36 protein-coding genes and 2 pseudogenes (1 of these 38 running past the window's edge) are annotated in these 57,671 nt (G+C 45.4%); 18 read left to right on the top strand and 20 right to left on the bottom strand.

Going from position 1 to position 57,671, the window contains the following annotated elements; translation table 11 throughout:
• The 5 genes and pseudogenes from ACFOEK_RS00190 to ACFOEK_RS00170 form a co-directional block, all read right to left on the bottom strand.
• Positions 1-7,067, bottom strand: partial view of an Ig-like domain-containing protein gene (locus ACFOEK_RS00190; protein ID WP_386714373.1) — the 5' portion only. The gene continues 4,804 nt to the left of window position 1, outside the view; only the first 7,067 of its 11,871 coding nucleotides appear in the window; the start codon lies at positions 7,065-7,067; the stop codon falls past the left edge of the window.
• Between the two features lie 47 nt (positions 7,068-7,114).
• Complete coding sequence (locus ACFOEK_RS00185; RefSeq protein WP_386714370.1) at positions 7,115-7,939, bottom strand: transglutaminase-like domain-containing protein; 825 nt, start codon at positions 7,937-7,939, stop codon at positions 7,115-7,117.
• Positions 7,932-8,660 (bottom strand): hypothetical protein, encoded by a 729-nt coding sequence (locus tag ACFOEK_RS00180; protein WP_386714367.1) that lies wholly within the window; start codon positions 8,658-8,660, stop codon positions 7,932-7,934. The genes ACFOEK_RS00185 and ACFOEK_RS00180 overlap by 8 nt, the downstream gene beginning before the upstream one ends.
• A gap of 346 nt (positions 8,661-9,006) precedes the next feature.
• Positions 9,007-10,314 (bottom strand): annotated as a pseudogene (locus ACFOEK_RS00175) (DEAD/DEAH box helicase); the annotation flags it as partial.
• Positions 10,315-10,407: 93 nt separating this feature from the next.
• Entirely contained in the window at positions 10,408-10,929 is a 522-nt protein-coding gene (locus ACFOEK_RS00170; RefSeq protein ID WP_386714364.1) for a hypothetical protein, read from the bottom strand.
• Positions 10,930-11,050: 121 nt separating this feature from the next.
• Between ACFOEK_RS00170 and ACFOEK_RS00165 the strand changes: the two genes are divergently transcribed.
• Positions 11,051-11,371 carry a helix-turn-helix domain-containing protein gene (locus tag ACFOEK_RS00165; RefSeq protein ID WP_386714361.1) on the top strand — a complete coding sequence of 107 codons (321 nt, stop codon included), beginning with the start codon at positions 11,051-11,053 and terminating at the stop codon, positions 11,369-11,371.
• 225 nt (positions 11,372-11,596) lie between these two features.
• Here ACFOEK_RS00165 and ACFOEK_RS00160 read toward each other — a convergent pair.
• Positions 11,597-11,695 (bottom strand): annotated as a pseudogene (locus tag ACFOEK_RS00160) (Y-family DNA polymerase); the annotation flags it as partial.
• Positions 11,683-12,108, bottom strand: a complete 426-nt coding sequence (locus ACFOEK_RS00155; protein WP_386714359.1) for a LexA family protein — start codon at positions 12,106-12,108, stop codon at positions 11,683-11,685. The pseudogene ACFOEK_RS00160 and the gene ACFOEK_RS00155, both read right to left, overlap by 13 nt.
• A gap of 296 nt (positions 12,109-12,404) precedes the next feature.
• On the opposite strand from ACFOEK_RS00155, the gene ACFOEK_RS00150 reads away from it, so the two are divergent.
• Positions 12,405-17,258, top strand: coding sequence for an Ig-like domain-containing protein (locus ACFOEK_RS00150; protein ID WP_386714356.1), 4,854 nt, complete (start codon positions 12,405-12,407; stop codon positions 17,256-17,258).
• A gap of 106 nt (positions 17,259-17,364) precedes the next feature.
• On the opposite strand, the gene ACFOEK_RS00145 is transcribed toward ACFOEK_RS00150, so the two are convergent.
• Together ACFOEK_RS00145 and ACFOEK_RS00140 are read right to left on the bottom strand one after the other, a co-directional pair.
• Positions 17,365-18,798, bottom strand: a complete 1,434-nt coding sequence (locus ACFOEK_RS00145; protein WP_386714353.1) for a sigma-54-dependent transcriptional regulator — start codon at positions 18,796-18,798, stop codon at positions 17,365-17,367.
• 13 nt (positions 18,799-18,811) lie between these two features.
• Entirely contained in the window at positions 18,812-20,698 is a 1,887-nt protein-coding gene (locus tag ACFOEK_RS00140; protein ID WP_386714350.1) for an ATP-binding protein, read from the bottom strand.
• 277 nt (positions 20,699-20,975) lie between these two features.
• Between ACFOEK_RS00140 and ACFOEK_RS00135 the strand changes: the two genes are divergently transcribed.
• Both ACFOEK_RS00135 and ACFOEK_RS00130 read left to right on the top strand, forming a co-directional pair.
• Entirely contained in the window at positions 20,976-22,445 is a 1,470-nt protein-coding gene (locus ACFOEK_RS00135; protein ID WP_386714347.1) for a cytochrome ubiquinol oxidase subunit I, read from the top strand.
• Positions 22,445-23,440 (top strand): cytochrome d ubiquinol oxidase subunit II, encoded by a 996-nt coding sequence (locus ACFOEK_RS00130; protein WP_386714344.1) that lies wholly within the window; start codon positions 22,445-22,447, stop codon positions 23,438-23,440. The genes ACFOEK_RS00135 and ACFOEK_RS00130 overlap by 1 nt, the downstream gene beginning before the upstream one ends.
• 164 nt (positions 23,441-23,604) lie before the next feature.
• On the opposite strand, the gene ACFOEK_RS00125 is transcribed toward ACFOEK_RS00130, so the two are convergent.
• Positions 23,605-24,582 (bottom strand): helix-turn-helix domain-containing protein, encoded by a 978-nt coding sequence (locus ACFOEK_RS00125; RefSeq protein ID WP_386714341.1) that lies wholly within the window; start codon positions 24,580-24,582, stop codon positions 23,605-23,607.
• A gap of 240 nt (positions 24,583-24,822) precedes the next feature.
• Between ACFOEK_RS00125 and ACFOEK_RS00120 the strand changes: the two genes are divergently transcribed.
• The 3 genes from ACFOEK_RS00120 to ACFOEK_RS00110 all read left to right on the top strand — a co-directional run bounded on the left by ACFOEK_RS00120 (position 24,823) and on the right by ACFOEK_RS00110 (position 28,601).
• Positions 24,823-26,919, top strand: a complete 2,097-nt coding sequence (locus ACFOEK_RS00120; protein WP_386714338.1) for a TonB-dependent receptor domain-containing protein — start codon at positions 24,823-24,825, stop codon at positions 26,917-26,919.
• A 150-nt stretch (positions 26,920-27,069) separates the two neighbouring features.
• Positions 27,070-28,263, top strand: a complete 1,194-nt coding sequence (locus ACFOEK_RS00115; protein WP_386714335.1) for a hypothetical protein — start codon at positions 27,070-27,072, stop codon at positions 28,261-28,263.
• Positions 28,264-28,313: 50 nt separating this feature from the next.
• Positions 28,314-28,601, top strand: coding sequence for a DUF2218 domain-containing protein (locus ACFOEK_RS00110; protein WP_386714332.1), 288 nt, complete (start codon positions 28,314-28,316; stop codon positions 28,599-28,601).
• 47 nt (positions 28,602-28,648) lie between these two features.
• Here ACFOEK_RS00110 and ACFOEK_RS00105 read toward each other — a convergent pair whose 3' ends face one another.
• Positions 28,649-31,663 carry an ATP-binding protein gene (locus ACFOEK_RS00105; RefSeq protein WP_386714329.1) on the bottom strand — a complete coding sequence of 1,005 codons (3,015 nt, stop codon included), beginning with the start codon at positions 31,661-31,663 and terminating at the stop codon, positions 28,649-28,651.
• A gap of 245 nt (positions 31,664-31,908) precedes the next feature.
• On the opposite strand from ACFOEK_RS00105, the gene ACFOEK_RS00100 reads away from it, so the two are divergent.
• Complete coding sequence (locus ACFOEK_RS00100; RefSeq protein ID WP_386714326.1) at positions 31,909-35,532, top strand: hybrid sensor histidine kinase/response regulator; 3,624 nt, start codon at positions 31,909-31,911, stop codon at positions 35,530-35,532.
• 112 nt (positions 35,533-35,644) lie between these two features.
• Entirely contained in the window at positions 35,645-36,610 is a 966-nt protein-coding gene (locus ACFOEK_RS00095; RefSeq protein ID WP_386714323.1) for an ABC transporter substrate-binding protein, read from the top strand.
• A 24-nt stretch (positions 36,611-36,634) separates the two neighbouring features.
• Here the strand turns inward: ACFOEK_RS00095 and ACFOEK_RS00090 are convergent, their stop codons facing one another.
• Complete coding sequence (locus ACFOEK_RS00090) at positions 36,635-37,303, bottom strand: response regulator (RefSeq protein ID WP_386714320.1); 669 nt, start codon at positions 37,301-37,303, stop codon at positions 36,635-36,637.
• Between the two features lie 214 nt (positions 37,304-37,517).
• Between ACFOEK_RS00090 and ACFOEK_RS00085 the strand changes: the two genes are divergently transcribed.
• Positions 37,518-38,561: an SDR family oxidoreductase gene (locus ACFOEK_RS00085; RefSeq protein ID WP_386714317.1), complete on the top strand. Its 1,044-nt coding sequence runs from the start codon at positions 37,518-37,520 to the stop codon at positions 38,559-38,561.
• 28 nt (positions 38,562-38,589) lie between these two features.
• Here ACFOEK_RS00085 and ACFOEK_RS00080 read toward each other — a convergent pair whose 3' ends face one another.
• Together ACFOEK_RS00080 and ACFOEK_RS00075 are read right to left on the bottom strand one after the other, a co-directional pair.
• Positions 38,590-39,273 carry a helix-turn-helix transcriptional regulator gene (locus tag ACFOEK_RS00080; RefSeq protein WP_386714315.1) on the bottom strand — a complete coding sequence of 228 codons (684 nt, stop codon included), beginning with the start codon at positions 39,271-39,273 and terminating at the stop codon, positions 38,590-38,592.
• A gap of 40 nt (positions 39,274-39,313) precedes the next feature.
• Positions 39,314-39,634 carry a hypothetical protein gene (locus ACFOEK_RS00075; RefSeq protein ID WP_386714312.1) on the bottom strand — a complete coding sequence of 107 codons (321 nt, stop codon included), beginning with the start codon at positions 39,632-39,634 and terminating at the stop codon, positions 39,314-39,316.
• 302 nt (positions 39,635-39,936) lie between these two features.
• On the opposite strand from ACFOEK_RS00075, the gene ACFOEK_RS00070 reads away from it, so the two are divergent.
• Positions 39,937-40,560 (top strand): hypothetical protein, encoded by a 624-nt coding sequence (locus tag ACFOEK_RS00070; RefSeq protein ID WP_386714310.1) that lies wholly within the window; start codon positions 39,937-39,939, stop codon positions 40,558-40,560.
• Between the two features lie 162 nt (positions 40,561-40,722).
• Here the strand turns inward: ACFOEK_RS00070 and ACFOEK_RS00065 are convergent, their stop codons facing one another.
• Positions 40,723-41,751, bottom strand: a complete 1,029-nt coding sequence (locus ACFOEK_RS00065; protein WP_386714307.1) for a DUF2860 family protein — start codon at positions 41,749-41,751, stop codon at positions 40,723-40,725.
• A gap of 114 nt (positions 41,752-41,865) precedes the next feature.
• Positions 41,866-42,975, bottom strand: a complete 1,110-nt coding sequence (gene amrS, locus ACFOEK_RS00060; RefSeq protein ID WP_386714304.1) for an AmmeMemoRadiSam system radical SAM enzyme — start codon at positions 42,973-42,975, stop codon at positions 41,866-41,868.
• A gap of 201 nt (positions 42,976-43,176) precedes the next feature.
• Between amrS and amrB the strand changes: the two genes are divergently transcribed.
• From amrB to ACFOEK_RS00045, 3 genes are all read left to right on the top strand, one after another.
• Positions 43,177-43,965, top strand: coding sequence for an AmmeMemoRadiSam system protein B (gene amrB / locus ACFOEK_RS00055; protein ID WP_386714301.1), 789 nt, complete (start codon positions 43,177-43,179; stop codon positions 43,963-43,965).
• Positions 43,952-44,521 carry an AmmeMemoRadiSam system protein A gene (gene amrA, locus ACFOEK_RS00050; RefSeq protein ID WP_386714298.1) on the top strand — a complete coding sequence of 190 codons (570 nt, stop codon included), beginning with the start codon at positions 43,952-43,954 and terminating at the stop codon, positions 44,519-44,521. The genes amrB and amrA overlap by 14 nt, the downstream gene beginning before the upstream one ends.
• Positions 44,522-44,617: 96 nt before the next feature.
• On the top strand, positions 44,618-45,481 hold the full coding sequence (locus ACFOEK_RS00045; protein WP_386714295.1) for a DUF547 domain-containing protein: 864 nt from the start codon (positions 44,618-44,620) through the stop codon (positions 45,479-45,481).
• 25 nt (positions 45,482-45,506) lie between these two features.
• On the opposite strand, the gene ACFOEK_RS00040 is transcribed toward ACFOEK_RS00045, so the two are convergent.
• Positions 45,507-46,805 (bottom strand): diguanylate cyclase, encoded by a 1,299-nt coding sequence (locus tag ACFOEK_RS00040; protein ID WP_386714292.1) that lies wholly within the window; start codon positions 46,803-46,805, stop codon positions 45,507-45,509.
• A gap of 207 nt (positions 46,806-47,012) precedes the next feature.
• Between ACFOEK_RS00040 and ACFOEK_RS00035 the strand changes: the two genes are divergently transcribed.
• On the top strand, positions 47,013-47,771 hold the full coding sequence (locus tag ACFOEK_RS00035) for a TIGR01458 family HAD-type hydrolase (protein WP_386714289.1): 759 nt from the start codon (positions 47,013-47,015) through the stop codon (positions 47,769-47,771).
• Positions 47,772-47,815: 44 nt separating this feature from the next.
• Here ACFOEK_RS00035 and ACFOEK_RS00030 read toward each other — a convergent pair whose 3' ends face one another.
• Positions 47,816-52,246 (bottom strand): PAS domain S-box protein, encoded by a 4,431-nt coding sequence (locus tag ACFOEK_RS00030; RefSeq protein WP_386714286.1) that lies wholly within the window; start codon positions 52,244-52,246, stop codon positions 47,816-47,818.
• A gap of 212 nt (positions 52,247-52,458) precedes the next feature.
• Here ACFOEK_RS00030 and ACFOEK_RS00025 point away from each other — a divergent pair, with 212 nt between their 5' ends.
• From ACFOEK_RS00025 to arsJ, 3 genes are all read left to right on the top strand, one after another.
• The gene (locus tag ACFOEK_RS00025; RefSeq protein ID WP_386714284.1) at positions 52,459-52,809 is read left to right on the top strand and encodes a metalloregulator ArsR/SmtB family transcription factor; all 351 of its coding nucleotides are present in this window, start codon (positions 52,459-52,461) and stop codon (positions 52,807-52,809) included.
• A 114-nt stretch (positions 52,810-52,923) separates the two neighbouring features.
• Positions 52,924-53,937, top strand: a complete 1,014-nt coding sequence (locus ACFOEK_RS00020; protein ID WP_386714281.1) for an ArsJ-associated glyceraldehyde-3-phosphate dehydrogenase — start codon at positions 52,924-52,926, stop codon at positions 53,935-53,937.
• On the top strand, positions 53,934-55,181 hold the full coding sequence (gene arsJ, locus ACFOEK_RS00015; RefSeq protein WP_386714278.1) for an organoarsenical effux MFS transporter ArsJ: 1,248 nt from the start codon (positions 53,934-53,936) through the stop codon (positions 55,179-55,181). Before ACFOEK_RS00020 ends, arsJ begins: the two co-directional genes overlap by 4 nt.
• Positions 55,182-55,192: 11 nt before the next feature.
• Here the strand turns inward: arsJ and ACFOEK_RS00010 are convergent, their stop codons facing one another.
• Together ACFOEK_RS00010 and radA are read right to left on the bottom strand one after the other, a co-directional pair.
• Complete coding sequence (locus ACFOEK_RS00010; protein ID WP_386714276.1) at positions 55,193-56,050, bottom strand: hypothetical protein; 858 nt, start codon at positions 56,048-56,050, stop codon at positions 55,193-55,195.
• A gap of 77 nt (positions 56,051-56,127) precedes the next feature.
• Positions 56,128-57,501 carry a DNA repair protein RadA gene (radA, locus tag ACFOEK_RS00005; RefSeq protein WP_386714274.1) on the bottom strand — a complete coding sequence of 458 codons (1,374 nt, stop codon included), beginning with the start codon at positions 57,499-57,501 and terminating at the stop codon, positions 56,128-56,130.
• Positions 57,502-57,671: the final 170 nt, after the last annotated feature.

Below are 57,671 nucleotides of genomic sequence, written 5' to 3'. Positions count from 1 at the left end.
ATTTGCGTGTTATTCAGCACATTAACAGTTAGGGAATATTCCACCTTATTCGTCACTGTTTTTATCGGTGCAACAAGAGAAGGCGCAGCAGGTGCTGATAGCTGAACATTAAGCGTTAATGTCTCTTCAGTAACATTATCTACAGTGTCAAAGACTTTAATTTTCAACTGATATTGGCCATCAGCAACGGATAACAAGTCCCAATGTTGAGAAAAACCTGAATTACCGTTATAGCTAGTGCCGACGAGCTGGCCATCAATATAAAACTCGACATGAGAAATGCCTGATGGATCTGAAGCGGACACAGTAAAGTTGGATAATTCAGACAAAACAGACAAATCTGATATAACCAATCCACCAAAACTCACACCATTAATGACAGGGCCACTGGTATCGGCTTCTGGTGTAGCCATTACCGTTGTTACTGATGGGTTGAAGCCACCATTAATGTTCTCAGAAACCACAGCAAAGTAGTAATCTTGATCATTGGTTAAACCAGCGACACCCACTTGGCTTGCACTCTTAGAAACACGCAACTTAGGCTGCATGCCAGTAACATCAGTGAAATTCGTATCACTAACAAATATCAACTGTCTGCTTGTCAGCGAGGGTTGAGTGTTATTCCAAGATAAATCCACTTTGCCACTTTGAGCTTCGGTTGAAATACCAGCAGGATTTGCTAACCAGGTAACTAAGGTATTGCTTGTCTTAATACTCTCATTCTCTGAGGTATCAACCGCAGACAAAGAAACCAGATGACTTTCCGCTTGGCTCCAACCGGTAAAGGTATGACTTAACGTTGTTGGGGCGACATTGTCCTGAAGTAACTGGCCGTCCTGGTAAATACGGTAATGGCTTAAATCCTCATCCGTATTAGCAGACCAAGCTACGGTTACTGAGTCAGCTTCAGACGTAATCTGTATACCAGAAATTGCAGCTGGGGCGACCGTATCCGTTGGTGTTGCAACATAAGAAACCAACGTACTCGGGCTATTACCTGTACTGTCTACCGGCGCTACTGCGAAGTAATAGTTCTCTCCACGAGTAAGACCATTAACCGTGTAAGTTTTCACAGTGGCAGGTAAATTAGCTATATGTTGAGCGGACGCTTTCTCGGTAAATGCAGCAGATGATTGATAAACCTGGTATGAGACGATGTCATCACCATTGGCAACGACATCATAGTCTTCCCAGCTTAAGCCAACCTGAGAACCATTTCCTTGATTAGTAATGGTTAAGACAGGTACGCCCGGCGCCGTATCATCAAAGGTGATAGTGGCAATAACTTCATCACTTAAATTACCCGCTAAGTCCTGTGACTGAAACTTAAAGACGTTTACTCCCGGTACCAAAGAAACCTGATGAGACCATGCGTTTTGTTCCTGGCTTAGAGCCTGAATGCCATTAATCCATAGACTTGGTTCATTAGCAGACAGACCATTGCCTTCGAAGGCAAAATAAGGTGTGTTTACACTACTTGGGTGAGCATTTACCGTAAGCGAAGACGGTTTGGTAAAGTCGAGAACAAACGTATACGCCTCTGCAGAAAGTGTATTACCAGCCAAGTCCACAAGGCTAAGTTCTAGTTGGTATTCACCCTCCGTTAATTCAGTACCACTCTCAAAATAAATTTCAGCTTTAGCGCTATCAATTGATGTAGAACCATTAACCGCAATGCCGAAGCGTTTGAGTACTAGCTCCAAAGCACTTTCGTCCAGATGAAGCTCTTCAAAACTGATTGTCACCTGAGAGGTTGGAGTATTCGAATGGTTCGATGGTACGACTGACAAAACCTTTGGCGCTTTCACATCAGAAACAAGTGTCAGAGTGATTGCTTCGGATGCATTACCCGCTAAATCTCGTGTCACTATTTCCAATTGGTTTGTACCTTCAATAAGTGCGAAATCAGAAAGCGTCCAACTTGCACTGCCATGGGCAATTACTTCTCGATCATTAATCCAAATCGATGAATCTTCAGAGCGAACTCCAGATAACGTAACTTTAGTATCAGCGATATAAATCGTTTGATTGGCTGTATGAGAATCAATGCTTGTAGCAAGAGGCGCTGTACTATCTACATTAAAAGTAAACTTGAAAACATCCTCTGCTTCACCAGAAACCCCATTGCCATTTTGATCCATACTATCACCCGATACGGCTTCGATTTCCGGCCCGATCGAAAGACTGTACTCGCCCTCTGGCAACACGTAAGGAAGGTGAAGTTTAAATAACACAGGATTAACCTGAGTAATTTCTACTATCTGGATCTCAGAACTGTTTTCATCAACTAAGGCGACATCACTTAAATCAAAGGATTCGGGCTTGATGGCATTGATAAATTCAACGGTTAACTCGTTAAGCTCTTGATTTGTATACTCAGAAATATTTAATGCTTTAACCGCTGTCGGCACCTCTATTCTTGAACTATAAACAGTGCCTTCTGTCTCTGCAGTTTGGTTTCCACCTTTTGCCTGAATCTGGCTTGCAAGATCAAACTGGTCAAGTGATTGATAATAAAGCGCAACACGGCCACCACCACCGTGTGCAGTTAGATTATTACCTGTACTGCCATTCGCAGTGATAACACCAGAACCAGAAACAGTATTTGCTTCAATCCATAACGAACCACCACTGGCCCCCGAAGTGTCACTCTGCGCTTGGCCACCATTGGCCAAAATAGCGCCTTCTAACTGGAGCTTTTCTACTACCAGTTTAAGGGCTCCGCCACCAACAGAATACTTATCAACTGAATTACTACGCCCACCGATACCATAGTCGGCCGGATTATGTTCACTACCAAAGGTTGGATTGGTTTGTGCCGTTGAATCAGAGGCATCAACCGTTCCTAATCCACCGTATGAGCCACCCGCCAATCCAACAACTGAATCAGTAGGTGGCAAACCTAAACCGGTTACATCTACCATCGCACTTGAGTCAACAGTCAGTCGATCAAAGGTTAACGTTTTAACAGGGGTTGAAGCATCTATAGCTGGAGCACTGGTTAACACTGCATCCCCAGTTAAGCGCATCTCTTTGAACTGATAATCACCGGTTACGGTAACAACAGCATCCTGAACTAGTAATATTTTGTCTTTGTAAGAAGGGTCTGAGGTATCGATAGTGATATCAGAGTCGATAACTTCGTCTGCATTCTCAAGATCAAAGGTAACTCTATAAACATCGTCGGAAGCTTCACCCGGCGTAGTATCTCCGTCCTGATCCATAGGCACACCCGATGTAGTTAATACATCCGGACCGATCTCTAAACGATACGTATCAGCATTACTTAAAGGCGCTTTCAGGTGGAGGCGGTACTCGTTATTTCCTAAATCCTCGATGCTATCGAACATAATGGGGCCGGAAGAAGCATTCAGGCGAATATCTTCTAATCCGAAAGATGCACTATCGATAGCACCATGAAAACCAACATCAATAAAGGTGATAGGGGCTAGTAGGAGTTCACCGTTGTATGGTCTACTACCAACAATTCTGACGGCTTCCTGCGCTTGGTTAATAAATACAGTACCATCTTCGCCTGAAGTTGCACCGTGTACTCCTGTACCACCTGCTGTAGTAATTTTATCTAAATTGAAGCCACTATTGTTTTGATAATATAGAGCCACACGACCACCGCTTCCGCCGCCGCCATATCCTCGAGCATTTCCACCATGAGCCTGAATAAATCCAGAACCGTTAATATTCTTTGCAATTACCCAAACAGAACCCCCACTTCCACCACCGATGTATGATGAAGATGGATATTGACCATTCGCTTTTAGTGAACCGTCTAAGGTCAGATCATTCACAACCAACTTAAGCTGACCGCCACCTAGACTTCCGTCACTATCTCTGTCTCGACCTCCTAAACCAAAAGAGTCTGGTCTAGCTTCCTCTCCAAACGCAGGTAAGCTTGGCTCTGCCACAGTGAAGTGCCCACCCTTGCCACCAAAACTTCCGCCAGCTTGCTTACCGGTACCTTGCACAAAAGGTAAACCTGCTGCTGAAGCATCAATAGACGAACCTGTGCTCACAATTAAAGAGTCAATAGACCAGTCTATACCTTTAGTGTTTGATGAAACTGGAACCCCGTGAGTTATCTTGGAATTCCCCTTAAGATCAACACTGTTCCAATACTGCTGCTGTTGAGAATTAGTTAAATTACTTACGTTCAAGATAGAGCCTGAGTCCAGAATCAAATCAGAAGACTGAACCTGAGCCTCAGAAGGTAATGTCACGTGAGAATCAATTAGCTGTATTACTTTTAAATTAATTCTCTGATTCGAAGGAAATGCTGTAAGGGCCGTGTTGATTATTAATTCAGAAAAATCACCTTCCGCATCAATGCTGGTTGATTGATAGCTCGTCGAACTGGAGCTCCCTCGATACAGTAACTGCTTAGTATTATTGCCACGATCGGCTAAATAAATGGAGCCAACCCCACCGTGTTTGCTACCTGTATGGACTCCACTCCCGCCAAGAGCATATAGTTTTGAAAGGTCAAAGCCATTATTTTCATCGAAATATACTGCGATTCGGCCGCCACCACCGCCACTGCCATAAGAGCGAGCACTCCCCCCTTGCGCATAAACCCTACCGACACCAGATAAAGTTCCCACATCCAACCAGATCGAACCACCACTACCGCCACCGATATAGGTATTGGAACTTACACCATTTGCTAAAATCTGACCATCAAGCGTTAAACGCCCCGCAACGATCTTAACGGCACCACCACCGTAGTTGGTTTTAGAATCACTTTCTCGGCCTCGCCCACCAAGACCAAAGCTGGTTGGCTGAGCAAAGTTCCCACTTTCAGAAACACTATTATTGCTGTTAAAGAAACCGCCACGGCCACCATGGGAACCACCGGTTTGATAACCTGCATCTTCGGCATAGCCCAAACCTAACCCAGAAACATCAATACGAGACGAACTATCTATGGTGATATCATCGGCTGAAATAGATAAAGTGTGCGAGGACGCATTTTTGGCCCTTGGACTCTGAATAGAGGAATTCTCCGTTAAGCTTAAAAATTTCCAATGCTTTGGGGACTCAACAGTATCCAGATCGGTATAACTTAGGACAGATCGGTTATGAAGATTTAATGTGGCACCTTGAACCTCTAGTTCAGGAGTTAAAGCAATACGCGAATGATCCGTATTTACTATTATCGCACCCAGTATCTGTCCCTTAGGAAACTCGACATGCGCACTTTGGATTGCTATCTCAGTAATATCTCCCGCTGCATCAATGCTGGTTGATTGATAGCTCGTCGAACTGGAGCTCCCTCGATACAGTAACTGCTTAGTATTATTGCCACGATCGGCTAAATAAATGGAGCCAACCCCACCGTGTTTACTGCCTGTATGGACTCCACTCCCACCAAGAGCATATAGTTTTGAAAGGTCAAAGCCATCATTTTCATCGAAATATACTGCAATTCGACCGCCACCGCCGCCACTGCCATAAGAGCGAGCACTCCCCCCTTGCGCATAAACCCTACCGACACCAGATAAAGTTCCCACATCCAACCAGATCGAACCACCACTACCGCCACCGATATAGGTATTGGTACTTACACCATTTGCTAAAATCTGACCATCAAGCGTTAAACGCCCCGCAACGATCTTAACCGCACCACCACCGTAGTTGGTTTTAGAATCACCTTCTCGGCCTCGCCCACCAAGGCCAAAGCTGGTTGGCTGAGCAAAACTGCCTATTTCTGACGTACTGACATCATCAATAAAGAAACCACCTCGACCACCATGAGAACCACCGGTTTGGTAACCTGCGTCTTCTGTATAGCCCAGACCAAGCCCATTTAGATTAATGCTTGATGTGCTATCGATGGTAATATCGTCAGCTGAGATAGATAAAGTGTGCGAGGACGCATTTTTGGCCCTTGGACTCTGAATAGAGGAATTCTCCGTTAAGCTTAAAAATTTCCAATGCTTTGGGGACTCAACAGTATCCAGATCGGTATAACTTAGGACAGATCGGTTATGAAGATTTAATGTGGCACCTTGAACCTCTAGTTCAGGAGTTAAAGCAATACGCGAATGATCCGTATTTACTATTATCGCACCCAGTATCTGTCCCTTAGGAAACTCGACATGTGCTGATTGAATCTTTAACTCTGTAATATCTCCTGCCGCATCAATTGTAGTCGCCTGATAAGTTGTCGAACTTGAAGCGCCTCGATACAACAACTGTTTGGTGTTTTGGCTACGATCCACTACGTATATGGAGCCAACCCCACCGTGCTTGCTTCCGGCATGCTGACCTGAGCCTCCTTGAGTACTCAGGTTTGATAAATCAAATCCATCATTAGCATCAAAATAAACAGCAATGCGTCCACCGCCACCGCCAGAACCATAGGCTTGGGCTCTTGAACCTTGAGCGTAAACAAATCCAGAGCCTGATAACGTCCCAACATCCAACCATACAGAGCCACCGCTGCCTCCACCAATGTATGATCCCGTGTAATTTCCGTTTGCGAAAATCCGACCATTAAGCGTTAATGTACCGGCCTTAATTTTGACGGCTCCACCGCCATAACTTGTGTTATTCGTCCCCTCCGTACCTCGACCACCCATACCAAAACTGGCTGGTTGTGCAAAACTGCCTATTTCTGACGTACTGACATCATCAATAAAGAAACCACCACGACCACCATGAGAGCCACCGGTTTGGTAACCTGCGTCTTCTGTATAACCTAAGCCCAATCCATTTAGATTGATTGACGAGTTAGAACTAATAGAAAATTCAGCAACTACATTTAGTACAAGCTTATCGCTTGCACCTTGTTGGTGTTTTATAACTGAAGAATTAATCAGAGAAAGGGAATTAAAGTTATGTTCCCCTTGAATAGTTAAGGTTGCACCATCAATAATTAGATCAGAGCCATCATACGAATCATCCTGAGCTAAAATAGTTGTACTTTCAGAAATGGTGATGGTTTCACCCCAAGCCGAACTCAGACTTAGGCAAAATGTAAGTAATGCAATAAGCCCCTGTACCCAACCTGAAAATAACGTGTGTACATCTTGAGAGGTTCTTACGTTCATATTCAATCCAAGTTCCAACCTAATTATTTTTTAATCGTTTTGTTGTTCTACAAAATAGCGAGTTTCAAACGCGCATCATTTGCATAAAAGCGACGCTTTAATTGAGATTCATCACCTTTAGGCTCTGAAATAAGGCTCATCACCAAGTATTTCGAATGATCAGGGTTTACCAAGTTGTTCTGTGCATCCACCAGGTGAAGCTGTCCATCATTTACAAAAGACCAACTGTGATAATCAGAAAGTGATAACTTATTTGAACCACTGAGTACGGCAAACCCGTCAACAGTAGCGGTTTGATACTCATTGCTTGCAGCCAAGCGAGAGAAGGTCAGCGCAAATTCAGTGCAATCCCCTTTGCCATGCTTTAAGGCATAATCAGAGCCCAAAACTTCAGGGACATATCCCATATACGTAACTCTTTTATTGATCCAGTCGAGCATTTCCGAAAAGTTTTCTGAAACATATGAAATAGGTTCAGCTAACGAATAACTGTATTTTTCCCAAAAACCCTCAGCAATAAATTCAGTGTTTGGAAATTCCATTCGATATGTAATGACAACGTCTTTCCTCGCAAAAGGCGCTAAATATTGAGGCGATAAAACAACATAAGAATGACCGTCTAGCTCTTCAAATGTATGAGCTACTGACGTTTGTGAACTGATTAAACGCTGGAAAGGAGTATTTTGGAGAGGTGCAAAAACATAAATCTTTGGCTTAGTTACGACATCAGAAGAGGTATTCTCAATGCTTACTTTAACCTTATAAACTTGCTGAACAGGTTCGACGACAATTGACTTCTTCGAACTCAGAAACAAAGCCCCGACAACACATATAAGTGTAAGGCTAACAAGAGAAATAGTTAACTTATTCACAACGATACCTATTAGGCACAGAGCCCTGTTTTTTTGCAGTCAACAACAACTCTGAGTACTGAGCTGCAAATTGCGAAGGGGACACAACAGAGAAAAAGACACCATCTCGTGCCTTATTTGAATCAACGATTTCTGGGATATGAGTAACAGAAGGTAAAAGTAAAATAACCGTCTTATTAGGGTTATTCCTTTGTAATGGATAAATATCATTAACTAAGAGAGAGTCAAACGAAGCATGACTGTTCAAACTGGAATGAGGGTAGCTCTCTTTAAAGCCAACCGTCAGAGAGCGCTCCGAAATCACCATTTTAGCGGCTTCATAAGAGTCGATTTCAATCTCACCTAAGGATGCACGACCGAATTTGAGAATTTTCGGATTTTTAAATCCCACCCTCTTTAATCTGCCACAAAACTGCATATCAGAAATTAAGTCGTAACCCGCAGAAGCAAAACCTATCGTTTTATCCTTAAGCACCTTTGACTTTAAAACTTCAGACAAATGCATGCTTCCTGCTTTTTTTAGACTGGATACATTGATTAAAGGCAACTCAGGATATTGATGGAGATAAAAGAAACAAGACGCATCCTGAAGTTCAGAACGTTTTCCAGGTTTGGAAACCTCATTCCAATACATCTGCTCAGGACCACACATATCCCCACGAACAGACAAATGCAGCAGCAAAGCTGCCATGAAAAAACAACACCGCAACAAAACAAACAATCCTTTTAAGTTTTCTGGGTGGGCATTTTATGAACAAAAACATCAATTACAATTGATTATTTGGCGCACTTTGACACAAATCACAATTCGGAACAATGTTTCCCATTAGATGAAACAAATAAAACCACCATAAAAAGGCAATTCAAACCCACATCGACCACAACACCACCCAAACCAAAAGAAAATTCTTGACTTTAAATAAAACATGCAATTAATAATAAAACTAAGACTAACATCAGAAGAAGCTAACGCATCATTTAACTTTGGCTCTGTATTGGATTTGCTTCCTTCAACAGCTGATAGTATCCCTTTAGAATTGCTTCAAAGTTCACCTGTTAATTAATGATTAAGAACCCATTGTCACCAGTTCCTCTTTAAACCTTCCAAAAACTCCAATGGTTCTATCATAAGTGTCAGCAAGTGAACTCTTACTGAAAGGATTTATAGGTAATTCCTGTTGTGGTTTAACATCTTGTTTTTGAGTGCCTTTCAAAACAATATCAATCGGTAAGCGGTCTGTTTTCGTCAATCTATTCTTGGTGGATTTCCCACCGTGAATTTTCATCTTTTGAGTGTTAACTACATTTGAAGATGGAATGTCTTCAGCTAATTGATACGCGTACTTAATAAGTGATGGTTCTGCTGGCATATAAAGAAAGCCTTCTTCTTCTTGGTCTGTTGCTCGGAGTATACGACCAAGAATTTGTCTGAAATATAACTCTGTCTTGACGCGAGATAGATGACAACAAACCCTTAAACGCGGAATGTTAGTGCCTTCACTGATCATACCTACAGATATGATCCATTTATCCTTGCTATATTTAAAATCTCGAATAACGGTTAGCGCGTCGTCTTCCTGATAGGTTGCTATTGAGGCGTCCTCACCTAGTTCATACTGCAGAATGCTTTTGATTTTTTGTGCATGTGACACAGAGGCAGCAACAATCAGCCCCCCTGCATTAGCAACACTTTGTCGAACCCTATCAAGCTTTGCAGAGGCTTGCTTTAACGTATAGATAATCAATTCATTATTCTCAATGATTTGCTGATAAGAGCACTCTGTTTGCTCCAACAATTCTGAGAATGATCGATACTCGCGTGTTTCATCTTTCGAATGAAGCTGAATCTGATCGTTATCAATTAAGATCAATCTTGGTTTTCTGCATACGCCATCAGCAATCGCCTTGGATAATCCATATTCGTAATCGCAATGTATACTGTTGTCTTCCAATCTGTAGCGTGACAAAGCGATTGGAATATTGTCAGATCGCCAAGGCGTTCCAGACAGAGCCAAAGTGTAGGCTGCTCTATCTTGAATCTTAGAGAGAATAATCTGACCCCAAGCGTTTGTATTATGGAAATCACTACCCGCACAGTGATGAATTTCATCAAAGATCACAAATACTCGGTATTGATCGAAGAGTTGCCAAAACTCTTGCCCTAAAGAGAGCATTCCTTGATATGTAATGGAGCAACCATGCGCTCCAAGTTTTCCATCCAGCCTTCTGCCGGTTTGATTTTCTATTTCAGTCTGAAAATCTGTGGAAACGATTAGTGAGGGGGAAAAACAAAATATAAAATCAATCTCATTTGCTTCGAGTAACTGTTTAGCAAGCATCGAAGCCATAAAAGTCTTACCAGCGCCTGGTGTTGCAAGGCATAAAAAATGAGATTAACCAGAGTTATACTGCTGAAGAACGCGAAAAAGGCACTCGTGTTGCCACTGTCTTAATTGCATAAATTCTATTTACTGGCAGGCGACAAGAGCTTCCAGTGCTCGAATGCGACCAAGATTTTTTGAATAGCGGTCCCTTGCCTGGTTATAAAGCTCTTGAATTTGATCTGCTTTATCCGGATTTTCATGACATAAGGCTTCATATTCCTCTACTTCTCCCAGATCGGTTAGCAGTTCGAACTTGTAATTGTTGATTCTATTTCTCAGGTGATCTTTAAAAGTATCTGCTTCGCGCTTGGCTTGTAATGAATTTCGGGCATGAGGCGTTCCAACCTTAACTGTTCTGACATTTAGCTCTGCCACTAATTGATATTCGGTAGACCTTCTAACTGTTTTACCTGTAGGTATTAAAAAACCGCATTCACATAGACGTTTGATTGTCCTATGAATGAACTGTACGGCTGCGCTACGGCTAATCCCTTCTATTTGAGGTAACGTCAAATAAGCATCCGTTAACTCTGGCGCAGTGAAACACTCAAAATTACCTGAGCTTAGAAGTGAGAGGATTTCAGGTTTAAGTTTGATCTTACTCATCGTGGTTTACATGGCTAAACGCATATACCAGTACAAACAATACTTAGGATTCCTAAGTATACACAACAGTAATATACTTAGACAATCTAAGTATCATAGGTCGAAATAAGATGAACACCCTTTGTCCAGTTCAAGTCCCTTCACTAAGCGTTTATACCAAGCACGCAAAAAGAAAGGCATTAGCCAGCGTGAGTTGGGAATTCGTCTTGGAATGGAAGCCAGCTCGGCCAGCAGTCGTATGAATCATTATGAAAAAGGTCGTCATACGCCAGATTATGACACCTTAAAAAAGATGGCTGATGAGCTTGGTGTACCTGTCGCTTTTTTCTTCTGTGAATCTGATATCACAGCTGAACTTCTCTGCCTTATAAACAGATTGAGTGAAGATAAACAGAAAGCTCTCATTCAACAATTAACTTCAAACACAGAGAGAAAAGACTAGCCTTACTTTCACTGAGTAATAGCTATGGACTCTTTTAATTTGATCTAAGGGTCGTTGGACAGAATTGATTAAATTAAAGTTACTAGGCTGATACAAGTTGATTTAATGGACCTATTTAAGCTTTTCAGTCCATTTTACTGGCAGTATAAGCGGACTAATTAAAACAAATAAGAGACTGAATTTTAAAAAAACACCTATAGTCAATTTTTTTAAATATACAAGTACGTTATTACTCAATACAACAACAGGCTTCCCCCTTAAATCAGGTCGAAAGACTTGTTCACAACTGGCAAAGAATGAATTGCAGTCCACTAACGCGTACATGCGCGATGCAACCGGATGGATGAAATCACAACCCCTTCGATTAAGAGATCTTGTTCATCATGGATAGGAATTGGAGGGAATTTCGGGTTTGCAGCTACTAAACAACGCTTCGTTAAATCCAAATACTTACAAGTTAACTCACCATTAAATGCCGCAATCACAATATCGCCATCTTTGGCTTCAATGGAGCGATCGACAATCAAAATGTCTTGGTCGAAGATACCTCTACGAATCATAGAGTCCCCAGAAGCACGTACTAAATACGTCGCAGAAGGGTGCTTAATCAACAACTCATCAATACTCAAGCTGCGCTCGGCATAATCGTCCGCCGGGCTTGGAAACCCTGCAGCAACCCAAGATGTAAAGAAGCTTAGCTTCGATATCTCACTCCGAGCGATATGAACAACTTTCATAGTTTATTCACTTCACCAAAATAACTGTAAAAATATACAGCAAAAAATAAAGAAAAGTGAACCAGAAATCGATAAACGGGTATACATAAATATTAATACTTTTAACCTAAACCAGCCTCAATCCTCCCTACCTTACTGGCTTTAAGGTAATTTAACATTGTCGAAAAAACCGTAGCTATCTATGCTGGCTGCTGCAAAAAAGGATGTAAAACAACCTCAGGTATATTGTTAATCGAACTAAAAACAAACAATCTGAAATATTTAGTTCAAAACACTACTAATAAGGAAATAAGTAGATGCACAAGCATTTTTCTATACTTAGCTGTATAGGTCTCTCATCTTTAATGGTTCTATCCACACCTCTCCATGCATTCAGTACACTCACAGAAGTAAATGATAAAGAAGTTATTGGTGTTTCACCGAATGCTCAAATAATCTTCGGTAAAGAAGGCTTAAAATGGAGTGAACAAGACGGTTTTCAGCCAATAGCAACGTATGACGTTACATCATGCTCCAACTCTGGCGAAGTGTGTATTGGAGCAATCAGTAGTTCCGAAGCATTTATCTGGAATAAAGGGGAAGATACTGAAAGTCTAAATTCCCTTCTCAATTCAAATTACCTGATGCCTGGCGATATAACCGCTAACGGTGAAATTATTGTTGGATCAGATATTTCCAGCGGTAATGGTTTCTACTGGGAGACATCAGGAAACAAAACTGATATTCCGCCATTAGACTCAAGACCTTATTCATCAGTTCGAGTTAACGCCATATCAAATCAAGGTGAGTATATTGCAGGCACCAACATAGCTAATAACATTGTTGGACAAACTCCCGAGTACGAAGCTTTTTTTTGGACTTCAGCTGAAGGAATGACGCCTTTAGGGGATTTACCTGGCGGCAATTTTTATAGCCAAGCAACCGATGTTTCAGACAACGGTACCGTAGTTGGCTATTCTCTGGATGATAATGGTTACATGGCATTCCGATGGACCCAAGATGGAGGTATGCAGCCTTTAGGTACATTAGAAACAGGCTGTTATAGCCAGGCATGGGCAGTCTCTGCTGATGGATCAACAGTCATTGGAGAAAGTTGCTTTGGTAGTAAGCGCTCCGCCTTCATTTGGAATGAAAGTCAGGGAATGCGAAAACTGCTCGATGTATTAGAGCAAGATTATTCGGTCGACATTAATAACTGTAATGGTTCCAGTTGCTCTGTTAATGCATGGAAACTAAGAGCAGCAACAGGAATATCCGATGATGGAAAGACTATTGTGGGTTGGGGGTATAACCCCAGTGGAAATCAGAAAGGATGGGTTGCACAAGTTAATCGACCTATAGAAATAGATTCCGATAAAGATGGTCTATCAGATTCTGATGAAACAGCACTGAATCTATTACCCACAAAACCAGACACCGATAACAATAACATCAGTGACGGTCTTGAGCATGGGCGTATTATCAAAGGATCTGTTACACACGACTTTGAAAACCTTAATAACAAAACAACTACGGGAAAAATATCTTCTGATGGTCGATATACCGTTTTTTCAACTTATGCAGACAATGTAATCAGTAACGACAACAATAATAAAACAGATATTTTTCGCCGTGATAATGTAACTGGAAACGTTATTAGAGTGTCCTTAACCAATGAAGAGCAAGAGTTAATCTCTGGTGTCAACACCTACACATATATAGCAATCAATGACGATGCCAACCTTGTTGTCTTTTCATCAAATTCAGATGATCTTCTTTCAAACTCATCCAGCTATGAACAGATCTTTGTCAGAGACATTGCTGCTGGCACAACAGAGTTAATATCTATATCTACCACAATGGAAGCAGCATCTGGCAATAGCAGAGTTGGAGGTATATCTAAAGACGGCCGGTACATTGTATACAGCTCAAGTGCGAGTGACATTGTTTCAAATGACAGCAATGGCAAAGATGATATTTTCCTCTACGATCGCCAAAATCGTATAACAACACGCATATCCACAGGGCTTAATGGAGAAGAAGCAAACGACAGTAGCTATAACGCAGAAATTTCTTCAGATGGCAATTACGTGGTTTTCTCATCCCGGGCAACAAATCTTGTCACTCAAAGCGTCATATCATCGTCCAATCTGTACTTGTATGACATTACAACTCAATCCAAAAACCTTATAAGCGTTTCGTCAAATAATGAGTTAAGTAAGAATACCCATGCGACCATTAGAGGGTTCAGTATTTCAGGAGATGGTTCTTCCGTAGCATTCACCTTCGCAGGTGACTTAATTGATACGGACTCAACGGTTACACAACCCCATGCATATCTTCGAGACGTAACGACCAACACCACCATTAAAATATCGTCCGATAGTGTTGCTGGAAGTATTCGAATAGCCCAAAATGGATTGGGTATAGCCTATTCAGAAATTAAAGATGTACTGGAAGAGGATAATAACCAAAAACAAGATATCTATTTCTGGGATCGCTCCAGCAATACTTCAAATCTTATAGCAATTAATAATGAGTCAGCTCAGGCAATCGACTCCAGTACCATTGAAGATATTTCAGATGACGGCACTCTAGCTCTTATCAGTAGCAAAGCACGAAATCTAGTTATTGATGATACCAATGAAGCAAGTGATCTTTTCATCGTAAAAACCTCGCCTCTCAATGCTGAGGACCTTATTACCATTGAAATACTGTCTCCTTCTAATGGCAGTGTTTATAGCATCAATGACACAATTGAATTAAGCGCCACAGCTACAGCCCCTATTGATGGCGATATAAGTGCAACTATCGTATGGAATTCCGATCAAGATGGATTAATTGGTAACGGAAACTTTTTACAAACACAGCTCAGCGCCGGCACTCATAATCTCAGCGCACGAGCATCTGGTACAAGCGGAACTCGAAGCAATACAGTCTACGGAATTCATGTACAGAACAATCCACCTGCTGTATCTATCAGTTCTCCAAGTGCAGGTAATATCTTTTCAACTGGCGACTTAGTCACATTTTCAGGAAATGCGCATGACGTTGAAGATGGAGATCTCAGCCAGTTTATTACTTGGGAATCAGATATTTATGGACCCATTGGCACAGGATCATCCATTAGCAAAGTACTGAGCGGTGGGATTCACACCATTAGTGCAAAAATCACTGACCGATATTCGACAGAAAGTATAACCTCCATAGAGATACAAGTTATTAATACGGCGCCTCAAGCTCAAAATGACACGCTGACTGTTGATGAAGCCGGTACAGGGCTAATAGATCTCGCAGCAAATGATAGTGATTTAGTAGAAGGCTTGAATTTGAACAGCATTACCATCATAAGCCCTCCAAACAATGGCAGCTTGATTGTAAATAACGACGGAAGCGCAGCGTATACACATAATGGAAGTGAAACGGCTACGGATAGCTTTACCTATACTATTCAAGATAATGCAGGTGTTACATCAAATACAGCAACAGCCAACATAACTATCAATTTACTGAATGATAGCCCTGTTGCATCACCTGACAGCATCTCCTTACTTAAAGGGGAAAGCGCTACTGTTAACCTGACAACCAATGATGTTGATCCTGATGACGGCATTGATGTCACCAGTATAGATATAACCTCTCTTCCTTCATCAGGCAGCGTGTCTATAAACAACGATGGCAGCATTCTGTATACACATAACGACAGCAATACATTAATCGATAGTTTTACTTATACAGTCCAAGATACGTTGGGTGCAGTTTCAAACTCGGCTATAGTCTCTATTGTTATTCAAGATCCTACGGATCGATTCCCTTTCGAGGAAGATTTTCAGAGTGACTTACCAACCGGCGATGACTGGAGCTATTATTCGTCCAATTCAGCCTATGGAAGAATTCAAACCATTTCAGGCAAGCTTCGTATGGATGTATCAACAAACGGACAATACAGCTTGAATGAAATGGTAATGAATATAGATATGGCTGGCGTTCAAAGTGCTCAACTGAGTTTTTTCCAGTCCGACCATGGTGACGAACCTCACCCAATGCCGGAATCCTTTACCGGTCATCACAACAGTGATGGTGTAGCTATTAGCAACGACGGTAATACCTGGTACCGATTAATAGATTCATCCAGGCTAGAAGTTAGTAACGCAGGACAGGATTATATTATTGATCTCGATGAAATCATTAATAAGATCCAGACTAAGTATGATCCTAACTTTAACTACACTTCCGAAATGAAATTTAAATTCCAACAGTACGATAATTATTCTTATCCTACAGATGGACGCGAATGGGATAACATTACCATTGATGCTAGCTATTCAGGGCTCAGCGTGACACCAAATCAAACCATTGAAATCGATATCGTAGACTCAATTTCAGACACTTTCGGATGTGAGTCGTTCGAAGTAACAAATATCAGCCAAATGGATCTGCATTGGCAAGCAAACAGCGATCAGCCCTGGCTAACACTACCAGCCAACAATGAAGGGGATCTATCTCAAGGAAATAGCACAGCTCTAGATGCTTGCTGGGATGCCAGCGCTATGACGATTGGGACAACAGCCGAAGGAAACATCACCTTTACAGACACCACAACAGGGGATCAATCCATACACAAAATAAAGATTCGTATTCTCCCAGAGCAACTCCCATTAGCATATCAACAAGACTTTAGCCAAGGACTACCGAGTACAAACGAAGGTTGGGATTTTTACAGTTCATCTTCAGTGGGAAGAATTGCTGTTATTTCTAGTCGCTTACGAATGGATGTTAGCTCCAGTGGTACCTTCACCCTTAATGAAGGGACTATAACCTTAGATCTAACAAACCAAAGTAATATCACCTTATCCTTCTTCCAATCTGAAACATCTGACGAACTACATACAATGCCTGCTAGCTTTAGCGGTCATCACAATAGTGACGGTGTAGCAATAAGCAATGATGGAGTTACTTGGTATCAGATAGTTTCAACCACAGAACTTGATGTTGGTGAAGTAGGAAAAACATTTTCAATTAATTTAGACAATGAAATAGCAAGAATTAAGACAAGCAATGATCCAAACTTTGATTACGGACGAGACTTTAAAATCAAATTCCAACAGTATGATAATTACACTAACCCATCAGATGGGCGTGAATGGGATTCAATTACTTTAAGTAACTAATTACATTACCCGCTAAGACTACTTAAAATAGCTAGAAGGTGAAGTTAGATAGCTTCACCTTCTACCCTGAACTAAACAAGTACCAACAAAATTAAATCGATTCCCCTTACCCCAACCCATACCGATTTATCTTGTTAATCAAGCCTTGGCGGGTAATGCCTAACTGCTGGGCACTTCGGGTTTTGTTGTTGTCATTGGCAGCCATAGCCGCCTGTATCAATCGGATTTCCAAAGCACTGACTTGCTCTTCCAAAGGTTTATCCAAATTCACTTCTAAAGGGGAGATAGTCATCGAAGAGGTAGACGCAGGAAAGGCGTCGTTCTGAATCAAGTCACTGCGAATCAGCGCTAATTCTTGCATTGTAATTTGTTGTCCCAGCGAAATCGCAGCGGCACTTTCCAAGGTGTTTTTCAGTTCCCGAACATTGCCTGGCCAGTCGGTATGGTTGAACCACTCAAGAACTTCAGGTGAGAGGGTTAACTGTGTATTGTGTTGTTCGTTGTAACGATCAAGAAAAGAACGCAGTAACGGTGGAATATCTTCCCGACGTTCATCCAATCTCTGAGTAGTGACGGTTAGCCCTTTGATGCGATAGTAGAGATCATCCCGAAACTCCCCTTGTTGTACCGCCAGAGGCAAATCCCGATTGGTCGCAGACACCAAACGTACATCAATGGTCACCAATTCACGGCTGCCTACTGGGTAAAAGCTACCTTCTTGTAAGACTCGCAGCAGTTTGACTTGCATCGCCAATGGCATCTCACCAATTTCATCGAGGAACAGCGTGCCTTTATCTGCCATTTCCAATAGCCCTTTGCGATCCTTCTCCGCCCCGGTAAAGGCACCTTTCTTATAACCAAAGAGTTCGCTTTCTAAAAGCTCCGCTGGAATGGCACCGCAATGAACGGATATAAAGGCTTGGTCAGAACGTCCGCTTAACGCATGAATAGCATTGGCAATGATTTCCTTACCGGTTCCACTGGGGCCTTGAATGAATACAGGGACTTGCGTTGGTGCAATACGGGTGATGAGTTCACGAATGGCTTGCGTACTCTGACTCACACCAACCAAACCCAATTCATCTCCCGGTCGTTTCTGAAGCTCGTCTTCCAGAGTCTGAACCTGTTGCAATAAACGATGTTTTTCAACGGTGCGTTGGACAATTACTTTGAGAAAATCAGGATCAACCGGCTTGGCGATAAAATCTTCCGCACCCAGTTCAATGGCCCTTAATGCCAACGAGCGCTCATCATGCCCGGTAAGAACCACCACGGGCGTTGAACGATAACGCTTGAGATAGGCCAGACCATCTTCGGGCTTGAAGGTCGGTGGCAACGCCAAATCATGAATGATCAAATCAAAGGATTCACCCGCAGCCTCGGCCTTCAGAAATTCAAGTTCGGCTTGTTGTCCATCACCGCAGCTCACCACTTCATAGCCTGCTTGCTCAAGCCACAGTGAACACAGCTCGCAGAAGGCACGTTCGTCATCCACTAGCAATAACTTGGCAGATGCTTGTTTTACGATTTGTTTAGTCATAGAGCCTTCCCTGTTATTCCGGCAAACGCACGATAAAGCTGACTGGCCAACCACAGTCTTCGCGGTATTCAATACTGCCTTGATGCGCATCAACAATACGGCGCACGATAGATAAGCCTAAGCCACTGCCACCACTGCGTTTACTAATGAAAGGCTCGAACAAGTGCGCCTGCATATCGCCTGGAATTTTTGGGCCATTGTTATGAAGCGCTAACTGCAAGACAGGCCTCTCAAGTTCGTCAACACTCTTGCTGACTTCCAGTAAAATCTTGCCGTCAGGTTGTTGAGCAATGAACGCAGCTGAATTCTCCAAAATATTGATCAGCACTTGTTGTAATCGCGGGGCATCAAATGCCCCCATTAAACGATCGGGCCCGTTCACTCGAATATGAACCTTAAACAAGGCATCAATCTGCTCAACCACTTGATGAATCAGTGCCATTACATCCAATTCGGCTTTATTGAGTTCAGTGTTACTGGCATAACTGAGCGTATCGCGAATCAACAACTCCGCCCGAGCCACTTGGTTTTGAATGTGAGATTTAATCAATGGGTCGGTTTGAGCGGAAGCCATATTGATGATGTTTAATGGATTGCGTAACTCATGCGCAATCGCCGCTGTGAGTCCACCCAGTTCCACCAAATGACGCTGTTCGATACGCTCTCGCTCGGCTTGCGCTTCTACTTTGGCCAATTGCAAAGATCGCTCTAACGAGGCGCAAGTACTGGGCAACATCGCCGCTAAAATCTCCGCCATGTAATGCTTGGCAGGCGGAATGTCTTCCCAACCATTGAGGTAACAATGCCACTGACTCCGTTTCACACAGGTAAACTGAGGCATAAGCTCTGTTTCCACATGGGGTTCGCCTTCAGCATCGACAATGCTCACACCGGCCTTGTAATGACTGCGCTGATACCACATTGTTTCTACGGTTGTTGCCAATTCCTGCCAGGAAGTAACCCGATTCAACCTACTCACCCAACTGTTCAAAGTGGCGTCTTCAATCTTACCGCCCGGGTAAATTAATCGTTCAGAGAAGCGTCTCGCCGGTTCATAAGAGAACCACGCAATCAGTAATAACAGCGTCGAATAGACCAATAATTGCAGGTTGGGAACATGCGACAGTTCTTCCAGACCCAGCGGTTCAATTACCGCCAACACCCCGCCCATAATCAACATCGACACCAGCAACACCACGAACCACTGTAAGGCATGGCTCACCAGTCGGTTGGCTTCCACCAATCGATAACGTACCACTGAGTAAGCCACCAGCACCGCATAGCTTGGTAACGCCAGCATCGGATAAGGAAAAAAATGACTCGGAATCGACGGCAAAATAAAACTGGTCGCCAATAAGAATCCCCAAGCGCCGACCACAAAAATCGCCACGATAGAACGGCGCTTATTGCCCTGACTCCGCTTAAAACCATACAGCAGAAGAATGTGCGCAAAGATTCCAACAGCTACGGTGTAGGCTAAGTTCAGCCAGCCAGCGAAGGCTAAATGAAAGAAACTCGGAAATGCCAGCCACGGCGAGAGAAAACCACCATCAGCCCAAACACTGGCGACCGTCACTAATAAAGCCACACCATAAAGCCAGGGAATTCGGCGTTCTAAACCAAAGGCAGACACCCCCGAATCTTTGAGCCAGACAATGACAAAATGCAAAAAACTGGTCGGTAATAAGGGGTTAGCTAACAGCAAAGGCACCGCAAATTGCGGCTGTTGTTGAAGAGCAAAGATATGACCCAAACACCAGATCGCCATCGACAAGCAGAAGCCAGCCAGAGCAGGCAAGCTCGCATCTTCTCGGCGACGACTCCACAACCAAATCGCTACGCCCAAAGCGGTTAATACCGTTGTCCATAGACTGATATTAAAAAGAATCGAAATTTCCATGACTCATCGCCTACTACAAAACAAATCGTAAACTTACTTTACACCCAGCCCAACAATAATCGCCTACAAAGTTTACATACAGAAATTTCCATTGACCAGTTTTTAGTCAACCTTTTTAAACTAAACTAAAGTAATCCAGTAGAAACAAGCAGTTAGACAATACCTTAAAAGCTTGGCACCCACCTTGCTCTAAAGGGGAGATAGACAAGGTGTTATAGCACGCTAAGGCACCTCGTCTATCAGGGGGGATATTCATAACACTACAAAGGGTTATTTTATGATCGAGCTACTGACCTCGTTACCCGACTCAAGCTTCTTATCTCGCATTCAGTTTGCGTTTACCGTGAGCTATCACATCATGTTTCCGACCATCACCATCGGCTTGTCGCTGTACATTGCCATCATGGAAGGACTCTGGCTAAAAACCAAAAATCCGGTGTATTTACAGCAGGTAAAATTCTGGATGAAACCCTTTGCCATTACCTTTGGCATGGGCGTGGTCTCTGGGGTCGTGCTCTCGTATGAGTTTGGCACCAACTTCAGTGAGTTCTCAACCATTGTTGGGCCGGTACTGGCGCCCTTATTGGCCTATGAAGTACTCACCGCCTTCTTCTTGGAAGCCGGTTTCCTCGGCATTATGCTGTTCGGTTGGAATCGGGTCTCACCTAAGGTGCATTTCATCGCCACCTGTACTGTAGCCATAGGCACCGTGTTTTCATCGTTCTGGATTCTGGCCGCTAACTCCTGGATGCACACTCCCGCAGGCTATGAAATTGTCGATGGCGTATTCCACCCGACCAGCTGGTTGGAAGTGATCTTTAATCCATCCTTCCCTTACCGCTTATCCCACATGTTATTGGCCACCTGTTTGTCCGCATCATTGTTGATTGCAGGCATTCACGCCTATTACTTATTAAGAAAACAACACACCGAATTCGCCAAAGTGGGCTTTTCCTTTGCGATGAAGGCCATTCTGGTATTGGCGCCATTACAAATTGTTGTCGGTGACTTCCACGGTTTGAATGTGGCCGAACATCAGCCTGTGAAGCTGGCCGCAATGGAAGGTATCTGGGAAACCGAAAAAGGTGCGGATCTACGCTTATTCGCCATCCCCGATCAAGAACAGGAAACCAATCACTTCGAAATCGCCATTCCTAAAGCCGCCAGCCTGATCATCAAACACGATCTGGACGGTGAAATTGCCGGACTGGATCAAGTCGCTAAGGAAGATCGCCCGCCAGTATCCGTGGTGTTCTTCTCTTTCCGAATCATGCTCGGGCTAGGCGGCTTAATGTTATTACTCGGTTTGGCCGGTTGGATGGCCCGCAGAAAAGGCCGATTATTTGAGTCCAAGCCTTTGCTAACCTTCTCTGTATTGATGATTCCTGCCGGTGTCATCGCCACATTGGCCGGTTGGTACGTGGTTGAAGTGGGTCGTCAACCTTGGTTAGTACAAGGTCTGGTGCGCACTACCGAAGTGGTTTCTCCGCTGCCAGCACAACACGTGGCGTTTTCATTAGCCTTGTTTGTCACCGTCTACAGCATTCTCTTCATCACCTATCTGTACTTTATGCGCAAATTGGTTCGCAAAGGGCCAGCCAGCGTCGAGTCCTTGATCAGTAATGGTGAAGACGATGACGACTTACCAGCGACCTTAAACCCGGCGCAAGTGGATGTAGGTTACACCCAAGAAATGTCCGACTACATTGATGCTCACAACACAGACACACGCAAAGGAGATCGCTAATGGATATTGCACTGGTTTACCTGTTATTGATCGGCTTTGGCATTCTGGTTTATGTACTGCTGGATGGCTTTTCCCTAGGCGTAGGCATTCTATCACCGTTACTGAATACGCCAGAAGATAAAGGTCTGGCGATGAAGAGCTTATCGCATCTGTGGGACAGCAACCAAACCTGGCTGGTATTCGGCGGGGTGGTATTGTTCGTGGCCTTCCCAAGCGTCTACAGCTACGTGCTGTCGAATCTCTACATCCCGATCATCTTGATGCTGATTGCGTTGATCTTCCGTGGCGTCGCCTTTGAATTTCGTTTCAAAGCCGATTCCAGTCAAAAATGGTGGGACATCAGTTTTGCGGTCGGTTCCACCTTAGCCACCTTCTGCCAGGGCTTGATTCTTGGTGCGCTGGTCGGTGACATGTCGACGCCAAAAGCAATGGATGAACCCATTCAATGGTTAACCCCTTTCTCCATTCATACCGGAGTAGCCTTAGTGGTGGGGTATGCCCTGCTCGGCGCATGCTGGTTGATTCGAAAAACCGAAAACGGTTTGCAACAACGCGTCAAAATGCTCGCTAAGGTGTTGCTAATTGGCATGCTGTTCTTCCTGGCAATGGTCAGCGTCGAAATGCTACTGGAACAACCCGCCATTGCAGAGCGCTGGTTGGATTGGCCGGGGAATATCTGGTTAGCTCCCATGCCGTTATTAACCGCGTTCTTCGCCTATAAACTGTGGAATTTATTAAATTCGGAAGAAGAACACAGCTTGAAGCCATTGGCCTATGTGATGGGCTTATTTGCCACCGCCTTTGCAGGCTTGGTTGCGGGGATTTTCCCTTACATCATTCCGGGTCGTTTAACGATTTGGGACGCCATTGCCCCAGATAAGTCGGTGTACTTCACCTTAGTCGGCATTTTGATTTTCATTCCGATCATCATCGCCTATAACGTCTACAACTATAAGACGTTCAGCGGTAAGACCAGTCTGAAGGATGGATACTAATGAAACGCACACCGGAGCATTCTCTTCGTAATGCCGTGGCGCTTTACCTGGCGGGTGTCTTTACGCTCGCTGTGGTGGCCTACGGATGCAAAGCCCTGCTGGGCTTTCTATAACCTGTAATCTGTGTTCAAAACAACGGAGTAAGGCGCTTGTTCAGAAGTGCTTTAGTGCCTTACTCCCTGATGCACCTTTAAAAACTCCGAAGGCGTCATCCCAACGTGCTTTTTAAAAGCATTCACAAAGTTGGAACTGTGGTTGTAGCCAGCGATATAAGCTGCTTCACCAATGCTCCGCCCTTCAATAGTCAACGCACGTTTGGCTTTTTCCAACCGATACTGCCGAACATAGGCTGAAGCAGTCTGCTGAAAACAAGATTGGAAACGACGCTGTAACGTACGTTCACTCATATTGAGTGCCGCGGCTATGTCATATAAGCACGTATGATGCTCTAACTGTTCATCAATGGCTTGTTTGAGTGCCAGAGACGGATTACTCACAGCCACCTTGGACTGCTCATTCAACGTCTTGAGATCCTGATGCAACTGATCAATACAATCGGACAAGAGCTGCATGGTCAAAAACTCTGCTTCTAACTGTCCCGAAAAGCCTTTCTCCTGATTAACGGTAAACAAACGCGTGGCTTTCTCTACTACCTCGTCATCCGGTAGCCAATGCAACACTCGCTTATGTGTAAATAAATGACTCAACAACTCGCTGTCATTGGACGATTTGCAACGGCTTTCTAACCATTGGCGCTCTACGAACACATTTACTTTCTTAATGTGCATGCCGGCGCACATGGAACGGGTCAAAATATCCGAAGAATTATTAACGATGGCAGAGCAACGTATGCGTCCCTGATCCGGACCGATAATGTGTTTTTCATTGGCGAAGGAGAAATTAATCTGGCCAGAAAACATGAAGTTGAAACTCAACCCTTCCGGTAACTCCATGGTGCTTTCGGTGTTTTGATGCTCAACCGCATCCATCACATGCATCGACAAACCACGTTGAAACGTCAGGTACTGAAAGTGCCCCGCCATCACTGGCAGACTCACGTCTGCACCACGAATGTTCTGGCTTAAGCCCAATCGTGACTGCAAGTCTCTCAGGTCTTGTAGAAAGATAGTGTTGGTATTCATACGCCTTAATGTTTCCCCCTGACTACCTCATGACGGTAACGCATAACACTTTGTCAGCTTTGAATAACGATCTTCGCTGATCCTCCAATACGTTGGTGATATTATAAATGAGAATCATTAGCATTAAAAATAAATTTACATCACCACGGTAGCTAACTGAGAAAACGACGGTGGTTATTGCTGTCACTCACTGTCTACCAGGATTTTGCTTAACTCATATACCAACACAGGATTAAGGTAATGACGAAAACCAAGCTAGCGAGTAAGGTCAGTTATCTGGCTTTGGCTGTTGCCGCGGCCAATATTACCTGCGTATACGCCGACGAATCGCCTTCTCAAGCCATCACAGATTCCGCAGCAACTAAGACCAGTTCGACCATTCAGGTGATTGGCACGGAAGAAGATGGCTTTAATGTCAGCATGACTGACGACATGATTGAGAAGCGTCAGGTCACCGACCTGGAAGACATGTTCCGTCACGAACCCTCCATTACCGTAGGTGGCGGCTTGCCGGTGGCTCAGAAAATCTATGTGCGCGGTATTGAAGACACGCTACTTAATGTCACCATCGACGGTGCCACGCAAGCAGGTTACCTCTATCACCACCAAGGCCGTGTCAACGTAGAACCGGAATTGGTGAAAAACGTGATCATTAAATCCGGCGCCGGTAACGCCACCGACGGCGCGGGCGCGTTGGGTGGTGCTATCCACTTTAAGCTTAAAGACGCCAAAGACATGCTCAGAGAGGGCGAGCGTTTCGGTGCCTTAGCAAAGACCTCTTACTTCAGTAATAACGAAGGCTGGAAAAATCACCTCAGCGCCTACGGTATGTTGAACGATGACTTTGGCTTGTTAGCCAGCATCACCCGCTATGATACCGGCGACAACTACTCCGACGGTCATGGCGACGAAGTGGATAACACCGAGTTCGAACAAGAATCCATCCGTTTCAAGTTGAGCGGTACCCTACTCGAAGACCACTACCTGGCTCTGAGCTACGAAGAATATGACGACGACGGTACCCGCTTTGCCCGTCCGAACATGGTCGATATCGGCTTACACCCTGCCTACCCAAGTACGCTGGTACCTCAGGAGACGCATCGCGAATCAGCCATCTTCAACTATGGTTACAACCCTGATTCGCCTTGGATTGATCTGAAATCCACCGTGTATTACAACGACAGCTACCTCACCAAAAAAGGCGATGTTTATGCGGCCAACTGGCCACCCGCCGGGCCACCACCAACCTGGACCTTTGCTGATTACTACGATGGTAAAGCCCACGGGGCCGGTATTGAAAGCTTAGGTTTTGATCTTCGCAACACCAGTCGTATTGGCAAACATGAAATTACCTACGGAGCCGAATATCGTGAAGACGAAGCCTATCTGGTGAAAGGTTATTTGGATGACTTCAACAATGAAGAAACAGAAATCGCCGCCCTGTATGTCCAGACCGATATCCAACTTGCTCCGTCTTTACGCTTGAGCACAGGTATCCGTTACGACGACTACGACTACACCGACAATCAAGGTGAAAACTTCTCGGACGACGCCATTAGCCCGAACGCCACCTTGAGCTTGGACATTTCCAACGAGATGGAGATCTTCGCCAGTTATGCCCAAGCCTTCAAAGGAGTGAGTAGCCCAGAAGCCTGGTTCCTTGAATTTCCTTACTTGAATCAGGCGCTGCAAAGTTATCGTGGCCCGGATATTGGCGGCGCTGTGCCACTGACTGAACTGCAAGCGGAAAAATCAGACAACCTTGAATTTGGCTTCAAATACGAAGGTGTCAACTTTGCTGCCAGCGGGGAAATATTCTCTCAAACCATTGAGAACGCACAGATCATTAGCGGCTCTCAAGGGGTTCGTTACAGCTTTGGTGACGACGTAACAGTAAAAGGTTATGCCTTCCGCGTGGCTTACTTCTGGGATGATCTAACCCTTAATGCGGGCGTCTCTCTCAGCAAACCGAAACTGGGTGGAGAACCACTATCCAGTGGCGACATGGGGCTGGGCACCGCCTATGGCCGCACCTGGACCACAGGTCTCGAATATCAAATGCAACATAATTTGACCTTAGGTTGGAACGCTCGATTGGTTCAACGTCTCAAAGACGTGCCGGAAGGCCAAGACGAGAAAGCCGGTTATGGCATTCATGATGTCTATGTTCAATGGCTTCCAACAGAAGATCTGACTCTTGGTTTGGCTGTGAACAATATGTTCGACAAGTTCTACTACGATCAGGGCTCATTCTTCTCGATGAGTGAAGGCGCCGACCCGATTGGTTTGCCGGAACCGGGACGAGACATCCGCGTGTCTGCGGCGTATCAGTTCTAGGGAACGATTGAACACACAATCCAAAACCAATCACAACTAAACGCAATAACGATCAAGTGCCACAGGGATGATAAACGCTCAAGGAATGAGCACCTCCGTTCTTGTTCAACGCACTGATGATCATAACGACCAACCACAGGGTAAAGCACTATGTCGTTTCATTCGTTAAAACTCTGGCTTCATTTGTTCAAACCCTTGTTCATGTGCACCGCATTGCTACTGACGGGTCTTGCTCAGGCCAGCATTGAAATCACCGACATCGCCAATCGTAAGGTTACGCTGGAACAACCGGCACAGCGTATTATTCTCGGAGAAGGTCGATTCCTGGCAGCACTGGGCGTGCTTGGAGTGAAACAACCACTGGATCGAGTGGCCGGGATGATGAACGACTTTAAACAATTTGATCCGGCGGGTTATCAGGTTTATCAACAGGCCTTTCCTGAGATTGATCAAATCCCAACCTTCGGTCAAACCAGTGAAACCAGCGTCAGTATTGAAAAGATTTTGGAGTTGAAACCGGAAGTCGCCGTGTTCGGTCTAGACGGTCATGGACCGGGGGCAAAATCAAAACAGGTGATTGATGTCTTAACCTCAGTCGGCATTAAAATCGTGTTCATTGATTTCCGCAAGAAACCGATTGAGCACACCGCACGCAGTATCGAAATTCTCGGGCAAGTATTGGGTTACGACCAGGCAGCCAAGGCTTTCAGTAGCGCCTATCAAACCAAACTGGGCCATATCCGAGACACGCTCTCAGACGTGCCCGAAAGTGCTTACCCCAAGGTGTTATTAGATATTTGGGCCAGCACCAAAGAACCCTGTTGTTTCACCATTGCGGAAGGCTTATTTGCAGAGATGGCAAGATTCGCTGGCGGTATCAGCATTGCCGAAGGCCAATTGCCCGGACCGGTCGGAAAGATCAGTGCGGAATACGCCTTAATCTCAAATTTCGATGTCTACATAGGAACATCCTCAGGTGTACAACTTAGCGCAACCACCAGCACATCAACTCACTCTAGCACCCGCACTGGTGAAAGTTACTTAAGTCTGATCATGGGCGCTCAAGTACCGAACGACATTGCTCAAGCCTCTCTGAAACAAGTGTTGTCACACAGGAACTTTGATCGACTGGCGCCCATTCAAAACGGCCGCAGCTATGCGCTTTGGCACCATTTCTACAATTCACCACTAAACTTGTACGCCATTGAATCCATGGCCAAATGGTTTCATCCAGAGTTGTTCAAAGATCTCGTGCCTCAAAAAACACTCGATGCCTTGCTGACAGGTTTCAGCCCAGTGGATCTCAGGGGTACATACAGTTCACAACTACCGATCAGTAAATAACAGTTAGCAAATAACAAATAAATTAAACGACGAGATAGGAATCGCTAAGCATGCTTCAAACCATCAGTTCCGTCACAGCGGAAAAGGCCGAAAAATACCAGGACATGCTGGGCAAACACTTTGCCCGAAAAGTCTCAGTAGAAACCAACACACACCAATCTGTTGTGTACTTTCCCATGGGAACCTGTCGAATCAGTAGCGAAGGCAGTAAATTGCACTTTCAATGCGAGGCCGAAACGGCTGATGCGCTCGCAGCAATTCAAAGCATCATTGATCGTCATATCCCGCTACTTAAAGCCATTCGCGACACCCAGTTGGTGTGGACTGAAACGCCTTAGGGAGTCTCTGGTTAGGTTCGTTCAAGCTTAAGAAGCATCCTTCAAGGTCACTTCTTATTCTTCACCAACCACGCATGTAATTTTTGATACAGAACATTAGGGTCAACGGGCTTGGTAAGGTAGTCATCCATGCCCGAATCAATGCACCGCTCCCGATCCCCTTCCATGGCGTTGGCCGTCATCGCCAAAATCGGAATAGAACGGTAGCGATCACCGGCTTCGCCACGTCGAATACACCCTGTAGCTTGATATCCATCCATTTCCGGCATTTGACAATCCATCAAGATCAAATCAAACGGCTCATCATTCTCAGACGCTTTTAAAACCTCAAGAGCATTGGCACCATGCACCGCAAAGGCATGTTTCAACACCAGTTTATCGAGCAGACCTTCGGCCACCATCCGGTTAATGTCGTTATCTTCCACTAACAAAATACGTGTCGATTCCGGCCATGGCATTTTAGGCGTTTCTTGCTCCGAGGAAACACGCTTAGGTGGACTGTCTGTCTGCCGACTCTTGACGTCGACCAACGTGAGTGGTGCCGGAGTATTCGCGTTCCGCTCAGATGGCATAACCACGGACAATAACAGTCGGGCCAATTCCGTTGGAACCACAGGTTTTTCCAATACATCAGCCCATACGATGGCCGAATCAACCAGCTCACTTTGATCACTGCCAATCGGTCGCAGCAGCACCCAAGGTTGCTTCCTGAGTACAGGGTGTTTATTGGCATCAAACGACTCTGGTATCGTCAACGCCAACTCCCAGTCAACCAAGATCACATCAAATGCCGTTTCCAAATCATCACTGAGCAAACCCCTCACGGCATGCCATGACTCAGCGTACGTCACATCCATTTCCCAAGCATTGAGCTGCCGTTCTAATACATCATGCGCAACCGTATAGCTGTTCGCAACCAGTACCCGTTTAAGCTTAAGATCGGCCAATTCGTTGTCAGTCGGAATATCGTCCGCATCAATCAAAGCAGGCCCTTCCGCTTTTGGTTTATCTAATTTCACATAGAAGCTAAAGACGCTGCCCTGACCAGGCTGACTGCTGACCTCAACATCACCTTGCATTAAACGGCACAGCTCTCTGGTGATTGCCAAGCCCAAACCGGTGCCACCGTATTGTCGGGTGGTAGAGGCATCCACTTGAGTAAATTGATCGAAAATTTTGTCCGTCTTGTCGGCACTGATACCTATGCCGGTGTCTTCCACATAACAGTCAAAACACCATTGCTCGCCTGTATCGGTTAATACACCACGAACCAAAATATGACCTTCGGATGTAAATTTAATGGCGTTACCGATGAGGTTGGACAGCACTTGGCGTATTCGGCCGATGTCCCCCAACACCATCACATTGGGTACTTCAGCGGTATCCAAAATGAATTGCAAATTATGTTCGTAAGCTTTGATACCAAAACTCTTGGCGACATCACTTAACAAGGTCACCAGATTCAATTCCAGTTGTTCCAGTTCTAAATGACCAGCTTCGATTTTAGAGAAATCAAGAATGTCGTTGATCAAGCCCAACAGAAACTCACCGCTGGAAGTAGCAACATCAGCATACCCTTTTTGAGTGGCATCCAGGTTGGAATTTTGAAGCAAGTAGAGCATACCTAATACGCCATTCATCGGCGTACGAATCTCATGGCTCATGGTTGCGAGAAACTCGCTTTTCATCCGCGCACCACTCTCTGCCAAGTCTTTGGCTTTGATCAACTCTTCGCGCACTCTGACCCGTTCATCAATGTCTTGGTAAGAGCCATACAAACGCACACATTTTCCACCTTCAAACACACCACTGCAGGTCACTTTAACCCAAATAATGTGGCCATGGGCCGTGGTAATCTGTAACTCCTCAGCCCAATCTTTATTGTGCTCAATGGCGTCTTCGAGGCGTTGTTTAATTAAGGCGCGTTTTTCATCGTTATTTATAAACCACCATGCCGACGTCGCGGTCGGAACAAAATCCTGATCCACGCAGTGAATAATTCGGGTCATAGCACTCCATTGAATCTTATGATCATCAATGCGCCACTCCCAAGCACCTATGCGACCTTGCAGGCTCATTTGTTCGAGCATTTCCTGCTTGAGGACAATCTCCTTGGTGCGGTTGTCAACCTCCTGTTCTAATTCATGATTGAGGCGTTCCATGGTTTGCTTGGACTTTATAATCCGGTGCGTCATGTCATTAAACACCTCCTTAAAGCGCTCCAATTCATAAGAACCAAAGGTATTCAGGGTCACACCGGACTCTTCAAGATTACTAAGGTTGGTCGCTTCCATTTTGGAAATGAAGGTATCCAACGCCTTCACCAAGTAGCGTTTGAAGGCCCAGATAAATAACAACCACAGAATGATGGTCTTAATAATGGCGTTAATAATGATGGTCAGAAAATTGTATTTAACCTGATCAAACACAATCTTATTACTCGAAAAGAAGGTTACGGCACCAATCTTTTCTTTGTAATAGGTCACGGGAAAATGATACGAGAACAGTCCTAATTGTTCTTGCTTCTCGTACTCCATAGGCTGTAAGGGAGTACCCTCAACCGTTTCTGTAGATTGCCCTTCGGAATCAGCAGCACTGGCATTACGTTCTCTAGCATCAGAGCTTTCTTCAAGTTCCGTATGAGTACTTTCTGTATGAGTGCTTTCTGTATGAGTACTGCCAATATTAAGAAAGCCTCGCTCCAAAATTAACGAACCTTTGGCATCGAACACATAAATGCCTTCAATATCCTGGAGCTTTTCCACACCATCGAGCATGGCATTCAACTGCACGTGATCAAAATTCCACAGTGCATGACCAATGCCTTCATAAAAGATGCCTTGATAGGCGATAAAGTTGTCCTGAATGGAGGACTTTTTGAGCAAGTATTCATTCGTCATCTGAACAGAGGTAATGGCAATGGTGATCAGAATGTAAATTGAGAATACAATACGAAGTAAGCGAATCGCTAAGGAGTATTGTAATCTGGGCCGAGGTTGCTTATTAGTGGCATCCACTGCACGCATAGACTGTTCATTCACTTGAGCAGATGTTCGAACCATAAGATAAGAATGTCCTTCACAAACTCGCGGTGTAATCTTGGACTGGGAACCTCAAACGTATACTTACTTCCTAAAATGTAGCCTACTTTAATGAATAGTTAAGTAAGCCAGATCAATGGTTGTACTCGACTTTTGTCCAATTGGCTTTGAAGTCAGAACCACCTATGCTTAAAACCACACTAAAATCATAACCTTAACCTCGAATTACCGAGTTCAAGGCAAAGTACCGGGTAGTATCGCGTTTTATGTCCACATGGTTGATCGCACTGTTCTCTTTTGGCTACGTTTGTTTGCTGTTCTTTATCGCCTGGCACGGTGACCGAAATGCACAAACCAGTTCAGATACTGGCCTGACGCCAGACAGCCCTCGTAGTTCACCGTGGATTTATAGCTTAACTCTCGGCGTTTACTGTACGACCTGGACCTTCTTTGGAGCCGTTGGTCAGGCATCCCAAAGTCTCTGGTCCTTTTTGCCCATTTACCTAGGACCAATCCTGGTTTTCCTATTGATGTGGCGCTTTTATGCACGCTTGATTCTGGTATCCCGGCGGGAAAACATTACCTCGATTGCCGACTTCATCTCAGCTCGCTATGGCAAACATGAAGGGTTGGCAATGCTGGTAACGGTCATTGCGGCTATTTCGGTCTTGCCTTACATTGCGTTGCAGTTGAAGGCCTTGGTCATGGGGTATATGGCGCTGACCGGCAACGACCCGACCGACCTTGCCCACATCAACGACCGACAGGACATTGCCCTGACCGTAGCCGTGACCATGGCGGTGTTTGCAATTTTTTTCGGCACCCGACACATGTCGGCCAATGAACACCATCGCGGTCTGATGCATGCCATCGCCTTTGAATCGGTCGTAAAATTGGTGGCCTTTCTGATCCTGGGCGGTTATGTCACCTATGGCTTATACAACGGTGTCGGTGACTTGCTGGGGCATGTTGAATTACAAGCCGCAACCAATCCTCAACTGGAAAACTGGCTATCAAGTTCGCCGTTTACCAGCAGTATGCTGGTGCAAGTATTGTTAGCCGCAGGCGCGTTCATCTGTTTACCACGACAATTTCATGTGGCCATGGTTGAAAACACCCACCCAAGAGACTTCCTGGTGGCCCGCTGGATTTTCCCGGCCTATCTGATTTTGGTGGGCTTGTTTGTGATTCCTTTGGTGATGGCCGGAAAACTAATGCTGGGCGACTCGGTTTCCGCCGATACTTATGTATTGATGTTGCCTATCGAAGCCAATCAACCGGGCTTATCGCTGTTGGTATTCCTGGGGGGCTTTTCCGCCGCCACCAGCATGGTCATCGTCTCAACGGTAGCATTGAGCATCATGGTAAGCAACCATGTGGTCTTGCCTTTCCTGCTGCGTAAAGATCAAGTCAAAAACAGTAACTACCTTCACTTTCGAGGAATATTACTCAACGCTCGACGCACCACCATTCTGATGCTGCTGTTCTTTGCGTATCTGTTCTATCGTTTTATTGAAAACACCGAAGCCTTAGCCACCATAGGTCAAATCGCCTTCGCCGCTGTGGTACAGCTGGCACCGGCGATGTTAGGCGCATTGCTCTGGCAAGATGCTAATCGTTCAGGCGTGATCATAGGCTTGGTGCTGGGGGTCAGTGTCTGGTTCTACACTCTGATTTTACCCATCTGGATCGAACATTTACCCTGGTTAGCTGCGGTAGTCTCCAGCCTTCCGAACTGGTTACAACCGCAAACACTTCTTACCATCGAATGGTTTGATCCGGTCACGCGCGGCGCGGCGTTGAGTCTCTTATTCAATCTACTTGGCTTTATTGTCGGGTCGCGCTATTTCAAAACCCACATCAATGAACGCATTCAAGCCACACGATTCCAAGGCACCCAGCTGGAATCGGTAGACCAACAAGAGAGCTTGTTAAACGTACGCATTACTCAAGAAGAGCTGGTCGCAATTGCCAGCCGCTTCATAGAACAAAGTAAGCTTAGTACCTTGTTTAGTCATCGTCCCGCGAATGAACGCGCCAGCCAGCAAGACATCGAACAGGTGGAGCATTTGATGAGTGCCGTCATCGGCGCCGCCTCCGCCCGCGCCGTACTCAATGCCGCCATTTCCGGGCAACAAGTGCCTTGGCATGATGTCGAAGCCATTGCCTCAGAAACCTCTGAGACCTTACAAGTCAGCCGAGAGTTACTGCAGCACGCCATTCAGAGTATGGGACAAGGCATCAGTGTCATCGACAAAGACCTCAAACTGTTAGCTTGGAATCACCAATATTTAGAACTGTTTAATTATCCGACGGAACTGATCCAAGTCGGCATGCCCATTGAAAAGCTGATTCGCTACAACGCTCACCGTGGTCTATGTGGCCCCGGTGATGTGGAAACTTTGGTGCAAAAACGTATTAAGCATCTACAAGCCCCCAAAGAACACGTGTCCGAACGAGAACGGGAAGACGGCACCGTTATTCAATTGCGCGGAAACCCGTTGCCCGACGGTGGGTTTGTGATGAGTTTTACCGACATCACCACCTTCCGCCAAGCAGAGCAAGCCCTGGTTAATGCCAATGAAGCCTTGGAAGAGCGTGTGCAGGAACGCACCGACGAACTACGCCAACTCAATCGTCAGTTGATTCAAATGACTCAAAAAGCCGAGCAAACCAGTGCCAGCAAGAGTCGTTTCATTGCCGCCGTCAGTCATGACTTAATGCAACCGATGAACGCCGCCCGTTTATTTACCTCAGCGCTGATGGACGATCTTCATCGGAACACCACAGCATCAGATCAACAGCAAGGATCGAATCAACACGATAGATCGAATCAGCAACGATCTAATCAGCAAGAGTTGTCAGCCTCCATCGATCAATCACTGAGATCGGCCGAAGATATGCTGACCGATCTGTTGGATATTTCTCGCTTGGAATCCGGCACCCTCAAAGTCTCTGAAGACCTCTTCGCACTGGATAATTTACTGGGCCCCATGATTCAAGAATTCCAACCCATGGCACAACAGGCGAGCTGCCGATTGAATTATGTCAAAAGCACATTGTTGGTAAAAACCGATCGCCGTTTACTGAGACGTATTATTCAGAACTTTATGACCAACGCCATTCGTTACAGCCAGGGCTGTCGGGTGTTAGTCGGCTGTCGTTTGCGAGACGATAAAATATCCATTCAAGTGTTGGACAGTGGGCCTGGCATTAAAGACACTGAGCTCGACAATATCTTCAATGCCTTTACCCAGCTGGATGAACATCAACGATCCAATGACCGTGGCTTGGGTCTCGGACTGGCCATCGCCAAAGGCTTTTCCGACCTGCTAGGTGCAGACATTAAGGTGGCTAGCACCCTTGGTAAAGGCAGTCTGTTCGCCATCGAATTACCAAACGCCGGTCGCTTGGCAAGAACGGATCTCATGCAAGATTCATCTCTGTCACAAGGCTTTCCGGTATATCAAGGCGCCTCTATACATAAAGACAGCGCATACGCTTCGTTATCGCCTAATCCATCACATACGCCTCAATATGTGTTGTGCATCGACAATGAACCCGAAGTGTTGAAAGGCATGTCGGCACTCTTAACGCGCTGGGGCTATCAAGTGCTGGAAGCCAGTACTACCGAAGAAGCGGTGGAATTATCCAAACAACATGAACTGAGCTTGGTGTTGATCGACTACCATCTCGATCAAGAACAGCTTGGCAGCGATGCTTTGATTGCTCTGCGTAACCGCACCAGCTACGACGGGCCTGCTATATTTATCTCTGCCGACGGACGCTCCAATGTCAAAGACACGGTAAAAGAGCTGGGCTGTGAGCTGTTAAGTAAGCCGATTAAACCAGCGAAATTAAGGGCTCTCATGCGCAGTCTTCAGAAATAAACCGAAATTAAAGCAAAGAGTTAAGGAATCTCAGAATAAAAACAATATACTTTCCCGAATGGTTCTTTCTAATAAGAACACCAAGATGACTCACTTAGATACAGGATCTTCTATGCGTTTTTTTTGGCTTCTATGCGCGTTAACATTTTTGATCGGCTGTGGCTCCGACACCCAAGAAAATAAGGTTCCGCTGAAGATAGGCACCAACCTCTGGCCTGGCTACGAGATGCTATATTTGGCCAAACACAAAGGGTATTTTGAAACGGACAAAGTTGATGTCGTGCAACACGCCTCCGCCTCAGAAGTCATGTCGGCGCTGCTAAGTAATCAGATTAACGCCGCAGGCTTAACGCTCGATGAAACATTACAAGTGTGGGACAAAGGCTATCCCATTGAAATAGTTCTGGTCACCGATGTCTCCGACGGTGGCGACATGTTGCTCACCAAACCGGAGATCACTGAAGTCTATGATCTGAAAGGCAAAGTGCTTGGTCTCGAAGACAGTGCCTTGGGGGCTTACATGCTCGAACGCTTCTTACAATTTTCGGGCTTAAAGACCGGAGACTTCACCACCAAAACGCTGACCATTGATCAACACTCAGCGGCCTTTGCCTCGGGCGATGTGGATGCGGTCATTACGTTCGATCCTCAAGCGGCAAAGATTAAAGCCACGGGTGCAAACTTGTTGTTTAGTTCGAAAGACATTCCCAACGAGATCATTGATGTCATTGTGGTTTCTAGCGGTGCCAACAAGCCGTCTTACGAAAACATTCAGCATCTGATCAACGGCTACTACGCAGCCTTGTCTGATTTCCAACAAAAGTCCCCCGACGACATCAGTTTCATTAGCCAGCGCTTAGGCATCAGTGAACAGCACACCCAAGAAGCGTATCAGCAACTGAAACTGCCATCGAAAGACGAAAGTCTGGCATTGATGAGTCTTGGCGGTGTGATGATCAACTCACTGAACTACATGAGCTTTATCTTAGAGAAATCCAAGATCATTCAGAAAGGTTGCCAATGCCGGGAGATCATCAATATTGATTACTTAGGACAGACGGTGTCTAAAGAGGAATAGACCAGAGCGACACGTCAACAACACTTACTTATCTTGATTCGTCTCCACATGCGCTGGATGTTCAATATCCAGCTCGTGTAAGGCAATTACCGCTTGCGTACGATTGCGCACCCCAAGTTTCTGAAAAATAGCGGTAGCGTGGGCCTTGATGGTGGCTTCCGACACTTCCAAATCGTAGGCGATCTGCTTATTCAACAAGCCTTCATTCATCATCACCAACACCTTAAATTGCGATGGCGTCAGAGAAGCCAGTTTCTCCGCCATTTCCTGCTCGTACTGAGATCGTTCATTGATGTTAGTCACCGGTTCCGGCGACCATAAATCACCGTCCAACACGGTTTCAATCGCAGTCTTAATGGTGGTAGGTTCAGCGGACTTGGGAATAAACCCTGCCGCACCAAATTGCATGGCTCGGGCAATCACCACCGGGTCTTCCTGCGCGGAAATCACCACCACCGGAATATCCGGGTAATGGTTGCGTAAGAACACCAGAGCGGAAAACCCCTGAGCCCCCGGCATGTGTAAATCCAACAGAATGAGATCGGCGTCCTGATTGTCTTCGAGCTTAGATTGCAACCCAGACACCGAATCCGTTTCATCAATCACCACATCCTTTAATTGCATGGTCATGATTTGCTTGATGGCCGCTCGAAACAACGGATGGTCATCAGCCACTAAGATTCGGTAATTCATAAGCTATCCAAACACTTTACTCAGAACAAATTATTAAGGAACCTCAGAAGAAGCGCCTAAAGAAGTAACATAAATCATTCTCTAGAGGCTGTCGAACGTAAACCTTGTTTAAGGGATTTATTCAGAACTTCCTTAACTACTATTATGAAAGAGTGAACTGTAATAACGTCATAGTCTAATAACTCCAATAACAGCACTTACGGACACCACAACCATGGAATCAACAGACCTTAAAACCGTTTGCGTTACCGGCGCTTCTGGCTTTATCGCCGCACACGCCGTAGAACAGCTTCTGCAAAAAGGGTATCGAGTGATCGGCACCGTCCGAGGCGACGACAGCAAGTACCCATATCTAACCAGCCTGGAAGGCGCCTCGGAACGCTTAACCTTGGCGCAGGCCGATTTACTCACCGAAGGCGCATTCGATGAACTGCTCACAGAATGCGACTACGTATTCCACACCGCCAGCCCCTACATCATTGATGTCAAAGATCCCCAACGCGATCTGGTTGACCCTGCGGTCAAAGGCACGATCCATGTGTTGGAAGCCTGTAAAAAATCGCCACGCGTAAAGCGTGTGATTCTGACCTCCTCCATTGCCGCGATTACCGATGAGCCAGACAACCATCATGTCTTCACCGAAGCCGACTGGAATCAGAAGTCATCGTTGGATCGCAACCCTTACTACTATTCGAAAACACAAGCCGAGCGTGCCGCCTGGACGTTTATGGAAGACAGTGAATTAGGCTTCGATATGGTGGTGATTAATCCGTTCATTGTGATTGGCCCTTCCCATGGCCCAAGCCTAAACACCTCAAACCAAATCATTCGCGACATCATGAAGGGGCTTTATCCAACCATCATGACAGTTAATTGGGGCTTTGTAGACGTTCGCGATGTGGCAAAATCACATATCCTGGCGATGGAAACCCCTGAAGCATCCGGCCGCTATTTGTGTGCTAACCAATCCATGACCATGACGGAGTTGGTGCAATTTTTAAAAGACAATGGCTACCAAAACTACCGTTTACCTATGATCAATATGGCCAATCATTTCGGCACAAAGGTCATGAAACTCTTGTCGTATACTCAGCCCAAAGGGGTCGGGACTTATATGCGTACCAACATGGGTAAAAAGATGCAATACGACAACAGTAAGATCAAAAAAGAACTGAGCATCGAGTTTATCCCGGCGAAAGACAGTGTGTTAGCCGCCGTGGAAGACATGTTGAAGTGGAAGCATTTAAAAGCCAGATAAAGAAACCAAAAGTCTCTTTAAAGTACGGTTACGAATCTTCAACCGTACTGAGGAAGTGTTTGAGATTAATATCTGCCGTCGTTTCAAAGGTATCGCCAGTTTCGTTGAGTTCGACAATACGATCAAAGCGAAAGTGGCGATAATCCTGACGTAACTCACACCAGGCCACCAGCGTCCAGCGATCCCCCCAACTGACCAAACCCAATGGCCAAATCACACGATCACTGCATTGACCTTTTTCATCGGTATAGCCAATCGCAAGCTTATTCTTACGCTCACAGGCATGACGAATATTCAAATGACGCTGGCGTAATGCATCATCGCGATCCAACACTGGCACGCAATACGGCTGATTTTCAGCGTAACGTTTCAAGTGATCCGGCAACACTGACAGAATTTTATCTTCCGCTTGAGTAGCCGCCGAACTGAGTTCAGGGTCGGTAAAGGCTTTTACCATCCGAATCCCCACCAGCAGAGCTTGAAGTTCTTCGTTATTAAACATCAGCGGCGGCACCTCGAATCCCGGATTCAGCAGGTAGCCGACACCGGCTTCCCCTTCGATGGGAATGCCTGAAACAATAAGCGCCTGAATATCGCGATACACCGTACGAACGGAAACATCCAGTTTCTCTGCCAACGCCTCAGCGGTGATCGCAGTGCGCCGTGCTTTTAGCAAAGTGGTTAAATGGAATAGTCGTTCCGCCTTATTCATCTCACGCCTATTGTTTCAGAAGTTCTTAAATCGAAAAGCGTTAACTCGCCGGATAGGCCAGCTCTACATGACCATGATTCATGCTGAGCGTTTGTGGGTCAATAGCCCGCATGAAGTCGGCATCTTTGAAGGTAGCCATAAAGCTGTCACCGGCCGCATGTGCCGCCTCCATGGAGGCCCAATGCACAATATCAATCCAGGTTCCGTCTTCTTTTTCTGAAAGACAACGGAACATGAATCCATCCTGCGTTTTTAACCATTGGTCAACGGCATCATTGGACGTCATAAACTGCTGTCGCTCTGTGCCATCGACTAATTTAAACATACACACTTCAATGGCTTCTTTGGTAGATTCTGACATGTTGGTTCTCCTTTTATGAGTATCATAAGTGTCTGGGTAAGGCGGTGTTTCGCGCCACACAACCACTTTAGGAGAAAGCACTGTCAGGAAATGTCAGTAATAGCCAGTTCGTATAGAGGACGGTAAAAAGCGATTGTAAAAAGTAACGGTCAAAACGACAGAAAAACGTTCTTTTGAAGCCGATTACATCGACAAAAGCGTTTCACATATCACACGGAAGGATTACACTTTATCGGAACCTGTCGAGTCGTTGCTCGTCTTATTTTGGTAATCACCATGTAATCGCGGTTAGGGAGATCATAATGCGATTTAAACTACTTGTTTCTGCCTGTTTCATAGCAATCACATCAGCAAGCCATGCGGGCAATTTGACTTTTCTGGCAGATACTGTGGTTTCAGAATTCTCTAAGACAGAAGCCGAGTCATTTAAAACCTTTATTGGCCAACAATTAAACACCTTAAAAGACAAAGAAAAAGCGTTGTGGACATCCCAAGAGAGCGACCTTCAAGGCATCGTTCGCCCGAACGTAACCTTCAATCAGGATGGTATTCCCTGCCGCCAGACACGATTTTCTTTGAAGGGTAAGCACGATAAGAAGATGTTCTTCAATTTCGATGTCTGCCAACAAGACGGTAAGTGGGCCATCAAACAATCTCCACTAGCCCGTCTTAAAGCAAAGGATTGGGAAACCCTGACGGCCTACCTGACCGAAGCGTTAAACGAAGGTGAAAGTGGCTTTCCGGTCAGTTGGAGCATTCGTCAGGCCGGCGTGACCGGTTCCATCGTTCCTCTTGACGCAACCACCAAGAATAATGAAAGCTGCCGTGATGCCGCCATCAGCGTTGCCGATAACAAAGGCCATACTTCCAGCGGTCGTTATGAGTTTTGCATGAAAGACGGTGAGTGGACACGCACCATCGACTAATCATCACACTGCGCGGAAGGGTTCAGCGGCTTCTGAATAGCGACTTCTGAACAACGCCCAAAAAAGAAAGGCCGAATCTACTGTGGATTCGGCCTTTTTCATGCGTCGAAGGTTGTTAGCCTTATACTCTAAAAAGATTCAAAATCTAAAAAGATTCAAAGTCTAAAAGCGATACAACAAGCCAACCGTACCGGACACCACGTCAGCATCATAGAAGTTAATGTCCGAATCAGACTCGGCGTACGCCAACGACGCAATCCCCGAGAAATCCTGCCAACCAAAGATGTTGTGGTAAGACAAGACTAAGCTGCCGCCAAAGGAATCCCCTTCTTCAGTAATGCCATAAATCGGGTTTTCTTCATCATGCTCGAAGTGCGAATAAAACACCCTAGTAACCACGGAATACTTTGGCGTGTTATAGAAATAGGATAAGGCGGTGCCGTATTGCTGTTTGGCCATGGCTTCACCGTCCAGATCATAATCGTGATAATTAAGCTCTGGCACAAAGAACTGACCTTTATCCAACATCACTTTGTAGGTCAGAGACAGCGAGTTATGATCCCCTTCTCGACTTAGGTCATCCATCTGATCGGCTGTAATCAGCCCCTGGTTGAACAAATCAAGTCCTGCCTCTTCATCGTCCAGCTCAACGCTACGATGGCTCAACTCTACGCCTAAGCCTGAGCCCATAATGCCTTGCCAGCCAATGCGAGCACCGGAAGAGTCTCGATCGGTTTCGTCTCGGTCTGTACCCGTTTGATACGGATCAGCATAAACCTCTGTTGGAATGGCCGAGAACAGAAAGGCGCCATAAACAATGCTCTGATCCGCTAACTCTTGCCTGACTCCCGCCTGAAAAGACAAGTCATATCGCACCATATCTTCAAGTGCGTTCCCTAGAAACAGCTGAGTGCGTGTTTTCGCAAAGGTGTAATTCAATTCCCCCGAAAAAGCGAAACCTACGTCGCTTTCCGAGTCCGGCCCTTCGTCTAGGCTGTCAATATTGGATTCGCTGATGTCATTCCCCAACCCGGAAATCATATTGCTTGAATAGCTGGTCGCGGAAAGTCCCGCCACCAAAGAGCCACTGAAACCGGATTCTTGAGGAATCGGCTTGATCGGTTCAGCAACGGAATACACAGAGAAAGCAGATAGAACTACCGCAGACGCTAGAGGTATATAAGGTTTCATAATCGTTCCTTGACTTAGACAAAGTGTTCAAATCACTGCATTTGAAGTAATACTAGCTCAGAAGTTCCACAAATAAAGCTAAGGAACCTTTGAATAATTTATGACAGTAAAGTTTTAAGGGTTCAGATGATTGGCGAGTCTGACTGGCAAACGCTTCGCGCCCCAATTACCGGCTTCGCCTTGGAACATCCCAGGGATCTGATGACCGCAATTCAGACAATGGCCAGAACCATCCAATTGCCACGCGCCCAGCTCGTACCAGTCCCGTTCGATGACCCGCATATCACACATAGGGCAATAGGTACTGCTGCCTGCGGTGTCATGAACATTGCCGGTGTAGACATAATTCAACCCCGCATCTAAAGCGATGCGCCGAGCTCGGGTTAAGGTCGCTGCTGGCGTATGAGGTTTATCGCGCATTTTCCAATCCGGATGAAAAGCACTGAAATGCAATGGCACATCCGCTCCCAATTCCTCAAACAACCATTGGGTCATCTCTTCGAGTTCAGCATCACTGTCGTTCTCATCGGGAATCAATAGCGTAGTAATTTCTAGCCAGCACTGCGTTTCATGCTTGAGGTAACGCAACGTATCCAACACGGCGTCGAGATCAGCACCACAAAGATGCTTGTAGAAACGCTGCGAAAACGCTTTCAAATCCACATTAACGGCGTTCATATGACGAAAGAAATCTTGTCGAGGTTGATCACAAATGTAACCGGCCGTGACAGCCACAGAATTGATACCATGGTGCTCACATGCCAGTGCCGTATCCACCGCATATTCAAGAAAAATAACCGGATCGTTGTAAGTAAAGGCCACGCTTTTACATCCGAGATTCGAGGCCGCTTCTGCCAAAGTATCCGGCATGGCGCTGTCAGCCAGGGTATCCATTTCTCGGGATTTACTCATATCCCAGTTTTGGCAAAACTTACAGGCCAGGTTACAACCCGCCGTGCCAAAAGAAAGCACCGAACTGCCCGGATAAAAGTGATTCAGCGGTTTTTTCTCAATGGGATCGACACAGAAGCCGCTGGATCGGCCATAGGAATAGAGCATCACCTGATCGTCTTCCCGGCCTCGAACGTAACACAGCCCCCGTTGCCCTTCATGAAGTTTACAGGCACGAGGACACAGGTCGCACTGAATCCGATCTTTATCTACGGCATGCCAGTATTTCGTCGGAAAGTGCGCAGGTGGCGTTTGAGGTTTCACCGAAGCCATGTCGACCTCCTTACTACCTCTGAAAATATAGATGCAACCTTCAAAACTGTGTGTTGCTGCTAAACTAAAAGTAGTCTTTGAACAAAAAACAGTCTCAGAAAACTGAATGAGCTCACCCAAAACAATCTAAGGTCATCTTTAAATTTAGTCCAAATTGGACAAAGCGGGTGAAGAAAATGGGTGAGTAAAGTGGGTCTGAATATGTACATACGCCAACCTGCGGTTGCGGGCAGTTTCTATCCAGAAGGGGAAGAACAACTGTCTGTGCTGGTCACTCAAATGCTGTCTGAAGCCGTCGCCAATGATGCAGTGCAAGTGTGCCCTAAGGTGTTAATCTGTCCTCATGCCGGTTACGTCTATTCCGGTGCCATTGCTGCTTCCGGCTACAGCCAACTCAAGGCCTATCACCAACAAATCTCACGGGTGGTCTTGCTTGGTCCGTCGCATCGGGTTCCCTTGCAAGGCATTGCTATCCCTGACACCAGTTTATTCAGAACGCCACTGGGCGAAATAGAAGTAGATCAGGAAGCGTTAACTAAGATTAAAACCCTCGAGGGCGTCAAAGTCAGCCCCCATGCCCATGCCTATGAACACAGCCTCGAAGTGCAACTGCCTTTTCTTCAATGCGTTCTCGATGACTTTAAAATCATCCCGTTGGTAGTGGGTCAAGCCGGACCGACATTGGTCAGCAAAGTGATAGATGTGCTATGGGGGGGCGAAGAAACCTTATTTGTGGTCAGCACCGACCTCAGCCATTACCACAACTACGAACATGCAAAGGCAGTGGACGGTGAAACCTGCAAAAAAATAGAGCACTTTGATACCGACATTACCTGCGATCATGCCTGCGGTTGCTACCCGCTCAATGGCATGATGCAAGCCGCGCAACATCATAGAATGCACATTTCTCAATTAGATCTTAGAAATTCAGGAGATACCGCAGGCTCTAAAGATCAGGTCGTAGGATACGCCGCCTATGCCCTGTTTTGAGTTAAGTCCCCCGCAGCAGCACACCTTACTTACCCTTGCCAGAGAAAGCATTGCTTATGGCCTGCAACACGGCTGCGCACTGACGGTGACATCGAGTGCTTATGAGGAACCGCTTCAAGAGATGGCCTCCTGCTTTGTTACCTTGCATCTTCACGGCGAACTCAAGGGTTGCATTGGTTCCTTAACAGCCTATCAACCACTGGTCGCAGACGTTGTCGAACATGCTTATGCTTCAGCATTTCGGGATTCACGTTTTTCACCAGTAACACAAGCGGACTTGCCCCACTTGAATATTGAGATTTCAGTGATCAGCCCCCAAATCGAAATTCCTTGCCATTCGGAAGCCGAGCTGCTGTCTAAGCTGACCCCTTTTAAAGATGGAATAACCATTCGTGACGGCTTTGCCACCGCAACCTTCTTACCGACAGTGTGGGAACAACTGCCGGATAAAGTGCAGTTTCTGGATCACCTCAGATTAAAAGCAGGTCTTGCCAGGAAGCATTGGTCGGATCAACTGACGGCGTATCGCTATCACACCTTGTCTTTTAGCGAATGAAACTTTTACTGTGATTCCAGTTCAAAAGAGAATATATACAAAAGACAATGCCAATCTAATTCTGGCCCACCCACTTCAACACGAGCATTGAGTATCATGCCTTTGACTAACCACAACCGCACGCCAGCCCCCGAACGAGTTCATGGATTTAATTTCCTTCGGACTCTGGTCTTGGTGTCGCTGTTACTGTTGAGTCAAATACTAAAGGCCGAAGAGTGGAGATTCTGGAATCAAAGCGATGAAAGCAACACCAACACCATTGATCATTCTCTATGGCAAGACAACCTAAATAAGTACTTACTTACAAGCCATCCCAGTGCAATAAACCTTTATGACTACAAACGCGTCACAGCCACCGACCACCAGCAATTAAAAACCTACCTCGCTCAATTAAGTCATCTAGACCCTCGCCTGTATTCAAAAGACGAACAAATGGCGTATTGGATTAACCTCTACAATGCGCTGACCATTGATGTGATTTTGGATCACTACCCGGTAACCAGCATTCGAGATTTGGGAGAAGGTTTTTTCTCTTTTGGTCCATGGGACGATGAGATCATCAAGATTGCCAATCAAGAACTCACATTGAATGACATCGAACACCGAATTCTCCGCCCCATTTGGCAAGACGCACGCATTCATTACGCAGTAAATTGCGCCAGCTTGTCTTGCCCTAATCTTGCAAAACAGGCCTATACCGCCAACAATCTGGAACGGCTTCTAAAACAAGGCGCGCACCGTTATGTCAATCATCAACGCGGCGTGTATTGGGAAGAAGACCAAGTTGAGCTCTCAAAAATTTACTCTTGGTATCAAGAAGATTTTGGCGACAATGAAGCCAACGTAATTAAACACCTAATGCAGTATGCCGAACCTGAATTGCTGAAACAGCTGAAAACCTACTCGAAGGACACTGATATTAGCTACCACTATGACTGGCAGTTGAACGAAGTGGAATAGCGGATAAATATCATAACAGGATTAACTACTTCACTATGCTCATTTCTAGGTGTGAATTCTGCGACTGCCCCCCGTCACCAAACTCGGTAATGTAAAACGGTAATCCTCCCTGTTTGGCCATATACATATTGGCATCAGCCACCTTCAAGACTTCTAAGGCATAACTGGCCGATGCACCTGAACTGCAATAGCAGCCACCAATGTCGATGTCTGCCAGATACACCTGATCGTCAATTTCCATTTCGATAAAGGCTTCACGAATCTTATTCGCCACTACATCCATGGCTCTCGTCTCATGCAATGTCGGCACAATAATAATGAACTCATCACCTCCCCAACGAATCAAAATATCCTGAGTGCGTAACGCATTCTTGATAAACTGAGCCCCAAGCTTTAACACCTCATCACCCACATGATGACCACACCGATCATTGATGCCTTTGAAATCCCGATAATCAATAAAAAACAAACCAAACGGATCACCTGATTCACAGACTTCATGCAGTAATGAACGACCTATGTCTTTTCGATAATATCCGGTTAAATCATCGTAATAGGCTTTCTGTTCGAGGTTCATCAATAACCGCTTTTTCGTTGAAATGTCTTCACCAATGAACAGCAAGCTGGTCAATTCACCGTACTTATACACAGGAATCACATACACATCTTCGTCGTATTGGAAGCCTTCACGGGTATAACTCAAAAACTCAGCCCGATAATCGTTATGGTTCAGAATGTCTTTTAGCAGTTCTTCTTTACTGCACTCAGGTAAGGTCTTGATATTAAAAATATTCTGACCTTGAACTTCTTCTGCCTCGAAATGGGTTTTATTTAAAAACTTAGGGTTCACTTTGAGAATTACCCCATGAGGGTCCGTAATGGCAATGGAATAAGGATTGAAGGTAAACAAGCTGGAATCGGCACTAAGATCTTCCAGTTTTTTCTGTTGATAGGTCACGTCTTCGCCAATCAACATGCCGACACTTTGATGCTCATCCACACAAATCTGCTGAGCACTGAAGCGTATGGTCACCACACGACCATGTCGCCCTTCCAACTTGAGATCATAGTTTTCACGGTGCTCTTGATTGGCAAACAAGAGGTGATAGACCAAAAACTCTTTTGGGTGTTCTTTTGGAATAAGCTCTGCAAAAAAGTCGGGAAACTGAGCAAAGGAAGGGTAGTCCAACAAGTCCAACAGCTTAGGAGAAATATCGACGACTCGATTATTCCATATGAGTAGATAGTATGTTGCTTGTTTGAAAAAGCGGGTCATTTGATCAAGTAGCTTGATCGAGGTTTCTGGAATATCGGCCCCTTTCATCCTGATATCCTCATGAATTCTGACTACAGTACTTCAGCTACACCAGCCATACAAAACATGAATGACTGAAATGGTTTTGTAAGGTCTCTTATATATAGTTCATAAGCCCTGATTTCGCTACTCTTGGGTCAACTCAGGGTGAAGCATCTATACTAAATGAAGACTTAAAGAAGGATATGAACGCACCTGCTGTGTGAGGGCTAGATCATGATCAAGGCCATTCTGTTTGATTTAAGTGGTGTACTCTATGAAGGCAGCCACCCCATCGAAGGAGCGGCTAAAACCATTAATCGTCTTGAACACGGCGGTTTGATTTTAAGGTTCATTACCAACACCTCACGAAAGACCAAACAACAGGTGTTAGATGAATTACACAACATGGGCTTTCAAATTACCGGAGATCAACTCTTCACGGCACCTGAAGCAGCCCAGCAGTGGTGCATAGCCAATAAACTGAATCCCTATTGCCTCGTTCATAAGAACATCAAACCCGAGTTTACAGATCTCGAAAAACCGCCCTATTCGGCGGTTGTTATCGGGGATGCAGAAGACGACCTAACCTATCAAAATCTGGATACGGCCTTTGATATTTTAAACTCCGGCGCCCCTTTGATTGCCATCGGCAATAATCGCTATTACAAAGGTGAGGACCGACTTCATCTCGATGCAGGCCCGTTTGTGAAGGCGCTGGAATACGCCTCCGATCAGAATGCCATCATTACCGGTAAACCGTCGAAAACCTTCTTTGACCAAGTCATTGCAACAACCGGTTGTAACAAACATGAGATTCTAATGATTGGTGATGATGTCTATGGCGACATAGAAGGTGCCAGAAAAGCCGGCATCACGGCCTGTTTAGTAAGAACAGGTAAATACCAGCCAGGGGATGAATTAAAACTGACACCGCCAGCACCACTTGCTAAAGATGTCAGTGAAGCCGTGAACCATTACCTGCCTGCGTTATAAATAAGCGATCAGCTTTAAACAGTTAAAGCGCACCTGAATGCAGCTTAGAGTAACCAAGTCTTCAACATTTGCTTAAGCTTTACGTCATCAACCGGCTTAGACAGATAATCGTTCATACCGGCCTGCAAACATTTTTCTCGATCTCCTTTCATGGCATTGGCTGTCATTGCAACGATGGAGATGTCCTTGAATCGTTCTCCTGCCGCACCGTTACGAATTTCAGTGGTGGCCTGATAACCATCCATCTCTGGCATTTGGCAATCCATAAATACCAAGGTGTAAGGAGCATCTTCTGGCGCTTGATGCAACGCTGCAATGGCTTCTATGCCGTTACCTGCGATGTCGCAGGTCAGCCCCAAACCTTCCAAAATGCCTTGAGCAACAGCCTGATTGATGTAGTTGTCTTCCACCAGAAGTAAGCGCGTAGTGTCTGGCCAGCGTGTTTCGTCAGTATGGCTTTCAGAGATCACCTCCCCAGAAATCACCTCTTCAGAAACCTTTGGATCGCTTTGGCTTTCCTCATTAACCGTTTCATCTCTCTCTGATTGCTTTGAAACTTGGTCAATGGCAGCTGTTTTACTCACTTCGACCACATCAGTTTGATCAGACTCATCAGGTACCGGGCTGGCTTCACTTGCTTTTAGTTCGTGAAGATAATGATGTGTTACCAGAGGATCGGCATTTTTCATCGCATCGCCATCATCTAACACCACAGCTAAAGCACTGAATAAATCGGAGGTAGTGGTCGGTTTCGGGAAGTACGCCTGATATCCCAATTCAGCAAAGAACTTTGCATCTCCACGATTACTGATGGCTGTCATTAGAATTAACTTCAAAGCGTCGAACTGTGAATTGCTGCGAATTCGCTTAGCAAACTCAATACCATCAATAAACGGCATGTGAAGATCCACGAAAACGACATCAAATGCAGGCAGTTCTGATGCTAGCAGGCGCTCTTCAAGCGTTCTGAGTGCTGCAATACCATCACTGACTGCAATGACTTGAGCCCCCCATAGCTCAAGCTGCTTTCTTAACACCTCACAGTTGGTTTCATTATCATCCACCACCAAAATGTGTCGATCTTTAATCGACAACGAAGGCACCACAATTCTCGCTTCATTACAGCTTTCCAGCTCTATATCAAAGACAAAACGACTGCCCTCTGTCATCGTCTTATCCACAGCAATCGAGCCTTGCATTAATTCGCACAATTGTTTGGTGATGGCTAAGCCCAATCCCGTACCACCGTATTTTCGGGTGGTGGAAGCATCTACTTGAGTGAAGGAATCAAACAAGGTATTTAAGCGATCCGTTGGAATACCAATGCCGGTATCCTGAACACTGGCTTCCATGCGCAGTTTATTTGGCGACAGATCAAGATCGTGCAGCGCCACTCGAATAATGATTTCGCCCGCGTGCGTAAACTTAATGGCATTGCCGACCAAGTTCACCAACACTTGGCGCAACCGTCCCGGATCTCCTTTTACCTTTGAGTGATGAATATCTGTGACATCCAACACCAGTTCCACACCTTTTTCCTGCGCCTTTTGAGCGATGGATTCAGCAAAGTCGCCCAGCATAGCGCGTAAATCGAACTCGATAATCTCGAGATCGAGTTTGCCCGCTTCCACTTTAGAGAAATCCAAAATGTCATTGATTAGATACAACAAGGATTCGCCACTGGATTTCGCAAGCCGCACATGATGAACTTGCTCTTTGGTCAGAGGGCTTTTCTCCAATAGTCCCAGCATCCCTAACACACCATTCATCGGCGTTCGAATCTCATGACTCATAGAGGCGAGGAAGCGACTCTTCGCCACAGCGGCTTCTTCAGCCTGCTCTTTGGCTTCAGCCAACTCTTGCTGAACCTTGACGCGACGATCAATGTCCTGAAATGAACCAAACAAGCGAACACACTGGGTACCAGAAAACTCCGCTCGTCCTGTCGATTGCACCCAAATTTCGCGTCCTTGATCGGTTACTAATTGGAATTCCTCATTCCACGGTTCTCCCGTTTCTATTGCCTCTTTAACAACCGTCTGAATACGTTCTCGACTGATCCCTTCTTTGTAGAAAAGCAAGGCAGATGACAAGGTTGGCTGATAAGAATCCTGTACTTCGTGAATGTACTTAGTCATGTTTGACCAATACAACACACCGGATACCACATCGTATTCCCAAGCACCGATTCGAGCCTGTAAGCTCATTTGTTCCAACAACTCTTGCTGGCGAGCTAACTTCACGTCCGCTTCTTTTTGCTGCGTTATATCAACCGCGATAATAACGAACCCTTGAAGCACCTCATTTTCATCGGTAAGCGGGCTGGATCTTAAATCCAGCCAGTAACGTTCACCTAAGGCATTGACGTTCTGTAATTCCAGCGCAAAAGCCTGGCCCTCACGAATATTCGTTATAATTTGATGAAAATCTTCGTCAGCCACATAGTCGCTTTGGAAGATGTCCTTAATATCCTTACCAACCAGCGTTTGTTGGTTGTATCCGGTAATGCGGGTGAAAGAAGGGTTCACCCAGGACACAATGCCATCGGTGCCGGTCAGTAACACGGCGTTATCGGTCTGATTGGCAATCCGGGAAAAGCGTATTAATTCAAGCTCGACCTTCTTCCGCTCGGTGATGTCCAAATGGGTCCCGACCATACGAAGAGGCTCATTGTTTTCGCCCCACTCCACCACACGCCCGGTATCCAAAATCCATACCCAGTGACCGTCTTTGTGTTTCATCCGGGCTTCGCATACGTAACGATCTGTCTCACCAGACCAATGTGCGTTCAACAGCCTTTCGGACTCAGGCAAGTCGTCGGGATGCGCTAAGTCCATCCAGGTTTGGATACTTAACGGCTCTAACTCTTCCAGTTCATAGCCTACAATCTCAGCCCAACGACGATTAAACTGAACGTCGCCCGTCTGAACAGACCAATCCCAGATACCTACTGCGGTACTATCGACGACCAGCTCCAAACGTTCTTTGTTTTCGGTCATCTCTTTCTCGACGCGCTTCTTCTCCGAGATGTCTCGAATTAAGCCGGTATAAAAATTCCCTTTTGCAGAAGCCACTTCGGAAATCGCCAACTCTATCGGGAATACCTCCCCGGATTTGCGGCAGGCTCTTAACTCCTGCACGTTATGAGAGGTTCCCATATGAACGCGATTGAAATACTTAAGCAGCTCTTCGTTACTGTTCGAGCGCAAGTGTTCAGGCATTAGGCACTTAATGTGCTGTTGCTGAATTTCTTCATAGCTGTAACCAAAAACCTCTTCCGCCGTCTTATTGAAAGACTGAATCAAGCCTCGTTCATCCACCGTAATGATCGCTTCCGCAGCATGATTTAACACACTGGACAGATACTTAGAGGACTCTTCCGCCTCAGCCGTACGTTCACTGACTAAGGACTCCATGTTTTCTTTGTACTTACCCAGCGCCGTTCCCATGTCATTGAACGCCGTTGCTAAAGACGTGATCTCATCATCGCCTTGATCCACGATTCGATAATCAAACTGTCCAGAACCGAACGCTTTAGCACCTTCAAACAAATTGCGAATACGTTGCAGAATTAAACGATTACTTGCCCAAAACACCCCGAGAACCAAGACCAACACCAAAGGTATAACCGTGGTCATGACTATCAGGTTCTGATTTCGCAACGGTGCAGTCAGCTTGTCGGTATCAAAGTAGATTTCCAGTAACAGGCGCTTTCCGCCTAAGTAAAGTGAACGCTCTTGCTCTAAATACTCAGAATGATCTTGCCGCGCTCCGGCAAAATTAACCCCGGACTCATCAACCAAATGACCGCCAATCACCGGGTATTCATAGGTTTGTAGACGTTTCACCACGTGATCCAAGGCGGCGGTAATAAACTCTTCAAAACGATAAGCCAATAAAACCCAGCCTATGGTTGTGCCGTCTTTAATAATGGGGGCTGAAAACCACTGAGCTTTACGCTGATCATGAATGCTTATCAACCCAAAATACGAGTCATCCCCAGGAATGCCCATTGAAGGCAGCTGTGGATGAAAGTGAGTAGTTAGGGGAGATTCACTAAAGTCTTTGCCTAGCAACTCCCGAGGCGTCAATTGATTGGTGTAGAAGTCCCGGTTATTCACCGCCACCGCTTTCTTATCACTATCTAAAATAGCGAGATAGAATAGCTCGGGATAGGTCGCGGCAATCGCATTAAGTTTATCATCCAAACCTTGATAGTTTTTCTGAGCCAATGCATCTGAAAATACAGGGCCAGCCGCAACAATTTTAGCGCTGCTCTGCACGGCCAATAACTGCTGTTCAATCCGATTATAGGTATTTTGTAGAGTCACCTGAACAAAGCGATTGGTTTCTGAAATCAACAGTTCTTTGGTGTTGTGACTTATAAAATAGGACGCTAAAAAGACACATGGAAAAATACAGATAATAAATATCAGTACCAATTTGTGTCCCAGATTTAATCTATTCAAACTCATTCAATCCCAGTCTTTTCTAACCCTATGGTGCTCGCTTTATAGTTTTTGTGATGCCAACAACTTTAGGGAACCTCTTAGTAAAATCATAAATTTAGCTTAATTACCTCAACATGTCCTGATCTGTAACACAAAGATAATATATTCGATATTTCATATATATGAATTTTCATATATAGTACATTCCACTTAAATCGAGTTACGGACATTTATCAATGACAGATCCAGTAAATTTCTACAAATGTTTGGCCGATGATACTCGACTTCGCTGCTTACTCTTAATCACCAAAGAGCAAGAACTGTGTGTGTGCGAACTCACGACTGCAATCAATGAAAGCCAGCCAAAGATTTCACGCCATCTCGCCCAGTTAAAAAAATGTGGACTGCTAACAGATCGGCGTCAGGGCCAATGGATTTATTACCGCTTGAACCCCGAACTAACGGATTGGGCCAGAGACGTAATTTCCTCAACGTTAGATTCCAACACATCCTTCATCGCTACCAACCTGAAAAACCTTAATGCGATGGGAGATCGGCCACAACGGGTCGAGACGTGTTGTGGCTAATCCAGTCAGCATTGACCGTTTGTCATCTACAAACACAACACTGAAGTGAAACAGCAATACTGTTTATTAACGCAATGAATCTTTGCCTCATTATCTGTAATCGGAGTATTCATCATGGCAATTAAAGTCGGTATCAATGGATTTGGTCGTATGGGACGTCTAGCGTTCAGAGCCGCCTGGGATTGGCCTGAACTGGAGTTTGTTCACATCAACGACCCAGCAGGAGATGCGAAAACACTAGCACATCTCACAAACTTTGATTCAGTTCATGGTCGCTGGACATACCAAGCACAAGCAACGGAGCAAGGTCTCGAAATCAACGGCCAAACTATTTCCTGTTCTCGAAATACTCGAATTGAGGATACCGATTGGTCAGGCTGTGACATTGTTATTGAAGCCAGTGGTAAGATGAAGTCCAAAGCGCTGCTGCAAAGTTATTTAGATCAAGGGGTAACACGTGTGGTTGTGACAGCCCCCGTCAAAGAAGACGGTGTACTGGATATTGTATTAGGCGTTAATGATCACCTCTACGATCCGAATCTGTACTCGATTGTTTCGGCTGCATCTTGCACGACCAACTGTTTGGCTCCCGTGGTGAAAGTCATTCACGAGAATCTAGGCATTAAGCACGGTTCGATGACCACCATTCATGACATCACCAACACCCAGTCCATTCTGGACACACCGCATAAGGATCTAAGACGTGCGCGTGCTTGTGGCATGAGCTTGATTCCAACCACCACAGGGTCAGCCACCGCGATTACTCATATTTTCCCTGAGTTGAAAGGTAAGCTGAACGGTCATGCAGTACGTATTCCATTAGCTAATGCCTCGCTGACCGATTGTGTTTTTGAAGTCGAGAAAGCTACAACCGTTGAGGAAGTAAACGCGCTATTGAAACAAGCAGCAGATAACGAGCTGAAAGGTATTCTGGGGTATGAGGAACGCCCTCTTGTCTCGATTGATTATAAGACCGACCCACGTTCAAGCATCATCGATGCCTTATCCACCATGGTGGTCAATGAGACACAAGTAAAGCTCTACACTTGGTACGATAACGAATGGGGCTATGCGAATCGCACAGTGGAACTGGTTAAAAAGATAGGGTTGATGGATCAAGCGAGATGATCAAAACACTATCAAACTTGTCTAGTGAGATAAAACAATATTTGGTCATTACCGGTAATTATTGGGCGTTCACTCTGACGGATGGCGCCCTGCGAATGCTGGTTGTATTGCACTTTCACACGTTCGGATACAGCCCGTTAGACATCGCTTTGTTGTTTCTCTTTTATGAAATATTCGGAGTAATCACCAACTTGGTGGGCGGATGGTTAGGGGCGCATCTAGGCCTTAACAAAACCATGAACATTGGCTTACTGCTCCAAGTAGTTGCCTTGAGTATGTTATTGGTTCCTACTGCCTGGCTTACCGTGCCTTGGGTCATGGCCGCCCAGGCACTATCCGGTATCGCCAAGGACCTTAATAAAATGAGCGCTAAAAGCTCCATCAAACTGTTGGTACCTAGCACTCCTGATACAGCCACAGAATCGGAACAAGCGCTCTATAAGTGGGTTGCTATTTTGACCGGTTCTAAGAATGCGCTCAAAGGAGCCGGCTTCTTTTTAGGCGGTTTATTATTGATGAGTCTAGACTTTGCTGGTGCGGTATTAGCCATGGCAATCGCTCTGACCTTGGTTTGGATTTCCAGCCTTATCTTACTCAAGAAAGATTTGGGGAAAGCGAAAAACAAACCCAAATTCAAGGACCTGTTTTCCAAAAGTCGGGCAATTAATGTCTTATCAGCGGCTCGCCTGTTTCTATTTGGTGCTCGCGACGTTTGGTTTGTGGTGGCGCTGCCGGTGTTCCTAGCCACCCAATTTGGCTGGGATCATTGGCATGTTGGTGGCTTTTTAGCATTATGGGTTATTGGCTACGGCGCGGTGCAATCCATCGCACCCAAAATTACCAACCGCACAAATTCCCATCCAGATGGTCAAACAGCATTTGTATGGGCATGCCCACTAATGCTAACACCGGCATTAATAGCTCTGGCATTAACCTTTAATGTATCGATCCACCTCAGCTTATTGGGCGGGCTGTTAATTTTCGGCGGCTTATTTGCCATCAACTCGTCATTGCATAGCTATTTGATTGTCAGCTATGCATCCGATGATGGCGTGTCTTTGGATGTAGGTTTTTACTATATGGCCAATGCCATGGGTCGCTTAATTGGCACCGTTTTATCGGGTTGGGTATATCAAAGCTACGGATTAATTGCGTGTTTGTGGATATCTACTGCATTTATTGCATTAACAGCTCTTTTATCTATTGCTCTACCAAGACACAAGTCAGGATATAAGCCGAAGTAAAATCAGAAAACCTAGAAGTGAATCCAGAACTCTTCTTCCTCTGGTAATGGTAGCGTTAACAGAGGGTTTTCAAGCTGATAAACACGACTGTTTGAAAAGCGACTTAAAGGAAAGGCATCCCGAGTGACGGGATGCGCTTTAAGAAGCGCCATCATTTCTCCGGAATTCACTAACTCCCGTAAGCCACGTTCCAGTTGTTTAGCCAAAACTTCATTCTCTCTATTAGTAAAAAACAACATAGGGAAAGCGTATTTGAGAACAATCCCCTCATAGACAATTAAGTCATTATCGCTACCCGTGGCCTCAAACGAGGCCACCTCGCCATAGACTTCATTTAATCCGCGAGGAAAATAGTGACACCGCCCTGCTTCCAGCATGTCGTACATCATCTTGAACTTAGGCGCCCGAATCACACGATAACCATTATGTTCAAGAATATCAGAGTCCGGCCACTGACTGCCCTGACAAGCTCGTAACTGCTTCAACGTTAATTCAGTGACATCATCAAACAAGGCTTTGTCACCCCGTTTAATCACTGGCACACGATGACCTAACATTCCCATCGTCAGTGGAACATTAACTACACGAAAATTATTGGCTCTGACTGGATTAATACCGGCCCAAAAGATATCGAGGCGCTTCTGTTTCAATAATAAAAAGCCTCGATCCTGAGTTAACTCCTTAACAGGTAAAACCTTTACGCGATAGCCTGCATTATTTCTTAAAGCCTGTTCGATCAAAGAAACGAAAAAGCCATGACTGATATCATGTTCAGATTGAGGAGGTCGAATATAAAGGTCTTTTGAGAAAACTTGGAAGGAGAATAATCCAAGGAATAAAAAGAAACCTAAGCCCTTAAGAAACTGCACATTCATATCCAAAGCTACTGAGCAATTAATACACTTATTTTATCAATCAAGCTTAGTGATGTTTTGTCTGTTTGTAACTAGGAAAGGTAATCCAAGGCTTCTGAAATCCGTGTAACAGGAATAACTTCTAATCCGGGAATGGTTTCTTTCGGGCGATTAGCTTTTGGAACTATAGCTTTCTTGAAGCCATGCTTAGCGGCTTCACGAATTCGCTCTTGCCCACTTGGTACAGGTCGAATTTCACCCGATAGACCAACTTCGCCGATGACCATCATATCCATAGGCAACGGACGGTTTCGAAAACTGGAAAGAATAGCCATGACCAATGCCAAATCCGAGCTGGTTTCGGTGACCTTAACACCACCCACGACATTTACATAGACATCCTGATCACCCGTATGCAGACCACCGTGACGATTCATAACTGCGAGCAACATGGACAATCGATTCTGATCCAAACCAACAGCAACACGACGTGGATTACCAAAGTGACTTTCATCGACCAAGGCTTGAACTTCGACCAACATAGGCCGTGTTCCCTCCCAAATCACCATCACCGCTGAACCGGCAGCCGCATCTTCGCCACGAGATAAGAAGATTGAACTTGGGTTTTTAACTTCCCGCAACCCTTTATCCAACATCGCAAAAACACCCAGCTCATTAATGGCGCCAAAGCGATTCTTAATGCCACGCAACGTACGGTAACGACCATCGGCTTCGCCTTCCAGCATGATCGAGGTATCAATCATATGCTCAAGGACTTTCGGACCTGCTAACGAACCATCTTTAGTAACATGACCTACGAGGAATAAAATGGTTTGGGTTTGTTTAGCAAACTGAGTTAAGAAAGCAGCCGACTCACGAACTTGAGAAACACTGCCAGGCGCTGATTCCAACCCAGCTAAATGCATTACTTGAATCGAATCAATAATCATCAGCTTAGGCTGCTCTTGGCGAGCAATATTTACAACCGCTTCAACATCCGTTTCAGCCAGCATATTCACATTATCAGTAGGTAACTCTAACCGCTGGGCTCTCATTGCCACTTGTTGGAGAGATTCTTCACCCGTCACATACAGACAGGGTTGAGACGCTGCCATACGACATACCGTTTGAAGTAGCAGAGTCGATTTACCAGCCCCAGGGTGGCCACCAATTAGAATCACAGAGCCAGGTACTAAACCTCCGCCTAAGACTCGATCAAACTCCTGCATGCCGGTCGTGATTCGTGGCATTTCTGCCAAATCAACCGAATTAAGTGCCACTACTTTCTGAGTCGTTTGACCAGCATAACCTGAACTACGAACACTCGCAGCCGAAGTCCGTTTTCCAGTATCAACAACAAACTCTTTTAAAGTATTCCATTGCCCACAACCAGCACACTGCCCTTGCCATTTAGAATGATCTGAACCACATTCTGTGCACACGTACGCTGTTTTACGTTTAGCCATGGATTACCTTTTAATAGTGGATGAAAAAGAAAAGAGTCACATTATACAAAGAGAGAGAGAAGAGGCTATATAAAAGACCGGACGTTAGACGTTAGAGCGGCGTATTTTCAAGCCTCAGCCGTATTGTTCCGCTCGAAGTCTTGGTGTTGGATATTTTCCAGACATAAAAA

The sequence above is a fragment of the Litoribrevibacter euphylliae genome (assembly GCF_042646085.1).
Lineage (GTDB): Bacteria > Pseudomonadota > Gammaproteobacteria > Pseudomonadales > Litoribrevibacteraceae > Litoribrevibacter > Litoribrevibacter euphylliae.
This window is presented reverse-complemented; position numbering and strand designations above follow the sequence as displayed.

What these genes read in the sequence shown, in the direction of transcription:
- ACFOEK_RS00035 (WP_386714289.1), top strand. Translation starts at nt 47,013, where the DNA reads ATGATCAAGGCCATTCTGTTTGATTTAAGTGGTGTACTCTATGAAGGC.
- ACFOEK_RS00065 (WP_386714307.1), bottom strand. Translation starts at nt 41,751, where the DNA reads ATGAAACCTTATATACCTCTAGCGTCTGCGGTAGTTCTATCTGCTTTC.
- ACFOEK_RS00075 (WP_386714312.1), bottom strand. Translation starts at nt 39,634, where the DNA reads ATGTCAGAATCTACCAAAGAAGCCATTGAAGTGTGTATGTTTAAATTA.
- ACFOEK_RS00100 (WP_386714326.1), top strand. Translation starts at nt 31,909, where the DNA reads ATGTCCACATGGTTGATCGCACTGTTCTCTTTTGGCTACGTTTGTTTG.
- ACFOEK_RS00045 (WP_386714295.1), top strand. Translation starts at nt 44,618, where the DNA reads ATGCCTTTGACTAACCACAACCGCACGCCAGCCCCCGAACGAGTTCAT.
- ACFOEK_RS00120 (WP_386714338.1), top strand. Translation starts at nt 24,823, where the DNA reads ATGACGAAAACCAAGCTAGCGAGTAAGGTCAGTTATCTGGCTTTGGCT.
- radA (WP_386714274.1), bottom strand. Translation starts at nt 57,501, where the DNA reads ATGGCTAAACGTAAAACAGCGTACGTGTGCACAGAATGTGGTTCAGAT.
- ACFOEK_RS00105 (WP_386714329.1), bottom strand. Translation starts at nt 31,663, where the DNA reads ATGGTTCGAACATCTGCTCAAGTGAATGAACAGTCTATGCGTGCAGTG.
- ACFOEK_RS00040 (WP_386714292.1), bottom strand. Translation starts at nt 46,805, where the DNA reads ATGAAAGGGGCCGATATTCCAGAAACCTCGATCAAGCTACTTGATCAA.
- ACFOEK_RS00145 (WP_386714353.1), bottom strand. Translation starts at nt 18,798, where the DNA reads ATGACTAAACAAATCGTAAAACAAGCATCTGCCAAGTTATTGCTAGTG.
- ACFOEK_RS00090 (WP_386714320.1), bottom strand. Translation starts at nt 37,303, where the DNA reads ATGAATTACCGAATCTTAGTGGCTGATGACCATCCGTTGTTTCGAGCG.
- ACFOEK_RS00140 (WP_386714350.1), bottom strand. Translation starts at nt 20,698, where the DNA reads ATGGAAATTTCGATTCTTTTTAATATCAGTCTATGGACAACGGTATTA.
- ACFOEK_RS00025 (WP_386714284.1), top strand. Translation starts at nt 52,459, where the DNA reads ATGACAGATCCAGTAAATTTCTACAAATGTTTGGCCGATGATACTCGA.
- arsJ (WP_386714278.1), top strand. Translation starts at nt 53,934, where the DNA reads ATGATCAAAACACTATCAAACTTGTCTAGTGAGATAAAACAATATTTG.
- ACFOEK_RS00085 (WP_386714317.1), top strand. Translation starts at nt 37,518, where the DNA reads ATGGAATCAACAGACCTTAAAACCGTTTGCGTTACCGGCGCTTCTGGC.
- amrA (WP_386714298.1), top strand. Translation starts at nt 43,952, where the DNA reads ATGCCCTGTTTTGAGTTAAGTCCCCCGCAGCAGCACACCTTACTTACC.
- ACFOEK_RS00115 (WP_386714335.1), top strand. Translation starts at nt 27,070, where the DNA reads ATGTCGTTTCATTCGTTAAAACTCTGGCTTCATTTGTTCAAACCCTTG.
- ACFOEK_RS00150 (WP_386714356.1), top strand. Translation starts at nt 12,405, where the DNA reads ATGCACAAGCATTTTTCTATACTTAGCTGTATAGGTCTCTCATCTTTA.
- ACFOEK_RS00030 (WP_386714286.1), bottom strand. Translation starts at nt 52,246, where the DNA reads ATGAGTTTGAATAGATTAAATCTGGGACACAAATTGGTACTGATATTT.
- ACFOEK_RS00080 (WP_386714315.1), bottom strand. Translation starts at nt 39,273, where the DNA reads ATGAATAAGGCGGAACGACTATTCCATTTAACCACTTTGCTAAAAGCA.
- ACFOEK_RS00125 (WP_386714341.1), bottom strand. Translation starts at nt 24,582, where the DNA reads ATGAATACCAACACTATCTTTCTACAAGACCTGAGAGACTTGCAGTCA.
- ACFOEK_RS00155 (WP_386714359.1), bottom strand. Translation starts at nt 12,108, where the DNA reads ATGAAAGTTGTTCATATCGCTCGGAGTGAGATATCGAAGCTAAGCTTC.
- ACFOEK_RS00020 (WP_386714281.1), top strand. Translation starts at nt 52,924, where the DNA reads ATGGCAATTAAAGTCGGTATCAATGGATTTGGTCGTATGGGACGTCTA.
- amrS (WP_386714304.1), bottom strand. Translation starts at nt 42,975, where the DNA reads ATGGCTTCGGTGAAACCTCAAACGCCACCTGCGCACTTTCCGACGAAA.
- ACFOEK_RS00170 (WP_386714364.1), bottom strand. Translation starts at nt 10,929, where the DNA reads ATGAGTAAGATCAAACTTAAACCTGAAATCCTCTCACTTCTAAGCTCA.
- ACFOEK_RS00095 (WP_386714323.1), top strand. Translation starts at nt 35,645, where the DNA reads ATGCGTTTTTTTTGGCTTCTATGCGCGTTAACATTTTTGATCGGCTGT.
- ACFOEK_RS00135 (WP_386714347.1), top strand. Translation starts at nt 20,976, where the DNA reads ATGATCGAGCTACTGACCTCGTTACCCGACTCAAGCTTCTTATCTCGC.
- amrB (WP_386714301.1), top strand. Translation starts at nt 43,177, where the DNA reads ATGTACATACGCCAACCTGCGGTTGCGGGCAGTTTCTATCCAGAAGGG.
- ACFOEK_RS00110 (WP_386714332.1), top strand. Translation starts at nt 28,314, where the DNA reads ATGCTTCAAACCATCAGTTCCGTCACAGCGGAAAAGGCCGAAAAATAC.
- ACFOEK_RS00070 (WP_386714310.1), top strand. Translation starts at nt 39,937, where the DNA reads ATGCGATTTAAACTACTTGTTTCTGCCTGTTTCATAGCAATCACATCA.
- ACFOEK_RS00130 (WP_386714344.1), top strand. Translation starts at nt 22,445, where the DNA reads ATGGATATTGCACTGGTTTACCTGTTATTGATCGGCTTTGGCATTCTG.